The sequence below is a fragment of the Paenibacillus sp. J31R109 genome (genome assembly GCF_059692055.1).
Genome location: NZ_JCAUAR010000030.1, coordinates 1 through 56643, shown reverse-complemented (window position 1 = coordinate 56643; position 56643 = coordinate 1). Strand labels below are relative to the sequence as shown.

At 43.9% G+C, this 56643-nt stretch carries 72 protein-coding genes, 1 rRNA gene and 1 other annotated feature (1 of these 74 only partly in view); of the genes, 2 read left to right on the top strand and 71 right to left on the bottom strand.

Going from position 1 to position 56643, the window contains the following annotated elements:
• Positions 1-87, bottom strand: partial view of a KinB-signaling pathway activation protein gene (locus AC58QT_RS34205; protein ID WP_310502655.1) — the beginning only. 510 nt of this gene lie to the left of the window's left edge; only the first 87 of its 597 coding nucleotides appear in the window; the start codon lies at positions 85-87; its stop codon lies beyond the left edge, outside the window.
• A gap of 139 nt (positions 88-226) precedes the next feature.
• Here AC58QT_RS34205 and gerD point away from each other — a divergent pair, with 139 nt between their 5' ends.
• A complete protein-coding gene (gene gerD, locus AC58QT_RS34200) occupies positions 227-1009 on the top strand; it encodes a spore germination lipoprotein GerD (RefSeq protein ID WP_497412851.1) in 783 nt (260 codons plus the stop codon).
• A gap of 48 nt (positions 1010-1057) precedes the next feature.
• Here gerD and salA read toward each other — a convergent pair whose 3' ends face one another.
• The 62 genes from salA to AC58QT_RS33890 all read right to left on the bottom strand — a co-directional run bounded on the left by salA (position 1058) and on the right by AC58QT_RS33890 (position 47216).
• Entirely contained in the window at positions 1058-2149 is a 1092-nt protein-coding gene (gene salA, locus AC58QT_RS34195; protein ID WP_497412850.1) for an iron-sulfur carrier protein/transcriptional regulator SalA, read from the bottom strand.
• Positions 2150-2203: 54 nt separating this feature from the next.
• Positions 2204-2965, bottom strand: coding sequence for an N-acetylmuramoyl-L-alanine amidase CwlD (cwlD, locus tag AC58QT_RS34190; RefSeq protein WP_497412849.1), 762 nt, complete (start codon positions 2963-2965; stop codon positions 2204-2206).
• 172 nt (positions 2966-3137) lie between these two features.
• Positions 3138-3830 carry a phosphoadenylyl-sulfate reductase gene (locus AC58QT_RS34185; protein WP_497412848.1) on the bottom strand — a complete coding sequence of 231 codons (693 nt, stop codon included), beginning with the start codon at positions 3828-3830 and terminating at the stop codon, positions 3138-3140.
• A gap of 217 nt (positions 3831-4047) precedes the next feature.
• On the bottom strand, positions 4048-4440 hold the full coding sequence (rpsI, locus tag AC58QT_RS34180) for a 30S ribosomal protein S9 (RefSeq protein WP_057313444.1): 393 nt from the start codon (positions 4438-4440) through the stop codon (positions 4048-4050).
• Between the two features lie 18 nt (positions 4441-4458).
• The gene (rplM, locus tag AC58QT_RS34175) at positions 4459-4896 is read right to left on the bottom strand and encodes a 50S ribosomal protein L13 (protein WP_310502660.1); all 438 of its coding nucleotides are present in this window, start codon (positions 4894-4896) and stop codon (positions 4459-4461) included.
• Positions 4897-5073: 177 nt separating this feature from the next.
• Positions 5074-5835, bottom strand: coding sequence for a tRNA pseudouridine(38-40) synthase TruA (gene truA, locus AC58QT_RS34170; protein ID WP_497412847.1), 762 nt, complete (start codon positions 5833-5835; stop codon positions 5074-5076).
• A gap of 140 nt (positions 5836-5975) precedes the next feature.
• The gene (rplQ, locus tag AC58QT_RS34165; protein WP_057304263.1) at positions 5976-6341 is read right to left on the bottom strand and encodes a 50S ribosomal protein L17; all 366 of its coding nucleotides are present in this window, start codon (positions 6339-6341) and stop codon (positions 5976-5978) included.
• A 24-nt stretch (positions 6342-6365) separates the two neighbouring features.
• The gene (locus AC58QT_RS34160) at positions 6366-7310 is read right to left on the bottom strand and encodes a DNA-directed RNA polymerase subunit alpha (RefSeq protein WP_056618255.1); all 945 of its coding nucleotides are present in this window, start codon (positions 7308-7310) and stop codon (positions 6366-6368) included.
• Between the two features lie 125 nt (positions 7311-7435).
• The gene (gene rpsK, locus AC58QT_RS34155; protein WP_028557470.1) at positions 7436-7831 is read right to left on the bottom strand and encodes a 30S ribosomal protein S11; all 396 of its coding nucleotides are present in this window, start codon (positions 7829-7831) and stop codon (positions 7436-7438) included.
• 18 nt (positions 7832-7849) lie between these two features.
• The gene (gene rpsM / locus AC58QT_RS34150) at positions 7850-8218 is read right to left on the bottom strand and encodes a 30S ribosomal protein S13 (RefSeq protein ID WP_028557471.1); all 369 of its coding nucleotides are present in this window, start codon (positions 8216-8218) and stop codon (positions 7850-7852) included.
• Between the two features lie 19 nt (positions 8219-8237).
• A complete protein-coding gene (gene rpmJ / locus AC58QT_RS34145; protein WP_171632730.1) occupies positions 8238-8351 on the bottom strand; it encodes a 50S ribosomal protein L36 in 114 nt (37 codons plus the stop codon).
• A 103-nt stretch (positions 8352-8454) separates the two neighbouring features.
• Entirely contained in the window at positions 8455-8673 is a 219-nt protein-coding gene (gene infA, locus AC58QT_RS34140; RefSeq protein WP_009676800.1) for a translation initiation factor IF-1, read from the bottom strand.
• Positions 8674-8675: 2 nt separating this feature from the next.
• Positions 8676-8981 carry a hypothetical protein gene (locus tag AC58QT_RS34135; protein WP_497412846.1) on the bottom strand — a complete coding sequence of 102 codons (306 nt, stop codon included), beginning with the start codon at positions 8979-8981 and terminating at the stop codon, positions 8676-8678.
• A gap of 9 nt (positions 8982-8990) precedes the next feature.
• Complete coding sequence (map, locus tag AC58QT_RS34130; RefSeq protein ID WP_497289193.1) at positions 8991-9743, bottom strand: type I methionyl aminopeptidase; 753 nt, start codon at positions 9741-9743, stop codon at positions 8991-8993.
• Positions 9743-10393: an adenylate kinase gene (locus AC58QT_RS34125; RefSeq protein ID WP_497289192.1), complete on the bottom strand. Its 651-nt coding sequence runs from the start codon at positions 10391-10393 to the stop codon at positions 9743-9745. The genes map and AC58QT_RS34125 overlap by 1 nt, the downstream gene beginning before the upstream one ends.
• An 86-nt stretch (positions 10394-10479) precedes the next feature.
• Positions 10480-11784, bottom strand: coding sequence for a preprotein translocase subunit SecY (gene secY / locus AC58QT_RS34120; protein ID WP_310502665.1), 1305 nt, complete (start codon positions 11782-11784; stop codon positions 10480-10482).
• Positions 11784-12224, bottom strand: a complete 441-nt coding sequence (gene rplO / locus AC58QT_RS34115) for a 50S ribosomal protein L15 (RefSeq protein WP_310502666.1) — start codon at positions 12222-12224, stop codon at positions 11784-11786. Before rplO ends, secY begins: the two co-directional genes overlap by 1 nt.
• Before the next feature lie 36 nt (positions 12225-12260).
• Positions 12261-12449, bottom strand: coding sequence for a 50S ribosomal protein L30 (rpmD, locus tag AC58QT_RS34110; RefSeq protein WP_310502667.1), 189 nt, complete (start codon positions 12447-12449; stop codon positions 12261-12263).
• 11 nt (positions 12450-12460) lie between these two features.
• Positions 12461-12958, bottom strand: coding sequence for a 30S ribosomal protein S5 (gene rpsE / locus AC58QT_RS34105; protein WP_056618277.1), 498 nt, complete (start codon positions 12956-12958; stop codon positions 12461-12463).
• Positions 12959-12985: 27 nt separating this feature from the next.
• The gene (rplR, locus tag AC58QT_RS34100) at positions 12986-13354 is read right to left on the bottom strand and encodes a 50S ribosomal protein L18 (RefSeq protein WP_057313450.1); all 369 of its coding nucleotides are present in this window, start codon (positions 13352-13354) and stop codon (positions 12986-12988) included.
• 101 nt (positions 13355-13455) lie between these two features.
• On the bottom strand, positions 13456-13998 hold the full coding sequence (rplF, locus tag AC58QT_RS34095; RefSeq protein WP_497412845.1) for a 50S ribosomal protein L6: 543 nt from the start codon (positions 13996-13998) through the stop codon (positions 13456-13458).
• Between the two features lie 29 nt (positions 13999-14027).
• A complete protein-coding gene (gene rpsH, locus AC58QT_RS34090; protein WP_028557481.1) occupies positions 14028-14426 on the bottom strand; it encodes a 30S ribosomal protein S8 in 399 nt (132 codons plus the stop codon).
• Positions 14427-14459: 33 nt separating this feature from the next.
• Positions 14460-14645: a type Z 30S ribosomal protein S14 gene (locus AC58QT_RS34085; protein WP_126144086.1), complete on the bottom strand. Its 186-nt coding sequence runs from the start codon at positions 14643-14645 to the stop codon at positions 14460-14462.
• 36 nt (positions 14646-14681) lie between these two features.
• Positions 14682-15224 carry a 50S ribosomal protein L5 gene (gene rplE / locus AC58QT_RS34080; protein ID WP_056618284.1) on the bottom strand — a complete coding sequence of 181 codons (543 nt, stop codon included), beginning with the start codon at positions 15222-15224 and terminating at the stop codon, positions 14682-14684.
• A gap of 33 nt (positions 15225-15257) precedes the next feature.
• The gene (rplX, locus tag AC58QT_RS34075; RefSeq protein WP_081787661.1) at positions 15258-15611 is read right to left on the bottom strand and encodes a 50S ribosomal protein L24; all 354 of its coding nucleotides are present in this window, start codon (positions 15609-15611) and stop codon (positions 15258-15260) included.
• A 55-nt stretch (positions 15612-15666) separates the two neighbouring features.
• Complete coding sequence (rplN, locus tag AC58QT_RS34070; protein WP_028557485.1) at positions 15667-16035, bottom strand: 50S ribosomal protein L14; 369 nt, start codon at positions 16033-16035, stop codon at positions 15667-15669.
• A 35-nt stretch (positions 16036-16070) separates the two neighbouring features.
• Complete coding sequence (rpsQ, locus tag AC58QT_RS34065; protein ID WP_068661882.1) at positions 16071-16334, bottom strand: 30S ribosomal protein S17; 264 nt, start codon at positions 16332-16334, stop codon at positions 16071-16073.
• Between the two features lie 27 nt (positions 16335-16361).
• Complete coding sequence (gene rpmC / locus AC58QT_RS34060) at positions 16362-16559, bottom strand: 50S ribosomal protein L29 (RefSeq protein WP_028557487.1); 198 nt, start codon at positions 16557-16559, stop codon at positions 16362-16364.
• The gene (gene rplP, locus AC58QT_RS34055; protein WP_497412844.1) at positions 16549-16983 is read right to left on the bottom strand and encodes a 50S ribosomal protein L16; all 435 of its coding nucleotides are present in this window, start codon (positions 16981-16983) and stop codon (positions 16549-16551) included. Before rplP ends, rpmC begins: the two co-directional genes overlap by 11 nt.
• A gap of 3 nt (positions 16984-16986) precedes the next feature.
• Positions 16987-17649 (bottom strand): 30S ribosomal protein S3, encoded by a 663-nt coding sequence (rpsC, locus tag AC58QT_RS34050; protein WP_028557489.1) that lies wholly within the window; start codon positions 17647-17649, stop codon positions 16987-16989.
• Between the two features lie 13 nt (positions 17650-17662).
• The gene (gene rplV / locus AC58QT_RS34045; RefSeq protein WP_028557490.1) at positions 17663-17995 is read right to left on the bottom strand and encodes a 50S ribosomal protein L22; all 333 of its coding nucleotides are present in this window, start codon (positions 17993-17995) and stop codon (positions 17663-17665) included.
• A 29-nt stretch (positions 17996-18024) separates the two neighbouring features.
• Positions 18025-18303, bottom strand: a complete 279-nt coding sequence (rpsS, locus tag AC58QT_RS34040) for a 30S ribosomal protein S19 (RefSeq protein WP_068661880.1) — start codon at positions 18301-18303, stop codon at positions 18025-18027.
• A 48-nt stretch (positions 18304-18351) separates the two neighbouring features.
• On the bottom strand, positions 18352-19182 hold the full coding sequence (gene rplB / locus AC58QT_RS34035) for a 50S ribosomal protein L2 (RefSeq protein WP_068661879.1): 831 nt from the start codon (positions 19180-19182) through the stop codon (positions 18352-18354).
• Positions 19183-19211: 29 nt separating this feature from the next.
• Positions 19212-19502, bottom strand: coding sequence for a 50S ribosomal protein L23 (gene rplW, locus AC58QT_RS34030; RefSeq protein WP_056618288.1), 291 nt, complete (start codon positions 19500-19502; stop codon positions 19212-19214).
• Positions 19499-20125: a 50S ribosomal protein L4 gene (rplD, locus tag AC58QT_RS34025; protein WP_497412843.1), complete on the bottom strand. Its 627-nt coding sequence runs from the start codon at positions 20123-20125 to the stop codon at positions 19499-19501. The genes rplW and rplD overlap by 4 nt, the downstream gene beginning before the upstream one ends.
• Before the next feature lie 16 nt (positions 20126-20141).
• The gene (gene rplC / locus AC58QT_RS34020) at positions 20142-20765 is read right to left on the bottom strand and encodes a 50S ribosomal protein L3 (protein WP_056618299.1); all 624 of its coding nucleotides are present in this window, start codon (positions 20763-20765) and stop codon (positions 20142-20144) included.
• A 43-nt stretch (positions 20766-20808) separates the two neighbouring features.
• Positions 20809-21117, bottom strand: coding sequence for a 30S ribosomal protein S10 (gene rpsJ / locus AC58QT_RS34015; protein WP_028557496.1), 309 nt, complete (start codon positions 21115-21117; stop codon positions 20809-20811).
• 411 nt (positions 21118-21528) lie between these two features.
• A complete protein-coding gene (tuf, locus tag AC58QT_RS34010; protein ID WP_068661877.1) occupies positions 21529-22719 on the bottom strand; it encodes an elongation factor Tu in 1191 nt (396 codons plus the stop codon).
• A gap of 39 nt (positions 22720-22758) precedes the next feature.
• Entirely contained in the window at positions 22759-24834 is a 2076-nt protein-coding gene (fusA, locus tag AC58QT_RS34005; RefSeq protein WP_497412842.1) for an elongation factor G, read from the bottom strand.
• A gap of 39 nt (positions 24835-24873) precedes the next feature.
• Positions 24874-25344, bottom strand: a complete 471-nt coding sequence (gene rpsG, locus AC58QT_RS34000) for a 30S ribosomal protein S7 (protein WP_028557499.1) — start codon at positions 25342-25344, stop codon at positions 24874-24876.
• A gap of 44 nt (positions 25345-25388) precedes the next feature.
• Positions 25389-25808 carry a 30S ribosomal protein S12 gene (gene rpsL, locus AC58QT_RS33995; RefSeq protein WP_028557500.1) on the bottom strand — a complete coding sequence of 140 codons (420 nt, stop codon included), beginning with the start codon at positions 25806-25808 and terminating at the stop codon, positions 25389-25391.
• Between the two features lie 162 nt (positions 25809-25970).
• Positions 25971-26222, bottom strand: coding sequence for a ribosomal L7Ae/L30e/S12e/Gadd45 family protein (locus AC58QT_RS33990; RefSeq protein WP_310502671.1), 252 nt, complete (start codon positions 26220-26222; stop codon positions 25971-25973).
• 180 nt (positions 26223-26402) lie between these two features.
• On the bottom strand, positions 26403-30023 hold the full coding sequence (gene rpoC, locus AC58QT_RS33985) for a DNA-directed RNA polymerase subunit beta' (RefSeq protein ID WP_497412841.1): 3621 nt from the start codon (positions 30021-30023) through the stop codon (positions 26403-26405).
• A gap of 69 nt (positions 30024-30092) precedes the next feature.
• Entirely contained in the window at positions 30093-33632 is a 3540-nt protein-coding gene (rpoB, locus tag AC58QT_RS33980; RefSeq protein WP_497412840.1) for a DNA-directed RNA polymerase subunit beta, read from the bottom strand.
• A gap of 356 nt (positions 33633-33988) precedes the next feature.
• Positions 33989-34585 (bottom strand): class I SAM-dependent methyltransferase, encoded by a 597-nt coding sequence (locus AC58QT_RS33975; RefSeq protein WP_497412839.1) that lies wholly within the window; start codon positions 34583-34585, stop codon positions 33989-33991.
• A gap of 146 nt (positions 34586-34731) precedes the next feature.
• Complete coding sequence (gene rplL, locus AC58QT_RS33970) at positions 34732-35094, bottom strand: 50S ribosomal protein L7/L12 (protein ID WP_497412838.1); 363 nt, start codon at positions 35092-35094, stop codon at positions 34732-34734.
• Between the two features lie 63 nt (positions 35095-35157).
• Complete coding sequence (rplJ, locus tag AC58QT_RS33965; protein ID WP_068661872.1) at positions 35158-35667, bottom strand: 50S ribosomal protein L10; 510 nt, start codon at positions 35665-35667, stop codon at positions 35158-35160.
• 68 nt (positions 35668-35735) lie between these two features.
• Positions 35736-35889 (bottom strand) — a sequence feature (ribosomal protein L10 leader region).
• 54 nt (positions 35890-35943) lie between these two features.
• Entirely contained in the window at positions 35944-36636 is a 693-nt protein-coding gene (gene rplA / locus AC58QT_RS33960) for a 50S ribosomal protein L1 (protein WP_028557507.1), read from the bottom strand.
• 116 nt (positions 36637-36752) lie between these two features.
• The gene (gene rplK, locus AC58QT_RS33955) at positions 36753-37178 is read right to left on the bottom strand and encodes a 50S ribosomal protein L11 (protein WP_028557508.1); all 426 of its coding nucleotides are present in this window, start codon (positions 37176-37178) and stop codon (positions 36753-36755) included.
• Positions 37179-37312: 134 nt separating this feature from the next.
• The gene (gene nusG / locus AC58QT_RS33950) at positions 37313-37846 is read right to left on the bottom strand and encodes a transcription termination/antitermination protein NusG (RefSeq protein WP_028557509.1); all 534 of its coding nucleotides are present in this window, start codon (positions 37844-37846) and stop codon (positions 37313-37315) included.
• A gap of 24 nt (positions 37847-37870) precedes the next feature.
• Positions 37871-38083 (bottom strand): preprotein translocase subunit SecE, encoded by a 213-nt coding sequence (gene secE, locus AC58QT_RS33945; RefSeq protein ID WP_047683213.1) that lies wholly within the window; start codon positions 38081-38083, stop codon positions 37871-37873.
• 19 nt (positions 38084-38102) lie between these two features.
• Complete coding sequence (gene rpmG, locus AC58QT_RS33940; protein ID WP_079418041.1) at positions 38103-38252, bottom strand: 50S ribosomal protein L33; 150 nt, start codon at positions 38250-38252, stop codon at positions 38103-38105.
• A 223-nt stretch (positions 38253-38475) separates the two neighbouring features.
• The gene (gene sigH / locus AC58QT_RS33935) at positions 38476-39120 is read right to left on the bottom strand and encodes an RNA polymerase sporulation sigma factor SigH (RefSeq protein WP_028557511.1); all 645 of its coding nucleotides are present in this window, start codon (positions 39118-39120) and stop codon (positions 38476-38478) included.
• A 118-nt stretch (positions 39121-39238) separates the two neighbouring features.
• The gene (locus tag AC58QT_RS33930) at positions 39239-39751 is read right to left on the bottom strand and encodes an NYN domain-containing protein (RefSeq protein ID WP_497289185.1); all 513 of its coding nucleotides are present in this window, start codon (positions 39749-39751) and stop codon (positions 39239-39241) included.
• Positions 39752-39756: 5 nt separating this feature from the next.
• Complete coding sequence (gene rlmB, locus AC58QT_RS33925) at positions 39757-40497, bottom strand: 23S rRNA (guanosine(2251)-2'-O)-methyltransferase RlmB (RefSeq protein WP_497412837.1); 741 nt, start codon at positions 40495-40497, stop codon at positions 39757-39759.
• 35 nt (positions 40498-40532) lie between these two features.
• A complete protein-coding gene (locus AC58QT_RS33920; protein WP_497412836.1) occupies positions 40533-40967 on the bottom strand; it encodes a Mini-ribonuclease 3 in 435 nt (144 codons plus the stop codon).
• Positions 40964-42364, bottom strand: a complete 1401-nt coding sequence (cysS, locus tag AC58QT_RS33915; RefSeq protein ID WP_497412835.1) for a cysteine--tRNA ligase — start codon at positions 42362-42364, stop codon at positions 40964-40966. Before cysS ends, AC58QT_RS33920 begins: the two co-directional genes overlap by 4 nt.
• A complete protein-coding gene (gene cysE / locus AC58QT_RS33910) occupies positions 42361-43017 on the bottom strand; it encodes a serine O-acetyltransferase (protein ID WP_310502680.1) in 657 nt (218 codons plus the stop codon). The genes cysS and cysE overlap by 4 nt, the downstream gene beginning before the upstream one ends.
• 343 nt (positions 43018-43360) lie before the next feature.
• Positions 43361-44818: a glutamate--tRNA ligase gene (gene gltX / locus AC58QT_RS33905; RefSeq protein ID WP_497412834.1), complete on the bottom strand. Its 1458-nt coding sequence runs from the start codon at positions 44816-44818 to the stop codon at positions 43361-43363.
• Positions 44819-44857: 39 nt separating this feature from the next.
• The gene (gene ispF, locus AC58QT_RS33900; RefSeq protein WP_436240459.1) at positions 44858-45343 is read right to left on the bottom strand and encodes a 2-C-methyl-D-erythritol 2,4-cyclodiphosphate synthase; all 486 of its coding nucleotides are present in this window, start codon (positions 45341-45343) and stop codon (positions 44858-44860) included.
• Positions 45340-46047, bottom strand: coding sequence for a 2-C-methyl-D-erythritol 4-phosphate cytidylyltransferase (gene ispD / locus AC58QT_RS33895; protein ID WP_497412833.1), 708 nt, complete (start codon positions 46045-46047; stop codon positions 45340-45342). The genes ispF and ispD overlap by 4 nt, the downstream gene beginning before the upstream one ends.
• Positions 46048-46148: 101 nt before the next feature.
• Complete coding sequence (locus tag AC58QT_RS33890) at positions 46149-47216, bottom strand: PIN/TRAM domain-containing protein (protein ID WP_397342145.1); 1068 nt, start codon at positions 47214-47216, stop codon at positions 46149-46151.
• Between the two features lie 153 nt (positions 47217-47369).
• On the opposite strand from AC58QT_RS33890, the gene AC58QT_RS33885 reads away from it, so the two are divergent.
• On the top strand, positions 47370-47765 hold the full coding sequence (locus tag AC58QT_RS33885; protein WP_065858819.1) for a nucleoside triphosphate pyrophosphohydrolase family protein: 396 nt from the start codon (positions 47370-47372) through the stop codon (positions 47763-47765).
• Between the two features lie 79 nt (positions 47766-47844).
• Here the strand turns inward: AC58QT_RS33885 and pssA are convergent, their stop codons facing one another.
• The 8 genes from pssA to rrf all read right to left on the bottom strand — a co-directional run.
• Positions 47845-48603, bottom strand: coding sequence for a CDP-diacylglycerol--serine O-phosphatidyltransferase (gene pssA, locus AC58QT_RS33880; protein WP_310502685.1), 759 nt, complete (start codon positions 48601-48603; stop codon positions 47845-47847).
• Between the two features lie 85 nt (positions 48604-48688).
• Positions 48689-49768, bottom strand: a complete 1080-nt coding sequence (disA, locus tag AC58QT_RS33875) for a DNA integrity scanning diadenylate cyclase DisA (RefSeq protein WP_310502686.1) — start codon at positions 49766-49768, stop codon at positions 48689-48691.
• A gap of 39 nt (positions 49769-49807) precedes the next feature.
• Positions 49808-51175: a DNA repair protein RadA gene (radA, locus tag AC58QT_RS33870; RefSeq protein ID WP_497289177.1), complete on the bottom strand. Its 1368-nt coding sequence runs from the start codon at positions 51173-51175 to the stop codon at positions 49808-49810.
• A 214-nt stretch (positions 51176-51389) separates the two neighbouring features.
• A complete protein-coding gene (gene clpC / locus AC58QT_RS33865) occupies positions 51390-53834 on the bottom strand; it encodes an ATP-dependent protease ATP-binding subunit ClpC (RefSeq protein WP_310502688.1) in 2445 nt (814 codons plus the stop codon).
• A gap of 61 nt (positions 53835-53895) precedes the next feature.
• A complete protein-coding gene (gene mcsB, locus AC58QT_RS33860) occupies positions 53896-54957 on the bottom strand; it encodes a protein-arginine kinase McsB (protein ID WP_497289175.1) in 1062 nt (353 codons plus the stop codon).
• Positions 54958-54980: 23 nt separating this feature from the next.
• On the bottom strand, positions 54981-55487 hold the full coding sequence (gene mcsA, locus AC58QT_RS33855; RefSeq protein WP_056618372.1) for a protein-arginine kinase activator protein McsA: 507 nt from the start codon (positions 55485-55487) through the stop codon (positions 54981-54983).
• A 13-nt stretch (positions 55488-55500) separates the two neighbouring features.
• Entirely contained in the window at positions 55501-55962 is a 462-nt protein-coding gene (locus AC58QT_RS33850; protein ID WP_497289174.1) for a CtsR family transcriptional regulator, read from the bottom strand.
• A gap of 573 nt (positions 55963-56535) precedes the next feature.
• A 5S ribosomal RNA gene (rrf, locus tag AC58QT_RS33845) occupies positions 56536-56643 on the bottom strand; the annotation flags it as partial.

The window sequence follows — 56643 nt, the reverse complement described above, 5'->3', positions numbered from 1 at the left end:
TTGAAGAATAAGTCCAATCACAGTGGATACAACCACACCTAATACTAGTGTTGTCCAAAACAAGTGAAACCATTTACGTAACGTCACGTTTAATTACCTCCACAAATCAACTCTAATTGTTAATTGTACCAACCTTTACGATAAAAAGCCAATAATGTCCCCTTATATTCTGACCCTAACCACACATACTAACACCATTAAAGTTAAGGGAAGGGAGCATGTAGTTATGTTAAAGACAAGACTTAGAAAACTTCAGGTCCTACCGGTCATATCAATGGCTTTTCTCCTGGCTTCATGTGGCACCGATAATTCTTCACAAGGACAATCCCAAGCTAATACGTACAAAGAACAGAAGACAATGATCTTAGATATCCTTAAATCTGACGACGGTAAAAAAGCCATCAGTGCTGCTAATCGAAGTATAATGAATGGCGATGTTGGGACGAATAGCATTGGGGGTCAATCCCAAATCAAACTACTCTCTGCGAATGAATCCCTCCAGCTGCAAATGGCTGTTAAGGATGTACTGACAGCAAAGGAAAATAATATGTTTTTGACTGACATGATGAAGGATCCTAAGTTCGCAGGTGACTTCGCTATGGCCATTCAAAAGGAAACGAAACAAATGTTCAAGGAATTACTGAAGGATCCTACTTACCAGAAATCATTAATTGATGTCATGAAAAATCCGGACTATGAAAAGATGGTTCTTGATGTCATGAAGACAGCACCGTACCGTCAGCAAATGATGACCGTCATGGAAGAATCCATTCAGAGCCCACTCTTCCGGGCACAATTGGTGGAATTACTCAAGTCTGCAATTGCTCAACAAAGCAAACCCGATCAAATGCCTTCAGCGAAAAGCACAGAGAAGAGTGAAGATAAATCGAAAGAAGAAGGTGACAAGAAGGAAGACGGAGGAGATGAAAAGAAGAAGGATGACTCCTCTGGGGATTCCGAGAAGCAAGGTGAGGAGAAGAAAGATGGCGGGTCCGATTCAGGTTCGTAAATTAAAAGGAAGAGGTTGCAGATTTCCTCTGCTTCCTCTTCCTCTTTACTATTTTTCTAGCTTTGTAATGATTCTATCTGCGACTTCCAAATAGATTTGTCCAGCTTTGGATTCTGCTTTATACACAGATGGCGAGTAATCAATTTCGGATATGTGGTTATCTGGAGCTCCTAATGGAATTTGCGCTAACAGCTCACTGTGTAAATCTTCTGCAAGCTTAGCTCCTCCACCTTTACCAAAAATGTAATCAATACTGCCATCCTTACTTTCGTAATAGGACATGTTTTCAACAATACCTAGAATTTCATGGTTTGTTTGAATAGCCATAGCGCCTGCTCTAGCAGCTACAAATGCAGCTGTGGCATGCGGTGTCGTAATAATGACTTCTTTACTTTGTGGGATTAGCTGATGTACATCTAACGCAACATCCCCAGTACCTGGAGGAAGGTCTAGTAGGATGTACTCCACATCCCCCCAATTAACTTCATTGAAGAAATTGCGCAGCATTTTACCGAGCATGGGTCCACGCCATACAACAGGTGCATTATCTTGAACAAAGAACCCCATTGATATTACTTTTACCCCGAATTTCTCTACAGGAATAATCACATTCTCAACAAGTTGCGGCTGCTCTTCAATCCCCATCATATCCGGAATACTAAAGCCATAGATGTCAGCGTCGATAATTCCTACCTTTTTCCCTTTTCGAGCTAAGGCAACTGCTAGATTCACCGTGACGGTTGATTTGCCGACGCCACCTTTACCACTCGCAACTGCGATAAACTCAACCGTAGAGGATTGTCCAAGAATCGGTTGCTGGATTGGAGGTTGAACAGGCTTCGGCGGTGTTGCTTGACCCGACTGTTGTTCAGAACCTTCCAAACGACTCCGCTCATGGTCAGTCATTAGTCTAAACCTGATATGGACTTGTGGTACTCCTATATGAGCTAACGATTGTTGAATGAATGCTTTGGCATGCTCCTTAAACCCTTCGTCCTCTGTAACGACGATTAGACTTAAAGATACCGCATCTTCCTTCACCATTACATCACGAATCAAATTTAATTCTACTACACTCTTTTTGAACTGAGGTTCTATTAGCGTATTCAACGCTTCTAGGATTTGATCTTTATGTACCATAGCCACATCACACCTTTATTGGGACATTGTCTTCGCGGCTTTAATTATAACACATTATGAAGCAGAACCCACTTTTTCCCCCGCAAAATATCTCAAGATCCCTTGATACACGGATGCAGCCAGCATCTTTTGATAATTGTTATCTGCTAGTAGTTTGGCCTCTTCGGGGTTAGAAAGGAAACCGACCTCTACAAGTGCACTTGGGACTTTCAATGTTTTCAACAAATACACCGTCTTATCAGCTAACTTGGCAACACGATCGGTATTCTCTAGATTACGTCTAAGTTCCGCTTGAATTAATGCCGCTAAGTTCGGATTGTCTGGATTATTTAAATAATAGAACGTTTGTGCGCCTCTCCATTTTTCAGAAGGTATACTGTTTAAATGAATGCTCAAAAACATATCAACATTATTGTTTTGGATCAAGTCTGCACGATTATGCAGATCTTGCGTCTTACGTTTGCTATAGCCTTTCGTGCCTGACTCAGCGAGGTCAGTATCCGTTTCTCTCGTCAAAACAACGATAGCACCGGCTTGTTGCAAATAATCACGTAGGCGCAGCGTAATGGCCAAGTTGATATCCTTTTCAATGATACCATCCTTGCTCTCCGCCCCGCCATCTGGCCCCCCATGACCAGCGTCTAGCGCAATTGTCTTGCCCGATAAAGGGAGTGTCCAATCCGACCATGTTTTCGTTGCAGGGAGCTCGTACGCATAAATAAAGACAACCAATGCAACCAACATGGCAGAAAGCAATAGCTTCATACTACTTTGAATGGTCAGCCAGACAACTAACCTTTTCTTCCTTTTGCGCATATAAAATACCACCTCTGTTTCCCTATAGACTCTGTAACATCTATATGGGACAGGGTGGACAAATATACCAGATAGAATCTGGTTATTCAGAATCTGGTTGACCAATGGAAGGCATTAACGCGCATTAAAAAATGTAAATTTCATGAACACAACAGCCAAAAATGCTAATTACTTACTTATGAAGACCACATTCTGTTTTTTCACTACTTGCCCAACGTCCAGCACGTGGATCTTCACCATCAGCAACCTGGCGTGTGCAATGTGTGCACCCAATACTCGGATAGTTGCGATCATGAAGTGGGTTATAGATCACATCATTATCACGGATATATTGCCATACATCTTCCGATGTCCAGTTAGCTAGAGGATTAAATTTGATTAGACCAAATTTCACATCGTACTCCACTTTCTTAGCGTTAGCACGCGTAGGTGCTTGATCGCGGCGAATTCCCGTAATCCAAGCATCATAGTTTCTAAGAATATCTGTTAAGGGATCAACTTTACGGATATTGCAGCATTTGTTAGCATCACTCTTCCATAGTTCGTCACCATGTTCCGCCGCTTGCTCTTCAAGCGTAAGTTTCGGCAAAACTTGAACAAACTTCGTACCATAGTGCTTTTCAAGACGCTCTTTTGTCTCGTATGTTTCGTCGAAGTGAACGTTTGTATCTAAATAAAAAATATCAACGTTAGGGTTAATTTTTTGCAGCATATCGACAAGCACAACGTCTTCTGCGCCAAAACTACATGCTAATGTCAAACTTCCGAATGTATCTACTGCAAGTTTCAACAGCGCCTCAGGCGACTGATCTTCGAATTCTTCCGCTGCTTTCGTTACAAATGCTTCTTTTTCAAATAGATTCATTGTACGATTCCTCCAATAGTCGATAATCCCGACTGCTATTGTATGATTTATCTCTAATTATATCCGACTTCTGTAAGGAGTCAATGACTTATTACCATTTTGGTATTAACTTTATTATTCGAGGACGAAATCGGGATATATGGAGGTATAAAAAAAAGAAAAACCTTTCGCAGCATATGCCGAAAAGGTTTTTCTTGCGTGCCAAAGGCACATGATCTTAACGTTTGGAGAATTGAGGAGCACGACGTGCTGCTTTCAATCCGTATTTTTTACGCTCTTTCATACGGGAATCACGTGTTAAGAATCCTGCTTTTTTCAAGGATCCACGGTATTCTGGATCAGCTTTCAACAACGCACGGGAAATCCCGTGACGAATTGCGCCAGCTTGTCCGCTGATTCCGCCGCCATTTGCTAGAACTAGAACATCGTATTGACCGATTGTTTCAGTAAGAGCAAGTGGTTGTTTAACGATTAGTTTCAACGTTTCAAGACCAAAATACTCATCTAGATCACGTTTGTTGATAATGATGCGTCCTTCACCCGGTACTAAGCGCACGCGCGCTACCGAATGCTTACGACGACCCGTTCCATAATATTGAACTTGTGCCACGAAACGTTCCTCCTTATATTAACCGCGAAGATTCCAAACTTCTGGTTGTTGTGCTGTGTGCGGGTGCTCTGCTCCACCGTAGACTTTAAGCTTAGTTTTCAAGCTGTCGCCTAGACGGTTCTTAGGAAGCATACCATGAACTGCGAATTCGATCATACGATCAGGCTTAGTGTTAAGTAGATCCTGAGCGGAAGTCACTTTCAAACCACCTTGGTACATCGAGTGACGGTAGTACATTTTGTTTTGCATTTTCTTACCAGTAAGCTTAATTTGGGAAGCATTGATAACAACAACGAAATCACCAGTATCTACGTGTGGAGTGAACTCCGGTTTGTGCTTACCGCGGATAATGCTAGCAACTTCACTTGCAAGACGGCCAAGTGTTTGGCCTGCAGCGTCAACAATGTACCATTTACGCTCAACTTCATTTGGCTTAGCCATATATGTGGTGCGCATGCTTAATCCTCCTAAAAATATATCTGAAATACATAAGTTATAGTTGTGTTAAATTAACATAAGCGATGGATTGTTATGGTCATTTTGTGATCAGGGGCTGTGGGGTATCCGATCACGAAACGCCAAGTTATATTTTACACGATAACGTCCTAAGAATCAAGTGCTGTTGTCAACTTTTTAATAGTCAACTTTCCACAGGGTCAAACCCATAGCTTCGGCAGTAGGGCCCGCCTGAGAGCGATCTCTGGCCTCGAGAACACGTTGCATATCGCTAGATGGTCTCTTACCTTCACCGATCTGAATCAACGTCCCTACGATGATCCTCACCATGTTATAAAGAAAACCATTACCTGTTATAATCAACCGAATACGATCTACTTTACCAGTCGCCACCAACTCGTCGGATTCCGTCACCATACGAACCTCATACAAGGTTCTCACTTTGATTTCCTTATCCGTTCTCACTGTGCAAAACGAAGTAAAATCATGCTCACCAAGCAGGCAAGGGAGCGCCTCTCTCATGGCTTCCACATTTAGATGTGTGGGGTGATGATACTCGAAGTTGCGGTGAAAGACATCAGGGAAGCGCGCCGAACGAATCGTATAACAATACGTTTTACGTTTCGCGGCTTTGCGAGAGTGAAAAGTAGGGGGAACTTCTTCCGCTGTATGTGCGACGATGTCCCTGGGTAGTCTAGCATTTAGAGCTAAGCACCATCGTTGCACTGGAATCTTAGAACTCGTTGTAAAATTAATAACTTGCGCTTTCGCATGAACACCGGCGTCTGTACGCCCTGATGAAATGACTTTCACCGTCTCACCTGTCAACAAGAAGACAGCCTGCTCTAACCGATATTGAACCGTGTCTGATTTCGGCTGTATCTGGAAGCCAGAATAAGATGTGCCATCGTAACTTATGGTAAAGCGTAGATTTCTCAAGGCTTGTTCCTCCATGAGACATCCTTTCTACCTAGTTCAAGTTGCTTCCGCAACTCTTTTCACTAGAATGCAATCCAAGACTGCAAAAAAAGGGCTTCACCAGAATCTAGTGATTCCGTCCACCCTTTCCCATCCGTCTTCTATGCGCGATCTACTAGCTCTAGGTAAACCATTGGTGCTGCGTCACCGCGGCGTGGTCCCAGTTTAAGGATACGTGTGTATCCGCCTGGACGCTCGGAGTAGCGAGTAGCCAAATCAGAGAATAGTTTTTGAATCGCATCTTGATTTTCGTTAGCAGCTTCTCTACGAACAAAAGCAGCAACCTGACGGCGTGCGTGAAGATCTCCGCGTTTCGCAAGAGTAATTAACTTCTCAGCGATTGAACGAATTTCTTTAGCTTTTGCTTCTGTTGTTTGAATGCGCTCATGTATGAACAGATCCGTTACCAGATCACGAAATAATGCTTTACGATTACTGGAATCGCGGTTCAATTTTCTGTAGTTCATTGAGTTAACCTCCTTCTGACAAGACTATTCCTCAGTACGTAGACCCAAACCAAGCTCTTCGAGCTTCTCTTGAACTTCTTCAAGTGATTTGCGACCTAAGTTCCGAACTTTCATCATGTCTTCTTCTGTTTTGGTAATCAGCTCTTGTACGGTATTAATCCCTGCACGTTTGAGACAGTTGTAAGAGCGAACGGAAAGATCTAGTTCTTCGATCGTCATCTCAAGAACTTTTTCTTTCTTATCTTCTTCTTTTTCAACCATAATCTCAGCGTCTTTTGCTTCATCCGTCAAACCGACGAACAAGAGCAAATGTTCAGTTAAGATTTTCGCGCCCAAGCTTACTGCTTCTTCTGGTCGAATACTTCCATCGGTCCACACTTCGAGAGTCAATTTATCATAGTTAGTCACTTGACCGACGCGAGTATTCTCAATTGCGTAGTTTACCCGAGTAATAGGCGTGTAGATTGAATCAATTGGAATAACACCAATTGGTTGTTCTTCATGCTTATTTTTGTCTGACTGGACGTAACCGCGCCCTCTGCCCGCATGAATCCTCATGTGAAGACGTGCATCTGGAGACAAGGTAGCGATGTGTAGATCCGGGTTAAGGATTTCCACGTCACTATCACCACGGATATCAGCCGCAGTAATATTACCTTCTCCTTCTGCATCAATTTCTAGCACTTTCTCCTCATCGGAGTGAATCTTCAACGACAAGCCTTTGAGATTAAGGATAATTTCCGTAACATCCTCAAGCACGCCAGGAATCGTTGAAAATTCGTGCAAAACGCCATCGATTTGGACAGAGGTTACTGCTGCCCCCGGCAAGGAGGACAGTAAGATACGACGTAGTGAGTTTCCTAAGGTTGTACCGTAGCCACGCTCCAAAGGCTCAATGATAAATCTACCATAAGCGCCATCTTCACTTAATGCTACAGTTTCTATTTTTGGCTTTTCGATCTCGATCATGAAATGTACCCTCCATTCAATACGTCGGTTCCCTCTGGATACTTCGTTGATAATTTCATAGTACGCCTATCCTTCAATCCATTATTCACGGATTTGGAATAATTATACTACAAAGTGATCCTGAATTATACGCGACGACGTTTTGGAGGACGGCAGCCATTATGAGGAACCGGAGTCACGTCTTTAATCAGGTTTACTTCAAGACCTGCTGCTTGCAAAGAGCGGATTGCTGCTTCGCGGCCAGCCCCTGGACCTTTAACCATAACTTCAACAGTTTTCAAGCCGTGCTCCATTGCTGCTTTAGCTGCTTTTTCAGCTGCCATTTGTGCTGCGAAAGGAGTACTTTTACGGGAACCTTTGAATCCAAGGTTTCCTGAACTTGCCCAAGAAATTGCGTTACCATGCGGATCCGTGATCGTTACGATCGTGTTGTTAAATGTTGAACGGATGTGTGCTACACCGCTCTCAATATTTTTCCGGTCACGACGTTTCGTACGGACGACTTTTTTAGGTTTTGCCATTAGCTCTAACCCCCTTTATTATTTCTTCTTATTAGCTACTGTACGACGAGGACCTTTACGTGTACGAGCATTAGTTTTAGTACGTTGACCACGAACAGGAAGACCACGGCGGTGACGAAGACCACGGTAGGATCCGATTTCGATTAGACGTTTGATGTTAAGGGAAATTTCACGGCGAAGATCGCCTTCTACTTTAAGGGTTTTGTCAATTACATCACGGATTTTGCTCACTTCATCTTCAGTCAAGTCACGAACGCGAGTACTCGCATCGATACCTGTGGAAGCAATGATTTTCTGAGCAGTTGTAGTGCCGATACCGAAAATGTAAGTCAACGCGATTACAACTCGTTTGTCACGAGGTAAGTCAACTCCAGCTAAACGTGCCATCTACAGAATGCACCTCCTTTTAACCTTGTTTTTGTTTGTGCTTAGGTGTTTCACAAATTACCATTACTTTGCCTTTACGGCGAATAACTTTACATTTCTCACAAATCGGTTTTACTGACGGTCTTACTTTCATTTTAAGCCCTCCTTTTCATCGTAAGCAACCATGTTGCGTTTTCGTTAGAAAACTTGCTTCGTAAGCATACGTCTTGAGAGAGTATTACTTCTAAGCCGAACATTTATTTGAAACGGTAGGTTATACGGCCTCTCGTCAAATCATAAGGCGATAATTCTACGGTAACCTTATCTCCAGGCAAAATGCGGATAAAATGCATTCTGATCTTTCCTGAAACATGGGCTAGGATTTTATGACCATTTTCCAATTCAACTTTAAACATTGCATTCGGAAGAGGTTCAATCACTGTACCTTCTACTTCAATTACATCTTCTTTGGCCACAGTCATTCTCCTTTCTCTTGTGCTTCACCTTGCATAAGCTCAACGAATTTGGCGATTGCAAAGCGCAATTTTCCATTAGTCACACGGCCTGTATCCCTAATGCTGGACGCTACTTCACTGCTAATCGTTTCTTGTAAATGAAGATGGTTCAGGTTCTTCTTCTTCGGTTGATCAAATTTGCGATTAGCGCCGTCGGCAAGCCAGACAAAGCGATCATCGACAAGACCGATCACGACCGCATATTCTCCGGGATCTCTACCGCGAAGCACCTTTACGATTTGACCCACTTGCGGAATCTTACTATCCACTCAATTCACCTACGATCTAGGCAAAGTTAATATTTCATAACCAGCTGCCGTAATAGCAACCGTATGTTCGAAATGAGCACATAGGGTACGATCCGTAGTGACGACAGTCCAATCGTCTTCGAGTGTTTGGACAAATCTTTCGCCAACAACCACCATGGGTTCAATGGCTAGGACCATGCCTGGTTTGAGCCTGGGACCTTTGTCAGGAATACCATAGTTTGGAATTTGAGGTTCTTCGTGAAGATCCGTTCCAATACCATGACCGACATACTCTATAACCACGGAGAAGCCTGCGTCTTCAATACAAGTTTGGATTGCATGCGACAACGTGTAGAGTCTAGCATCCGGTTTAGCTTCTGCAATGCCTCGATAGAGTGATTCTTCTGTTACTTTCAGCAAACGCTGAGCAGTTTCAGAAATTTCACCGACAGGATATGTCCAAGCAGAATCTCCATGATAACCTTTATATTGAGCACCAATATCAATACTGATAATGTCGCCCTCAACGAGCTTTCTTGGACCAGGAATACCATGAACTAATTCTTCGTTGACTGAAGCACATATGCTTCCAGGAAAACCATTGTAACCTTTGAAAGATGGAATTGCTCCCTGACTGCGAATGAATTCCTCTGCGATCTGATCAAGTTCTTTCGTTGTAATGTTCGGACGAATCGCCCTTGCCAATAAGCGGTGCGTTTCGGCTACGATACGACCAGCTTCTCGCATTAGGTCTAGTTCAACCTCGGACTTACAAATGATCATTACGCTAGACCTCGTAGCAGTGAGCTAATTTGTTCAGTTACCGCATGAATGTCTTGTTCCCCGTTAACCTCACGCAATAATTCCCTCTTTTGGTAGTAATCCAGAAGCGGAGCCGTTTTGTTGATATATTCATCCAAACGTGTTCCGACTTTCTCTTCCGTATCATCAGATCGTTGGTACAACTCACCGGAACATTTATCGCATACGCCTTCTTGCTGAGGTGGGTTGAAGATGACATGATACGTAGAACCACAGGATTTACAAATTCTTCGGCCAGTTAGTCGTGCTAACAGATAACTGCGATCAACAGCTAGATTGATAACAATCTCAATCTTCTTACCGAGCGAATCTACGATTTCAGACAATGCATCTGCTTGAGCTACCGTACGCGGAAACCCATCAAGCAAAAATCCTTTATCGCAATCCGGCTGAGCAAGACGCTCTTTCACAATACCGTTCGTAATTTCATCAGGAACTAAAAGTCCCTTATCAACATATCCTTTTGCTTCGATACCCATTGGAGTACCTTGGCTCATAGCTGCGCGGAACGCGTCGCCTGTCGAAATATGTGGAATTTGAAACTCAGAAACGATTTTCTCTGCTTGCGTACCTTTGCCTGCACCAGGAGGCCCCATAAATATTACGTTCACAATTAAAACCTCCCCATCGCACTCGGCATTACGAACAGCACAATAGGTGCCGATGTCGCAGAACTTGCCCCATCAGAACCTATTAGCTATTTATTGATGAACCCTTTGTAATGACGCTTAATCAATTGGCTCTCGATTTGCTTCATTGTCTCAAGACCAACGCCTACTACGATAAGTAAAGATGTACCACCTATTTGAACCGAACTAGGCAATCCAGCAAGTCCTCCAAATAGCATTGGAAGAATAGAAATTGCTGAGAGAAACAGAGCTCCAGAAAGAGTAATTCTAGTCATTACGCGTGTCAGATAAGTTGAAGTTGTTTTACCTGGTCTGATACCTGGTATGTAACCGCCATTCTTCTTCATCTGATCAGCCATTTGAACTGGATTAATTTGTACGAAGGTGTAGAAGTAGGTGAAACCAATAATCAGCAGTACATAAAGTACAATCGCTAATGGTGCAGTTTGGTTAATACTTAAGTTGTTAATAATCCATTCTGCAACTACATTTCCTCTCCAGTAACTTGCAATGGTTGGAGGAAACATCAAAAGTGACAATGCGAAGATTACGGGGATAACACCAGCAGCATTCACTTTAAGTGGAATGTGTGTTGTTTGACCACCATACATTTTACGGCCAACTACTCGCTTCGCATATTGTACAGGTATCTTGCGAACACCTTGTTGTACGAATATAACGCCAGCAATAATCAGGATAACAACTAAAGCAATAATGATAAGTTTTACAATGTTCAGGAACAAAGCTCCATCGGTTGCAAAGAGTGATTTGTAGATTTGTTGAATGCTTGTTGGAATCGCAGAGACGATCCCAGCAAAGATGATTATGGAAATACCGTTACCGATTCCGTACTCCGTGATTTGCTCACCTAGCCACATCAAGAAAGCTGTACCAGCGGTCAATACGATAGCGATTAAAGCGAAAGTTGTAAAGCCGGAATCAATTACTAAACCACTGTATAGGCGGTTAAAGCCGATTGATAAACCGAAAGCTTGAATCAACCCTAGAACAATCGTACCGTAACGAGTCACCTGCGTCATTTTCTTTCTTCCGACATCTCCTTCTTTCGCCCATTGCGCAAAGCGCGGGATGACATCCATGGACAAAAGCTGAACAATGATCGAAGCCGTGATATAAGGCATAATTCCCATCGCGAAGATGGAGAATTGGAAGAGCGCGCCGCCGGAGAACGTGTTAAGCAAACCAAAGACATCGCTCTGATTCGCTTGATCTTGAAGTTTCAAAACATCTGTATTAATGTTTGGAACCGGGATGAACGCTCCCAAACGGTAGACGATTAGCAAGATAAGCGTGAAGAGAATCCTTCTGCGTAAATCTTCTACTTTGAAGATGTTGGCTATGGTATTGAACATTAAATCACCTCGGTTTGACCGCCGGCAGCTTGGATTTTCTCAATCGCTGATTGAGAGAACTTGTTCGCTTTAACGGTTAATTTTACTGTAATTTCACCGTTTCCTAAAATCTTAATACCGTCTTTAGGAGCTTTAACAATACCAGTCTCCATCAATACTTCTGGAGTTACTTCAGTACCAGCTGCGAAGTTGTTCAAATCTTCAAGATTAACGATCGCGTACTCCGTACGGAAACGGTTCGTGAATCCACGTTTAGGTAAACGACGGTACAATGGGTTTTGTCCACCCTCAAATCCAGGACGAACGCCTCCACCGGAACGTGCGTTTTGACCTTTATGTCCGCGAGATGATGTTTTACCCATACCACTACTTGTTCCACGTCCAACACGTTTAGGTGATTTACGAGCGCCAGTAGCAGAGCTTAGCTCATGTAACTTCATCGTTGCACACCTCCTCTAGATCTTAAATTCTTATTTCTATGCTTCGATTTCTTTAACTTCTACCAAATGGCTCACTTGATTAACCATACCTCTGATAGCTGCATTATCTTGGTGAAGAACAGTTTGGTTCAACTTACGTAGACCAAGTGTTTTCACAGTAATGCGTTGCGTTTCAGGGCGGCCGATCAAGCTGCGTTTTAGGGTAACTTGTAATTGTTTAGCCATGTTTACCCCTCCTAACCTAATAGCTCTTGAACAGTTTTACCGCGAAGCTTTGCAACTTCTTCCGCTTTTTTCAAGCGGCTCAAGCCTTCAAGCGTAGCGTTAACCATGTTCATGGAGTTCGATGAACCTAGGGATTTTGTCAAGATATCGCCTACACCAGCAAGTTCAAGTACTGCACGAACTGGTCCGCCTGCGATAACTCCTGTACCTTGGGATGCTGGTTTCAATAGAACGCGTCCCGCGCCAAATTTACCAGTAACAAGGTGAGGAATCGAAGTGCCTACGATAGGAACATGGATCAAGTTCTTTTTCGCATCTTCAATGCCTTTACGGATTGCATCTGGAACTTCGGAAGCTTTACCGATTCCTGCACCAACCCAGCCATTGCCATCGCCAACGACAACAAGTGCGCTGAAGCTGAAACGACGTCCGCCTTTTACTACTTTAGCTACGCGATTAATATTTACGACTTTTTCTGTTAGCTCTAAAGTATTAGGATCTACACGCAAGTCTTTTACCTCCTTATTAATGTATTTCTAGAATTCAAGTCCAGCTTCACGAGCTGCATCAGCCAATGCTTGAACACGTCCATGATAAAGGTATCCACCGCGGTCGAAAACCACTTGAACTACACCTTTTTCTTTCGCACGTGCTGCAATCAATGCGCCAACTTTACGAGCAGCTTCAACGTTTCCACCGTTACCTACTTCACTTTTAAGCTCTTTATCTTGAGTTGATGCAGCAACGATAGTTGCACCAGTTGTATCGTCGATAAGTTGAGCATACATATGTTTGGAAGAACGGAAAATGTTCAAGCGTGGGCGAAGAGTTGTACCTTCAATTTTCTTACGAACACGAAGGTGTCTTTTCAGACGAGCTTTATTTTTATCGCTTTTAGTAATCATCTATACTTACACTCCTTTCATCATCTTATGATGCGAGGCCTATGCTTACGTAGCAAGTTCTCATAAGAAAACTTTTAGCTATTACCCGCGATCTTTCGATCTTATTTCTTCTTACCAGCTTTACCTTCTTTACGAAGAATGCGTTCGCCTTCATACTTAATACCTTTACCTTTATACGGCTCTGGTTCACGTACGGAACGAACTTTCGCTGCCATTGCGCCAACTAGCTCTTTATCAATACCTCTAACGATGATTTTCGTGTTCGTAGGAACATCGAATTCAATACCGTTTTCAGGATTGATCTCAACTGGATGGGAGTACCCAACGTTAAGAACTAATTTGTCACCGCTTTTGTTTGCACGGTAACCAACGCCTACTAGATCCAACGATTTCGTGAACCCTTCCGTAACACCACTTACCATGTTAGCAACAACACTACGTGTTGTACCATGCAGGGAACGGTGGAGTTTGTTATCGGAAGGACGCTCAACGGAAATCTCGTTATCTAGAACGTTTACTTTCATATCAGTATGAAGTACACGGGATAGGGAACCTTTAGGTCCGCTAATCGTGATTTGAGTATTGTCTAGTGTTACATTTACACCACTTGGAATGGTGATTGGTTTACGACCAATACGAGACATGTTTGCACCTCCATTCAATTACAATTGTATTACCAAACGTAGCAGATAACCTCTCCGCCAGCTTTGGATTGACGAGCATCTTTATCCGTCATAACTCCTTGAGACGTGGAGATGATGGCAATCCCTAATCCGCCCAGAACACGAGGGACTTCTTGTGATTTAGTGTAAACGCGTAGACCTGGTTTCGAAATTCTTTTCAAACCAGAGATAACACGCTCATTGTTTGAACCATATTTCAGGAACAAACGAATGATACCTTGTTTGCTATCTTGAACGTACTCAGCATCACGGATAAATCCTTCTTTTTTAAGGATTTCAGCGATTTCCCTCTTCACTTTTGAAGCTGGGATTTCAACTGTCTCATGACGTACGATGTTCGCATTACGAATGCGTGTTAGCATATCTGCAATTGGATCTGACATGACCATTTTGTGTAAACCTCCTTCCCGAAAATAGGGTGATTACCAGCTTGCTTTTTTCACGCCTGGAATCTGACCTTTGTGTGCTAATTCGCGGAAACAAATCCGACAAATTTTGAACTTGCGAAGCACGGAATGCGGACGCCCGCAGCGCTCACAACGTGTGTATGCCTGCACTTTAAACTTCGGGGCACGCTGTTGCTTGATTTTCATCGAAGTTTTTGCCACTTAATATAACACCTCCTGATAGGTACGACTTGTGACCTATTTTACGAAAGGCGCTCCGAGTTGTGTTAAAAGCTCGCGAGCTTCTTCGTCGGACTTAGCCGTCGTTACGATAACAATATCCATACCACGAACTTTATCGATTTTATCATACTCAATTTCAGGGAAAATGAGTTGTTCTTTCAAACCAAGTGTGTAGTTACCGCGACCATCAAATGCTTTGTTGGAAATACCGCGGAAGTCACGTACACGTGGAAGTGATACGTTAAACAATTTATCCAAGAAGTGGTACATACGCTCGCCGCGAAGTGTTACTTTCGCACCGATTGGCATGTTTTCACGAAGTTTAAAACCCGCGATCGCTTTTTTGGATTTTGTTACAACTGGCTTTTGACCAGAGATTTTTTGAAGATCTTCAACTGCAGTATCAAGTACTTTGGAGTTCGAAACAGCTTCACCAACACCCATGTTGATAACAACTTTCTCGATTTTAGGCACTTGCATAACTGTTGTGTAGTTGAACTTTTGAATTAATGCTGGTGTAATTTCGTTCAAGTAACGATCTTTCAATCTTACTGCCATGATCTAGTTTCCTCCTTTCCATACATGTGTGTATTAGTCGATAACTTCGCCGGATTTTTTCGCGATACGAACTTTCGTTCCGTTATCCAATACTTTGTATCCTACGCGAGTAGGTTTGCCGCTCTTAGGATCAATCAGCATCACGTTAGAAACGTGGATCGCAGCTTCTTGATTCAAGATACCGCCTTGTGGGTTAAGTTGGGATGGTTTCGCATGTTTCTTAACCATGTTTACACCTTCAACAAGAACACGATTTTGACGTGGGTAAGCAGCGATAACGCGGCCTTTTTTACCTTTGTCTTTGCCAGTGATAACGAAAACAGTATCGTCTTTTTTCACGTGCAATTTATTGTTATGAGACTCAAGTCTCTTTTTAAGTCTTGGCATTAGCTTCTACACCTCCTGGGGTTCTCCGGTTCGGAAAACAACATCGTAACACGTCTTAGATAACTTCTGGAGCCAAGGATACGATCTTCATGAAGTCTCTATCGCGAAGTTCGCGAGCAACTGGTCCGAAGATACGAGTACCACGTGGGCTCTTGTCTTCCTTCACGATAACAGCTGCATTCTCATCAAATGAGATATATGAACCGTCTTTACGGCGAGCTCCGCTCTTCGTACGAACGATAACTGCTTTAACAACGTCACCTTTTTTGACAACGCCACCTGGTGTTGCTTCTTTTACTGAACATACGATCAAATCACCAATGTGACCAACGCGACGACCAGTACCACCCAAAACGCGGATACACATTAATTGTTTCGCACCTGAGTTGTCAGCGACAGCCAAACGAGTAAATGGTTGAATCATCGTATTCCCTCCTTTCGGGGTTCATATCTAGAATATTAGATAACAACTGCAACTTCAAGAATTTCAACCAGTCTCCAGCTTTTATCTTTGGACAAAGGTCTAGTTTCACTGATTTTCACAGTGTCACCAATCTTAGCTTGGTTGTTTTCATCATGAGCTTTAAATTTTTTCGTATGTTTGATTCTCTTGTGATAGAGTTCATGTTTTTTGTAAGTTTCAACAGCAACAACAATGGTTTTATCCATTTTATCGCTGACAACTTTACCGATCAGAACTTTACGATCGTTACGTTCAGCCATCTAAGGAACACTCCCTTCTAGATTTGGTTACCCAATACCCAGTTCTCTTTCACGCAAAATAGTCTTGGCACGAGCGATCTCTTTACGCAAATCACGAATTTGAGTCGGGTTGTCCAATTGACCAGTAGCTAGTTGAAAACGGAGGTTAAAGAGTTCTTCTTTAAAACCATTAACTTTTTGCTCGATTTCAGCAGTGGTTAAGTTCCGGAATTCACTACCCTTCATTTGCTTCACCGCCTACTTCTTCTCTTTTCACGAACTTCGTTTTGATTGGAAGCTTGTGAGCAGCAAGACGCATTGCTTCACGAGCAATCTCTTCGCTTACACCTGCTAGTTCAAACAAAATTTTGCCCGGTTTTACAACAGCAACCCATTTTTCCACGCTACCTTTACCACTACCCATACGAACTTCAAGCGGCTTTTGTGTAACTGGTTTTGCTGGGAAAATTTTAATCCATACTTTACCGCCACGTTTGATGTAACGTGTCATGGCAATACGAGCTGCTTCGATTTGACGGTTGGAAACCCAAGCCGGTTCAACTGCTTGCAGACCATATTCGCCAAAAGCAACTTCCGTTCCGCCTTTAGCGCGACCTTTCATGTTACCGCGGTGTTCTTTACGGTGTTTTACACGTTTAGGTACTAACATGATTTAATTTCCTCCTTCCGGCTGAGCCTTTTTCTTAGCTGTCGGAAGCACTTCTCCACGATAAATCCATACTTTTACACCAATACGTCCATAAGTAGTAGCTGCTTCAGCTGTACCATAGTCAATATCCGCACGAAGTGTATGAAGTGGAACAGTTCCTTCGCTATATCCTTCCGTACGAGCAATCTCAGCACCGCCAAGACGTCCGCTAGTTGCAACTTTGATACCTTTTGCTCCGGATCTCATCGTTCTTTGCATAGCTTGCTTCATAGCACGACGGAATGAAACACGACGTTCCAATTGAAGTGCAACAGCTTCAGCTACTAGGATAGCGTCAAGATCAGGGTGTTTGATTTCAGAAATGTTGATATGAACTTTTTTGTTCGACATAGCTGCGATGTAGTTACGAATAACTTCAACTTCAGCTCCGCCTTTACCAATAACCATTCCTGGTTTAGCAGTATGAATCGTTACGTTAACACGGTTAGCCGCGCGCTCGATATCGATATGGGAAACTGCAGAATCTTTAAGTTTATTCTTTAAGTATTCGCGGATTTTGACGTCTTCAAGCAGCAGAGTTCCGAAATCTTTTTCTGCAAACCATTTGGACTCCCAATCACGAATGACACCAATTCTAAAACCTATCGGGTGTACTTTCTGACCCACACGTTACCCCTCCTTATTTTTCAGATACCACGATTGTGATGTGGCTGGTACGTTTTTTGATCGCGCTAGCGCGGCCCATTGCACGTTGTTGGAATCTTTTCATTGTTGGCCCTTGATTTACGAAAGTCTCGGAAACAACAAGTTTGTTTGGATCTAGTGAATAGTTATGCTCTGCATTGGCAATTGCGGAATTCAATAGTTTCTCCAGAATTGGAGAAGCTGCCTTTGGTGTATGACGCAAAATTGCGATCGCTTCACCTACCGCTTTTCCCCGAATCAAGTCAACAACTAGCTTTGCTTTACGAGGAGCAATCCGAGCGTGGTTCAATATTGCTTTAGCTTGCATGGTAGTACCTCCTCTCGGTTAAAAATGAATTAACGTTTTCCGGTTTTCTTATCGTCATCGTGACCTTTGTACGTACGTGTTGGAGCAAATTCACCAAGCTTATGCCCAACCATATCTTCCGTTACGTATACTGGCACGTGTTTTCTTCCGTCATAAACTCCGAAAGTGTGACCAACGAATTGCGGGTAAATTGTAGAACGACGGGACCACGTTTTAACAACAACTTTCTTTTCCGCAGTATTCAAGTCTTCTACTTTTTTCAGTAAGTGTCCATCAATAAAAGGACCCTTCTTTAAGCTGCGACCCATGGGTGTTCCTCCCTTCCTTGAACCTCAAGAGAATTCATATATCCTAGATTACTTCGTACGACGACGTACAATGTATTTATCGGATGCTTTACCTTTTTTACGAGTTTTGAAACCAAGCGTCGGTTTACCCCATGGAGACATAGGTGATTTACGTCCGATTGGCGCGCGTCCTTCACCACCACCGTGTGGGTGATCATTCGGGTTCATAACAACCCCACGAACTTGTGGACGATTGCCTTTCCAACGATTACGTCCTGCTTTACCGATTTTCACTAGCTCGTGATCTTCGTTACCAACAGAACCAATTGTTGCGCGGCAAACTTTTAGAACTTTACGAACTTCACCAGAAGAAAGGCGAATTGTTACGTATGATTCTTCTTTACCAAGTAATTGAGCTTCTGTACCAGCAGCGCGCACTAATTGTGCACCTTTACCAGGTTTCAACTCAATGTTGTGGATAACTGTACCAACTGGAATGTTTTCCAATGGAAGTGCGTTACCTACTTTGATATCAGCTTGTGGTCCAGAAACGATACGATCATCCACTTTAAGACCTTTAGGAGCGATGATGTATGTTTTTTCGCCATCAGCATAATGAATCAATGCGATGTTCGCGGAACGGTTAGGATCGTACTCAACTGTAGCAACGCGTCCTGGTATTCCATCTTTAGTACGTTTGAAATCGATGATACGGTATTTACGTTTGTGTCCACCACCATGGTGACGAACCGTAATTTTACCTTGGTTATTACGACCAGCATGCTTGAACAAAGGAGCAAGCAATGATTTCTCGGGTGTTGATGTTGTGATTTCTTCAAAAGTAGAAACCGACATCGCACGACGAGCTGGTGAGGTTGGTTTGTATTTTTTAATTGGCACTCTGTTTCCTCCTTACTTTGAGAAGTGGATTATACTGTTTCAAAGAATTCCAATTCTTTGCTCTCTGCGCTTAGGGACACGATAGCTTTCTTCCAGATGGAAGTGTAACCAGAGTGTTTGCCATAACGTTTAGGCTTAGCTGGCATTCTGAGTGTGTTTACATTTGTAACTTTTACTTTGAAGATTGCTTCGATAGCTTGTTTAATTTCTGTTTTGTTAGCGCGAAGATCCACTTCGAAAACATACTTTTTGTTAGCCATTAGGTCGCTTGTACGCTCAGTGATGATCGGGCGCTTGATAATGTCGCGTGGATTTTTCATTGTGCAAGCACCTCCTCAACTTTCTGTACAGCCTCTTGTGTTAAGATCAATTTGTCATAAAGCATGACATCAAGAACGTTAACTCCATCAGCAGCAACGAATTTCACACCTGGAATGTTACGAGCGGACAAAGCAACATTGGAGTCGTTAGCAACGCCTACAACCAATACTTTGCGATCTACTTTCAGGTTGTTCAAGATAGCAACGAAATCTTTCGTTTTCGGAGCATTCAATTGAAGTTGATCAAGAACGATCAAGTTGTTATCGATTAGTTTCGAGGACAAAGCGGATTTGATCGCTAAGCGACGAACTTTTCTTGGCAATTTGAAACCATAGCTACGAGGAGTTGGTCCGAATACGGTACCGCCGCCTTTCCACTGTGGAGCACGAATACTACCTTGACGCGCACGTCCTGTACCTTTTTGTTTCCAAGGTTTACGACCACCGCCGCGAACTTCTGAACGACCTTTTGTTTTGTGAGTTCCTTGACGCACAGCCGCTTGTTGCAAAAGAACCGCTTCGTGAATCGCATGAACGTGAGGCTCAATTCCGAAAACAACGTCAGACAGTTCAACTTCTCCTACCTGAGCACCTGTTACATTATATAAAGCTACTTTTGGCATCTGTCTTCCTCCTTTCTTACTTTTTAACAGCAGACTTCACGCTAACGTAGCTGTTTTTAGGGCCTGGAATGGAACCTTTAACTAGCAATACATTACGTTCAGCATCTACTTTAATGATTTGAAGATTTTGTAGTGTTACTGTTTCGTTACCCATATGTCCTGGCAATTTCTTACCTTTAGGAACGCGGTTTGCTTGAATGGAACCCATCGAACCTGGTCCGCGGTGATAACGTGATCCGTGTGCCATTGGCCCAGTGGATTGGTTATGTCTTTTGATGTTACCTTGGAAACCTTTACCTTTGGAAGTACCCGTTACATCAACGAATTCGCCCTCTGCGAACAGATCTGCTTTCAGTTCTTGACCTACTTCATAGTCACCCAACTGAATGCCACGAATTTCTTTAACGTAGCGCTTAGGCGTTGCCCCTGCTTTTTTCGCATGGCCAAGCTCTGGTTTAATGATACGGCTAGCTTTTACATCATCAAAACCGATTTGGATCGACTCATAACCATCGTTATCCACATCTTTCTTTTGCAGTACCACACATGGTCCCGCTTGAATGACAGTTACCGGAACTACATTACCCTCCGGAGTAAACAATTGTGTCATCCCAAGTTTTTTTCCTAAGATACCTTTCATCGTTGACACCTCTTTTCCTTCCAGTATTAACTCTATAGTTGTTTTACAGTTTGATCTCGATGTCAACGCCAGACGGTAAGTCCAGACGCATCAAAGCATCAACTGTTTGTGGTGTTGGATTCACAATATCGATTAGACGCTTATGCGTACGCATCTCGAATTGCTCACGCGAATCCTTGTACTTGTGCACCGCACGAAGAATCGTGATGATTTGCTTCTCTGTCGGAAGCGGAATCGGACCGGATACACCTGCACCGGAACGCTTGGCAGTTTCCACGATTTTCTCAGCTGATTGATCAATAATTCTGTGATCATAAGCTTTCAAACGGATACGAATTTTTTGCTTTGCCATTTAAAAGTCCCTCCTTCTATCGCCCAATTTATTATCGGACATACTCCGTGAAAATTCTCCAACAACCATCCCCATGGCAAAGGGGCCTGGTGTGTCGGCAACCTTTCACATCATCGCAACGTCACAGACCAACGTTTAATATTATATAAAATTATAAAACGAAAAGCAAGTGAAATTTTAGGCATACACACATATTTATTTGCACGTGATTTTCTCTTCTATATAAGTAACCATCCGCTGTCGTTTTCTGAATCCGTTTCTACATTATAATAAAAGATTATTATTAAAACCACTGCATTCTGTTTCCAATCAATCTTAGCTGTAGAGCTGCATAAGCTTAGCCGCGGTTATGATATAAAACAAAAAACATCCACCGATAAATCGATGGATGTTCGATCTCTTAAAGAGAGATTATTTTTGAATTGTAGCAACCGCGCCCGCACCAACAGTACGTCCGCCTTCACGAATCGCGAAGCGAGTACCTTCTTCGATTGCGATCGGGTTGATAAGTTCTACAGTAACAGTGATGTTATCACCTGGCATTACCATCTCTGTTCCTTCTGGAAGGTTGATGATACCAGTAACGTCAGTTGTACGGAAGTAGAACTGTGGACGGTAACCAGTGAAGAAAGGCTTGTGACGGCCACCCTCTTCTTTAGTTAGAACGTAGATTTGAGCTGTAAAATTCGTGTGTGGTTTAACTGAACCTGGCTTAGCAAGTACTTGTCCACGCTCGATATCTTTACGATCAACACCACGAAGAAGGGCACCGATGTTGTCACCTGCTTGAGCGGAGTCAAGCAATTTACGGAACATCTCTACGCCTGTAACTACGCATTTGCGAGTTTCTTCAGCGATACCAACGATTTCAACTTCTTCTTGAACTTTAACAGTTCCACGCTCAACACGACCAGTAGCAACTGTTCCACGACCAGTGATTGAGAATACATCCTCAACTGGCATAAGGAAAGGCTTGTCAGTTTGACGCTCAGGAGTTGGGATATAAGTATCAACTTGTTCGAACAATTCGATAATTTTATCAGCCCATGCGCCATCTGGGTTTTGAAGAGCTTCACGAGCTGCTCCACGGATGATTGGAGTATCATCGCCTGGGAACTCATATTCGTTAAGAAGGTCGCGAACTTCCATCTCAACCAATTCAAGCAACTCTTCGTCTTCAACCATGTCACATTTGTTAAGGAATACCACGATGTAAGGTACGCCTACTTGACGGGAAAGAAGAATGTGCTCACGTGTTTGTGGCATAGGGCCATCAGCTGCGGATACAACTAGGATAGCGCCGTCCATTTGAGCAGCACCAGTGATCATGTTTTTAACATAGTCAGCATGTCCTGGGCAGTCTACGTGTGCGTAGTGACGGTTAGGAGTTTCGTACTCAACGTGTGCTGTGGAGATTGTGATACCACGCTCGCGCTCTTCTGGTGCTTTATCGATTTGGTCGAATGCTACTGCAGCTCCACCGTATCTTTTGGAAAGTACAGTTGTGATTGCAGCTGTCAAAGTTGTTTTACCATGGTCGACGTGACCGATAGTACCGATGTTAACATGCGGTTTATTACGTTCAAATTTAGCCTTTGCCATTTTAAACGATTCCTCCTTAGAGTGACTATTAGTTTTATATTAAGCGCCTTTGCCTTTTGCAATAATTTCTTCTGCAATTGACTTAGGTACTTCTTCATAATGTGAAAGTTCCATGGAGTAAACACCACGGCCTTGTGTTCTTGAACGAAGTGTTGTGGAATATCCAAACATTTCGGACAAAGGCACTTTAGCACGGATGATTTGCGCGCCATGACGGTTATCCATACCTTCGATACGTCCACGACGGGAGTTAAGGTCACCCATAACATCGCCCATGTACTCTTCTGGTACAGTAACTTCAACCTTCATGATTGGCTCAAGAAGAACCGGTTTACATTTTTCTTTAGCTGCTTTAAGTGCCATGGAACCCGCGATTTTGAACGCCATTTCATTGGAGTCAACATCATGGTACGATCCATCAACAACAGTAGCTTTGATATCCACTAACGGGAATCCTGCGATTACACCGTTTTTCATGGACTCTTCGATACCAGCTTGAATAGGTGCGATGTATTCTCTTGGAATAGATCCGCCGACTACTTTGCTTTCGAAAACAAAACCTGCTCCAGCTTCTTGAGGTTCGAACTCAACCCAACAATGTCCGTATTGACCACGACCACCTGATTGACGAACGAATTTACCTTCAACTTTAGCTGCTGCACGGAATGTTTCACGGTAAGCAACTTGCGGTTTACCTACATTGGTTTCCACTTTGAACTCACGAAGCATACGATCAACTAGGATTTCAAGGTGAAGCTCACCCATACCTGCGATAATCGTTTGTCCTGTTTCTTCGTCTGTGGAAGCACGGAAAGTAGGATCCTCTTCTGCAAGTTTTTGTAATGCGATACCCATTTTATCTTGGTCGGCTTTCGTCTTCGGCTCAACAGCAAGCTGGATAACCGGTTCAGGGAATACCATTTTCTCAAGAATAACTGGGTGTTTCTCATCACAAAGTGTATCACCAGTCGTTGTATCTTTCAATCCAACGGCCGCGGCGATGTCACCAGCGTATACAATGCTGATCTCTTGACGGCTGTTCGCATGCATTTGCAGGATACGACCAACGCGCTCACGTTTGCCTTTTGTCGCGTTAGAGACATAGGAACCGGAGTTCAAGGTACCAGAGTAAACACGGAAGAACGTAAGACGACCAACGAAAGGATCTGTCATGATTTTGAATGCAAGCGCTGAGAAAGGTTGATCATCAGCAGACTTACGAACCACTTCAGTACCATCGTCAAGTACACCTTTAATGTCAGGTACATCAAGTGGTGATGGCAGGTAGTTAATAACCGCATCCAACATCAATTGAACACCTTTGTTTCTGTAAGAAGACCCTACGATAACTGGGAAGATTTTCACTTCACAGACACCTTTACGTAGAGCTGCTTTGATCTCATCAACAGTAAGTTCTTCACCTTCGAGGTATTTCATTGTAAGCTCTTCATCAAGCTCAGCAACTTTCTCGATTAGTTCTAAACGTAGTTCTGCAACTTGATCTTTGAACTCAGCAGGGATTTCGATTTTCTCGATATCCTTACCAAGATCATCTTTGTACATATATGCAACTTCATCAACCAAGTCAATGATACCTTTGAAATCACTCTCAGCACCAATTGGAAGTTGAATAGCTACAGCATTTGCACCAAGTTTTTGACGCATGGAGTCAACAACTTGCAGGAAGTCTGCACCGATGATATCCATTTTGTTTACGTAAGCAATACGTGGAACGTTGTATTTATCAGCTTGTCTCCAAACTGTTTCGGATTGAGGCTCAACGCCCTCTTTCGCACTAAATACACCAACTGCTCCGTCTAACACACGAAGGGAACGCTCTACCTCTACAGTAAAGTCAACGTGCCCCGGGGTATCAATAATATTGATGCGGTGACCTTCCCATTGCGCAGTTGTAGCGGCGGAAGTAATCGTGATTCCGCGCTCTTGCTCCTGCTCCATCCAGTCCATCGTAGCGCCACCTTCGTGCACTTCTCCGATTTTATGAACTTTACCAGTATAGAACAAGATACGCTCAGTAGTAGTCGTTTTACCAGCATCGATATGAGCCATGATCCCGATATTACGCGTGTTCTTTAAGGAGAACTCTCTAGCCATAGGTCGTTATGTCTCCTTTCTCTTAATTGATTTAGAATTCTACCAACGGTAGTGAGCGAAAGCTTTGTTAGCTTCAGCCATTTTGTGTGTATCTTCACGTTTCTTAACGGAAGAACCTGTGCTATTGCTAGCATCGATAATTTCATAAGCCAATCTTTCTTCCATCGTCTTCTCACCGCGAAGACGGGAATAGTTAACCAACCAACGCAAACCTAATGTCGAACGACGGTCAGGTCTAACTTCGATAGGCACTTGATAGTTAGCTCCACCAACACGGCGAGCTTTAACTTCTAGTACTGGCATAATGTTTTTGATAGCAGCTTCAAACACTTCCATCGGCTCTTTACCTGTACGATCTTTCACGAGGTTAAAAGCGTTGTATAGAATCGTTTGTGCTACCCCTCTTTTTCCATCAACCATAATACGGTTGATAAGACGAGTAACTAGTTTGCTATTATAAATAGGATCTGGCAATACGTCTCTGCGAGTAACTGGACCTTTACGAGGCATAGTTATCCCCCTTTCTTATAAGAATCATTCCTGATTATTATCTCTTATTTTTTAACTTTCGGACGTTTCGTACCGTATTTGGAACGGGATTGCTTACGGTTGTTAACACCGGAAGTATCAAGTGCTCCACGTACGATGTGATAACGTACCCCTGGAAGATCTTTAATTCTACCACCACGGATCAATACAACGCTGTGTTCTTGCAGGTTGTGACCGATACCTGGGATGTAAGCTGTCACCTCTACGCGGTTTGTTAAACGAACACGTGCGTATTTACGAAGTGCGGAGTTAGGCTTCTTAGGAGTCATAGTACCTACACGCGTGCAGACACCACGTTTTTGAGGAGCGCTCAAATCCGTTGCTTCTCTTTTCAAAGCGTTAAAACCTTTTTGCAAAGCTGGTGATTTGGACTTATCCACCTTCGCTTGACGACCTTTACGTACTAGTTGGTTAATTGTTGGCATATCGCCACCTCCTCCCTACATTCATAACATGATGTGCTTCTTGCAAGCCCACAGATCCAGGCGAGTCATAAATGAGCAAAGAGAAAGTCTTTGTTATGGATAGCTGTCAAAGTCACTAGTACTTACGCTAGCTTGTTCCACCAACAAAAACGTCTTTATCACTTATTCATTTACAACAGCTGCTACCGCAGCTCCAACTTCAATTCCACATGCTTTACCTAGCATCTTCATAGAATCTACGTAGGTTACAGGCACACCCTTCTGCGTACAGAGAGCTACCAGATTTATCGTCAATCGCGGATCTGCATCTTTAGAAACAAAAACTTCTATCGCCTTACCCTGCTCGACTGTTTTTGTAACTTTCTTCGTGCCTACACATCTATTCTTGGCCTGTTTGACTATTTCATAAGACATTAGGCACCCCCTTCAAAGAAAGGAAAGAATATCGACTTAGGCACACTTCGATATATTAGCATTTTGATCAGCTAGTGTCAAGGGTTAGTTTGACATGTCCCTCAAAAACATTTGCCCTCATCCATTAAAAAGAGGCAGCCACCTCCATAAACTAGTGGCTACCTCTCTTTATATATGCAATTACTCTACAGCAACTGTTTCTTTTTCCAAATCTTCATCTAGAACAACAACCTCATTAGGGTTTGTGATTCGAATATTACGGTATCTCGGCATTCCTGTTCCCGCAGGGATCAGTTTACCGATGATAACATTCTCTTTCAAACCTAACAATTGGTCGACTTTCCCCTTGATCGCTGCATCTGTCAAGACACGTGTAGTCTCTTGGAAAGAAGCCGCAGACAAGAAGGAGTCTGTTTCTAGGGAAGCTTTCGTGATACCCAGCAAGATTGGACGAGCAACTGCTGGCTCATTACCTGCGAACAAAGCAACTTTATTCGCAGCTTCGTACTCGTGAATATCAACAAATGAACCCGGTAGAAGCGTCGTATCACCAGCATCTACGATGCGGATTTTACGTAACATTTGACGAACCATAACTTCAATATGTTTATCGTTAATTTCTACCCCTTGGTTACGATATACACGTTGTACTTCTTGAAGAATATAGTTCTGAACGCCGCGGATACCTTTGATGCGAAGCATTTCTTTCGGATCGATAGATCCGTCCGTCAACTCGTCACCAGCTTCAACTTGTTGATTCAACGAAACACGTACGCGGGAACCGTAAGGAACTGCATACACTTTGGATTCCGCTTCACCTTGAACTTCGATTTCGCGACGATCCTTAGCTTCACGAATTTCCTTCACGACACCGTCGATTTCGGAAATGATCGCTTGACCTTTCGGATTACGTGCTTCAAAGAGCTCTTGAATACGCGGCAAACCTTGAGTGATATCGTCTCCGGCAACACCACCGGTATGGAACGTACGCATCGTCAACTGTGTTCCTGGCTCACCAATGGATTGCGCGGCAATAATACCAACTGCCTCACCAACCTCAACGAATTGACCAGTAGCCAAGTTACGACCATAACATTTTTTACAAACACCATGATTGGTGCGGCAGCTAAGTACAGAACGAATTTGAAGTTTCTCGATACCTGCTTCAATAATACGATCTGCAATACCTGATTCGATAAGCTCATTACGTTGTACGATAACTTCACCAGTTTGTGGATGACGAAGCGTTTCGTAAGCGTAGCGCCCTTCAATACGATCGTAAAGATCCTCAATAACCTCTTTACCGTCTTGAATTTTGCTAACCATGAAGCCTTTATCTGTTCCACAATCGTCTTCACGAACGATAACATCTTGTGCTACGTCAACGAGACGACGAGTCAAGTAACCGGAATCCGCTGTACGAAGTGCTGTATCGGCAAGACCTTTACGCGCTCCGTGCGTGGAAATAAAGTATTCTAAGATTGTCAGACCTTCACGGAAGTTCGATTTAATCGGCAACTCCATAATTTTACCAGATGGATTCGCCATCAAACCACGCATACCGCCAAGCTGTGTAATCTGCGATTTGTTACCCCGTGCTTTGGATTCAACCATCATGGAGATGGAATTGTATTTATCTAGGGATTTCATCAAAATTTCTGTGATTTCATCCTTAGCTTTACTCCAGATCGCAATAACGCGGTCATAACGCTCTTCATCCGTAATCAAACCACGACGGTATTGGTTCGTAACTACGCGTACTTTCTCTTCACATTCCTTAAGGATTGCTACTTTTTCAGTTGGAACAACAACGTCAGAGACAGCTACGGTAATACCCGCTTTTGTAGAATACGTGAATCCAAGCTCTTTGATTTTATCAAGAATCATCGACGTTTGCGTCGTGTGGTACTTACGGAAGCACTCGGCAATAATCGATCCTAAGTACTCTTTACCAACCGCTTTGTTCTCATCACGTTCCATCATAATCGCCTTCAGATCAGCACCTTTTTCAAATACAAAGTGCGAATCTGGAATACCGTTTAACAAATTGGTTTTGGTCGGTTCATTGATGAACGGGAAATCAGCAGGATAAATTTCGTTCATGATGATTTTACCGATCGTCGTGATCAGCATTGCGTTTTGTTGTTTCTCTGTGAAACTTGTTTTGTTCAATGCTCTAGCAGGGATTGCAACACGTGCGTGTAGTGCCATTTTGCCCGATTGGTAGGAAGAAACTGCTTCATGAACTGTTCTAATGATAGAACCAGCACCTTTAGCAAATTTATTATCCGTTGTTAAGTAGAAACTTCCCAGAACCATATCCTGTGAAGGTGTAACAACCGGCTTACCGTCTTTCGGATTCAAAATGTTACCCGATGCTAGCATGAGCAAACGAGCTTCAGCTTGAGCTTCTGAGGATAATGGTACATGAACGGCCATTTGGTCACCGTCGAAGTCAGCGTTATACGCTGTACATACGAGCGGATGAAGTTTAATAGCGCGGCCTTCAACCAGAATCGGTTCAAAAGCTTGAATACCCAATCTATGCAGTGTAGGTGCACGGTTCAGAAGAACCGGGTGCTCCTTAATAACTTCTTCTAGTACATCCCATACATCAGGACTTACGCGCTCAACTTTACGTTTCGCACTCTTGATGTTGTGAGCCAAACCTTTATTTACAAGCTCTTTCATTACGAAAGGCTTAAACAATTCAAGTGCCATTTCCTTCGGAAGACCACATTGGTACATCTTCAGGTTAGGTCCTACTACGATAACGGAACGACCAGAGTAGTCAACACGTTTACCTAGTAAGTTTTGACGGAAACGACCTTGTTTACCTTTCAGCATATGGCTGAGGGATTTCAAAGGACGGTTACCCGGACCTGTTACTGGACGGCCGCGACGACCGTTATCGATCAATGCATCAACCGCTTCTTGAAGCATCCGTTTTTCATTTTGAACAATGATATCCGGTGCACCTAGGTCGAGCAATCTCTTTAGACGGTTGTTACGGTTAATTACACGACGATAGAGGTCATTCAAATCGGATGTCGCAAAACGTCCACCATCAAGCTGTACCATCGGGCGAAGCTCAGGCGGGATAACTGGAAGTACATCCAGTACCATCCAACCAGGCAAGTTCTTCGAGTTACGGAATGCTTCCATAACTTCCAGACGCTTAATCGCACGGTTACGGCGTTGACCTTGTGCTGTTTTGAGTTCTTCTTTGAGTGTATCCACTTCGCGTTCGATATCAATATCAATTAGAAGCTTTTTAACAGCTTCCGCACCCATGCCTGCTTGGAAAGCATAGCCGTACTTCTCGCGATAGCTACGGTATTCTTTTTCAGACAAGAGTTGTTTCTTCTCAAGAGGTGTATCACCTGGATCCGTTACTACGTAGGATGCGAAGTAGATAATCTCTTCCAAAGATCTTGGAGACATATCTAGTGCAAGACCCATACGGCTAGGAATCCCTTTAAAGTACCAGATGTGTGAAACAGGAGCAGCAAGTTCAATGTGCCCCATGCGTTCACGACGTACTTTTTGACGGGTTACTTCAACGCCACAGCGGTCACAAACAACGCCTTTATAACGAACGCGTTTGTACTTACCGCAATGACATTCCCAATCTTTCGTAGGTCCGAAGATCTTTTCACAGAAAAGACCTTCTTTCTCAGGTTTTAAGGTTCTGTAGTTAATCGTTTCCGGCTTCTTTACTTCCCCACGGGACCAAGAGCGAATTTTATCGGGTGATGCCAAGCCGATTTTCATAAACTCGAAGTTGTTAACGTCCATCAAGGAGCAACCCTCCTTTAAGAAATTTAAACCCACTTTACAGTGAATCGTTCTCGTTCTAAAGCTATGTTACTATTCGTTGACCCCAAGCTCGGTGCCCTCGATGTTTAGGTTTAATTTATCGCTTGTCACTTCGTCGTCGTCGTCAGCTTCACGCATTTCGATCTCTTCTTCGTCGCCAGATAGGATTTTAACATCCATACCTAAACTTTGAAGCTCCTTGATCAAAACTTTGAAGGATTCCGGAACGCCAGGTTCTGGAACGTTCTCGCCTTTGACAATGGATTCGTATGTTTTCACACGGCCCACAACGTCATCTGACTTAACGGTAAGAATTTCTTGCAATGTATAAGCAGCCCCATAAGCCTCGAGTGCCCATACCTCCATCTCCCCGAAACGTTGTCCACCGAACTGCGCTTTACCACCCAGCGGCTGCTGAGTAACAAGGGAGTAAGGTCCTGTGGAACGGGCATGGATTTTATCGTCAACCATGTGTGCTAGTTTAATCATGTACATAACGCCAACGGTTACTTCACGCTCGAAGGACTCTCCTGTACGACCATCGTACAGAATTGTTTTACCGCTACGCTGCATACCTGCTTCTTCCATCGCATCAAATACGTCATACTCACGCGCTCCGTCAAATACCGGTGTTGCAGCGTGGATACCGAGATACTTGGAAGCCATACCCAAGTGAACTTCAAGTACTTGACCGATGTTCATACGGGATGGAACCCCTAGTGGGTTAAGAACGACTTCAACCGGCGTACCATCTGGAAGGAAAGGCATATCTTCTTCAGGGAGAATACGTGCTACTACCCCTTTGTTACCGTGACGTCCCGCCATTTTGTCACCCTCGGAAATTTTCCGTTTTTGAGCGATATAGACACGAACGAGTTGGTTAACACCAGGAGGCAGCTCATCGCCGTTCTCACGCGTAAATACTTTCACATCAACAACGATACCATCTGTACCATGCGGTACGCGCAGGGACGTGTCACGAACCTCACGAGCCTTCTCACCGAAGATGGCGTGCAGCAATCTTTCTTCCGCTGTCAATTCCGTTACACCTTTCGGTGTTACTTTACCAACAAGGATGTCGCCAGCACCGATTTCAGCACCAACACGGATGATTCCGCGCTCATCAAGATTCTTAAGTGCGTCTTCCCCTACGTTCGGGATGTCGCGAGTAATTTCTTCTGGTCCTAGCTTCGTATCACGAGCCTCGGACTCGTATTCCTCGATATGGATTGAAGTGTACACATCTTCTTTAACTAGCTTTTGGGATAACAAGATCGCATCCTCATAGTTGTAACCTTCCCAAGTCATGAAAGCTACGACTACGTTACGTCCAAGTGCCAATTCGCCTTGTTCTGTCGATGGTCCATCTGCAAGAATATCGCCCGCTTTAATCAATTGGCCCTTTTTAACAATCGGACGTTGATTAATGCAAGTACCTTGGTTGGAACGCATAAACTTGTGAAGCTTGTATTTAACGATATTGCCGCTGACTAGTTTGCCATCCACCATTTCCTGGCGACGCAACCAAATTTCATTCGCAGCAGCTTTCTCAATAATTCCATCAAATTTGGAGACAATACATACTCCCGAGTCCTTAGCAACTTTGTGCTCCATACCTGTACCTACAAGCGGCGCTTTAGGAATTAGAAGTGGAACAGCTTGACGTTGCATGTTGGAACCCATCAACGCACGGTTGGAGTCATCATTTTCAAGGAACGGGATCAACGCTGTCGCAACAGATACAACTTGTTTCGGAGAAACGTCCATGTAATCGACACGTTCAACCGGAAGTGTTAAGTTGTCATCTTTGTAACGAACGATAATCGCATCTTCAACGAATTTGTTATCTTCCGTCAACTTCGCATTCGCTTGCGCGATAACGTAGTTATCTTCTTCATCAGCTGTCAGGTAAGCGATTTGGTCTGTAACCAAGCCTGTCTTTGGATCTACCCAACGGTAAGGTGCTTCAATGAAGCCATACTCGTTAATACGGGCAAACGTGGACAAGGAGTTGATCAAACCAATGTTCGGTCCCTCAGGCGTCTCAATAGGACACATACGGCCATAGTGAGAGTGATGCACGTCACGAACTTCCATCCCTGCGCGCTCTCTCGTCAAACCGCCGGGCCCGAGTGCAGATAGACGTCTTTTGTGCGTCAACTCAGCAAGCGGATTCGTTTGGTCCATAAATTGAGATAGCTGGGAGCTACCAAAGAACTCTTTGATCGACGCGATAACAGGACGAATGTTGATCAATGCTTGCGGCGTGATCACGTTAGCGTCTTGAATCGACATACGTTCACGAACAACACGTTCCATACGGGAAAGGCCGATACGGAATTGATTTTGAAGCAATTCACCTACAGAACGAAGTCTACGGTTACCAAGATGGTCGATATCATCCGTATTTCCAATACCATGCAGTAAGTTAATAAAGTAGTTAATGGAGGAAATGATATCGGCAGGCGTGATGTTCTTGACAGCTTTATCAATAACACCGTTAGAAATAACCTTAACTACCTTGCCTTCTTCTGTTGGTGAGTAAACGTTAATGCACTGAACAGGAATTGTATCCGCGCCAGTAACACCTTTTGGAATTGTAAACTCTTTATATCCCGCACCTTTTTCAATAAAAGGAAGGATTTCATCAAGCACACGACGATCCAACAATTGCCCAGCTTCAGCAATGATTTCTCCCGTTTCGGAATCTACCAAAGTTTCAGCTAAACGTTGATTGAACAAACGGTTTTTGATGTGTAATTTTTTATTAATTTTGTAGCGACCTACGTTCGCTAAATCGTAACGCTTCGGATCAAAGAAACGAGCAACGATCAAGCTTCTTGCATTATCAAGTGTAGGCGGCTCACCTGGACGAAGACGCTCATAGATTTCGATTAACGCTTTTTCCGTAGAATCCGTGTTATCTTTATCTAGCGTGTTACGAATATATTCGTTATCGCCAAGAAGATCTAGAATTTCAGCATCCGTACCAAATCCTAATGAACGAAGCAATACGGTAACTGGAATTTTACGCGTGCGATCGATACGAACATAGATGATATCCTTCGCATCTGTCTCCAACTCCAGCCATGCTCCACGGTTCGGAATCACTGTTGCTGTGTAAGTTTTTTTGCCGTTTTTATCCACTTTCGTGCTATAATAAACACTGGGAGAACGAACGAGCTGGGAGACGATTACACGCTCCGCACCGTTAATAATGAACGTTCCCGTATCAGTCATAATAGGGAAATCCCCCATGAACACTTCTTGTTCCTTGACCTCACCGGTTTCCTTATTAATCAAACGGACTTTGACTCTTAACGGCGCCGCATATGTTACGTCGCGTTCTTTGGATTCATCAACCGAATACTTAGGATCGCCTAAGCTATAGTCAATAAACTCCAGTACTAGGTTCCCTGTAAAATCCTGAATCGGGGAGATATCCTGAAACATCTCACGAAGTCCCTCTTCCAAAAACCACTCATACGATTTTTGCTGGATTTCAATCAGGTTTGGAATGCCCAGAACCTCATTAATTCGTGCATAAGTCCTGCGTTTACGTCGTCCAAATTGAACAAGATGTCCCGCCAACTTTCATTCACCCCTCAACTCTACTCAATAAATAAAAAGAAAGAAGAAAAACTTCGACCGACGTACACTCAGGACGCCTCCGTTAGTGGAGCCCGTCCGAATTAAGCGACTGTATGGATGAAGGTTTTTTTCTGTATTCAATAAGACTTTATCAAGAATTTCTTCCCATCCTGTTAGAATTTCCCAAAATTCAAACATTATACGTCACTCGTTCGAATTTTATTCATATTGGCCGAAAAAAAGACTTGACATTTTTACCAACTAAAGACATGTGTCCCATCTTAATACTGACATTTTTTAATAATATCACATTTGAAATGTCAAGTCAAACAAATTCCCACGTATATTCCCAGACTTTATTTCGTTGCCTTGAGAATTCGGTAACCTTTATCCTTCGAAACCTCGACCACTTCGTTATACATGGATTCCAGTTTCTTCACGGCTGATGGCGAGCCTTGTTTCTTCTGTATAACAACCCACAGGGAGCCTCCGTCTTTCAAACAATCGTGCGCCTGTTCGAAAATCCGATGAACCGTTTCTTTCCCAGCGCGAATTGGCGGATTGGTTAACACAGCGTCGAACTTTTGATCTTTTACACGTTCCAACAAATCGCTTTGTAGAATCGTGACATTCGTAATGCCGTTTCGCCGCGCATTTTCTAGCGAAAGTTCAACTGCTCTTTCATTAATGTCGACCATTGTCACATGACCTTTCGGGCACATCACCGCTGCACTTAACCCCATTGGTCCGTAGCCACAGCCAACATCTAGAACACTTGCATCATCCGATAACGCCATTGTTTCTATTAAATGCTTGCTCCCGTAATCAACGCCTTTTTTCGAAAACACACCCGCATCCGTTAGAAACGTAAATGTCTTACCTCGAAGTATTTCCTGCGTAGTATGAACATCACTCTTTACGGTTGGTCGTTGTGTGTAATAATGCTCTGACACGATTGAATTCCCTCCTTTTTTACCTATAGGAAAATCCAATAACCACGTGCGTTCCTAAGGCTTTCCTAAGGGTAAAAACTTAGGTACTATAATGTTGAAAAAAACCTCTTGAAGTCAAGCTTCAAGAGGTTTCCTAAGAAAAAGAATTACTTAACTTCTACGGAAGCGCCAGCTTCAGTAAGCTTAGCTTTAACAGCGTCTGCTTCTTCTTGGCTAACTTTTTCTTTAACTGCTTTTGGAGCTCCGTCAACAAGGTCTTTCGCTTCTTTCAGGCCAAGACCTGTGATTTCGCGAACTACTTTGATTACGTTGATTTTGGATGCGCCAGCGCTTGTCAAGATAACGTCAAACTCAGTTTGAGCTTCTTCTACTGCTGCTGCTGCGCCGCCTGCTGCTACTGGAGCTGCTGCAGTTACGCCAAACTCTTCTTCAATTGCTTTAACCAGGTCGTTCAATTCCAAGATTGTCATGCCTTTGATTGCTTCTAGGATCGTTGCATTTGTGCTCATGGTTAAACCTCCATTATCGTTAATAAATTATTTTTGGGTTGTAAAACATTCCGTACATGAAAATTAAGCTTGACCTTCAGCTTCTTTTTTCTCTGCAACTGCTTTAACAGCAAGAGCAAAGTTACGAACTGGAGCTTGAAGAACGCTAAGCAACATGGAGAGAAGACCATCTCTGGATGGAAGTTCTGCAAGTGCTTTAATTTGATCGTATCCAACTACGCGGCCTTCGACCACGCCACCTTTTACGCTCAATTTATCATTCTTTTTCGCAAATTCAGTCAAGATTTTCGCTGGAGCAACTAGATCGTCTTTGCTGAAAGCAATAGCAGTTGGACCAGTTAGGTACTCATCCAATGCGCTTAGTTCAGCATTTGCCGATGCGCGTCTAGCCAACGAGTTCTTGAGAACTACGAATTCAATACCAGCTTCGCGCAAGCTTTTGCGTAGCTGTGTTACTTGAGCTACGTTCAAACCACGGTAGTCCGCTATGATTGTAGAAGCACTAGCTTTAAACTTCTCAGTTACTTCAGCTACTGCTTGTTCTTTCTCTGCAAGAATTTTCGCGTTTGCCATAGTACACCTCACTTCTTATGCATTTATCTTTCAAGAACGCAAACAGTAGGAGCGTTAGCATTTCTTATCTATGAATAAGAAATGCCTTCGTAGACGCTACGAAGGCATGATGTGTTCACTTTTTCCCTGATGTACAAAGAAATCGTTATATATATCATAACACCTCGGTAGGAAATTAAGCTTTGCAGCACCTACTGTCTACGGTTTGCATATTCATTTTTAGGACCTTTGATAGAGTATCACGCCCAGCAACCGAAGTCAACTGGTAGCTTTTACTTATCTGAAGGATGACAGGTTCACACGTACGCTTGGACCCATTGTGGAAGATACAGCAATGTTCTTCAGGTAAACACCTTTAGCCGCTGCTGGTTTCGCACGAACAAGTGCATCAACCAATGCTTTGAAGTTTTCGTTCAACTTGTCTGCATCGAAAGATACTTTACCAAGTGGAGCATGGATTTGGCCTGCTTTATCAAGACGGTATTCGATTTTACCAGCTTTGATCTCTTGAACAGCTTTGGTAACGTCGAAAGTAACTGTTCCTGCTTTAGGGTTTGGCATTAAACCTTTACCCCCGAGGATACGACCCAGTTTACCAACTTCGCTCATCATGTCCGGAGTAGCTACGCAAACATCGAACTCGAACCAACCTTGTTGAATTTTGTTGATCATGTCTGCATCACCAACAAAATCTGCACCAGCTGCTTCAGCCTCTTTTGCTTTCTCGCCTTTTGCAAATACGAGAACGCGTTTTGTTTTACCAGTACCGTGTGGAAGTACAACGACACCACGAACAGCCTGATCTTGTTTTCTTGGGTCTACACCCAGACGAACTGCAACATCTACAGTTTCATCAAATTTAGCAGGAGCTGTTTTCTTAACAAGCTCGATTGCTTCTGACGGATCATACAAAGTTTCAGCATTTACAAGCTGAGCTACTTCGCGGTATTTTTTACCGTGTTTAGGCATAATATTTATCCTCCTTAGTGGTATTAGCGGATAATCCTCCCACCGAGCGACCTCCATGTTTTCGTAGAAAACACTTCTGTAGGCTTCGAGCTTACACAGTCGCATTCCTTGCGGAATTAATCTTCGATGACGATTCCCATGCTGCGAGCAGTACCCTCAACCATACGCATTGCAGCCTCAACGGATGCAGCATTTAGGTCAGGCATTTTTTGTTCAGCGATTTCGCGAACTTTAGCGCGTTTCACAGTTGCAACTTTCTTCTTGTTCGGTTCGCCTGATCCTTTTTCGATACCAGCAACGACGCGAAGTAGAACTGCAGCCGGAGGCGTTTTAGTGATAAATGTAAAGGAACGGTCCTCGAATACTGTGATTTCAACCGGAATGATTAGACCAACTTGATCCGCAGTACGAGCGTTAAACTCTTTACAGAAAGCCATGATGTTCACACCTGCTTGACCCAATGCTGGACCGATCGGTGGTGCTGGATTTGCTTTCGCAGCTTGAACTTGAAGCTTCACGATTTTAATAACCTTTTTTGCCATGATAGACACCTCCTTGCAGTAATATAGGAGTCTTCGACGAATCAAAGCCTCGCTATTCAAAGATCTAAGCGATCCCACTAACGTAGGTCTATCCCAAGGAATAGACCTGGTAGAGCCTTTTGGTTGTCACGTTCTTAGAGTTTCTCAACTTGGTCGAAATCGAGCTCAAGCGGTGTTTCTCTTCCGAACATGTTGACATGCACCTTCAGTTTCCCCTTATCGGCAATAATCTCTTCGACAGAGCCAACAAAGTTCGCAAATGGACCAACCTTAACGCGCACAGTCTCTTTGAGTTCGAAGTCAATAACTTCCTTCGGCTCTTCCATTCCCATATGCTTAAGAATTGATTCAACTTCTTCAGGTAACAATGCAGTTGGTTTAGAGCCGGATCCTGTAGAACCTACAAATCCAGTCACTCCTGGCGTATTACGTACTACGTACCAAGAGTCGTCCGTTTGAATCATTTCCACAAGAACATACCCTGGATAAACTTTACGCATGACAACTTTCTTCTTGCCATCCTTGTTCACCAGTTCTTCTTCCATAGGCACAAGCACACGGAAGATCTTGTCCGTCATTTCCATAGACTCAACGCGCTTCTCTAAGTTGGCTTTCACTTTGTTCTCATACCCTGAATAGGTATGTACGACGTACCATCTTTTTTCCATGAATAAATTCACCTATAGTCCTGTTTATTTAAAAACAAGGCGCAGCAACTCAGAAATTCCTAGATCCAGCACAAAAAAATAAATAGCAACAAAAGTTACTGTACCTATAACGACAAGCGTATAAGTAGTCATCTCTTTGCGACTTGGCCACTTGACCTTTTTGAGTTCTGACCAACTGTCGGTGAAGAAGGAAAAAGTGGATCCGAAGCTTTGTCTCATTCTAGCCAAGAACGCCACAAACTACACCTCCAAAGAACTACCTAGTCTCGCGATGAGCAGTATGTTCATTGCAAAATTTGCAATATTTCTTCAACTCAATACGGTCGGGATTGTTGCGCTTATTTTTAGTGGATGCATAGTTTCTTTGTTTGCAATTTGTGCACGCTAATGTGATGATGACCCGCATGATGTACACCTCCTACAGACACTTTCTAATTAAAGCCCTTCTAAGCGCATCAAAAAGAAAGCGACTTTTAGGGCTACCTGAAGTACTTTATCACAACTGTCCCCCGAGTGTCAAGGTAGAAGTCTCACAAATGCAATAGTATCACCAGTATAGGCTGTCCCGCGGGTTACTAAACATGTACAGAAAGAAAAACACCCGTACAGCACTCGCGGCACGGGCATTTCTATAAATCTCTAACTTCTAAATACCGCTCAAGCTTGCGCTTAACACGTTGGAGAGCATTGTCAATTGACTTCACATGGCGATCGAGATCTACAGCAATTTCTTGGTAGGATCTGCCATCGAGATAGAGCATAAGAACTCTACGCTCTAAGTCGCTTAAAATTTCTCCCATTTTATCTTCAAGTCCCGTAAACTCTTCTTGATTAATAACCAGTTCCTCGGGATCTGTTACCCGGGAGCCGCTAATCACATCGAGCAGCGTACGATCAGAATCTTCATCATAGATGGGCTTATCCAAGGACACGTAGGAATTAAGAGGAATGTGCTTTTGACGAGTTGCTGTCTTAATCGCCGTGATGATCTGTCGTGTAATGCACAGTTCAGCAAAGGCTTTAAATGAAGCAAGCTTGTCTCCTCGGAAGTCACGAATAGATTTATATAAACCTATCATTCCCTCCTGCACAATATCTTCTCGGTCTGCACCTATCAAAAAATAAGACCGCGCTTTCGCACGAACAAAATTCTTATATTTATTGATAAGATATTCCAAAGCTTCGCTACTGCCTTCACGGACTGCTTCGACAATGTCTTCATCTGGCTTGAGGTCATAATCATACATTCTCAGTTCTTTGAGGTCGACACTCACCAACAATCCCTCCGGCCTGCAAGACTACCCAGATTTCACTATAAAAGTTAGGTTAAGTATACATGATGAAATCTCACACCGTCAACGGGGAACCCCACCATTTCTAGCATTTGGAGGATTACTCTCCTCTTCGCATCCGCTCAAACTGCGCTTTCATTTCGTCGCTCAGCTTGCCATTGAATGGATTGCGTTTGGTTGTTGTCTCTGGCACAATGCGTTCTCGGACCTCTTTACGGTTCTGTTTGATTTTCACTAGCAATTCCTTCGCCGGCATCCGGAGAGCCCCTTTGCCAAATATGACATGTTGCTCTATCATATCTGATGTCGCTACGAATATTTCCTTGCGCCGCCCCATTAGACTTGTAACTAAGCGCTCGATTCGCTCATCAGCGGTTTCCTTCTCTTTGGTATAGAGCACGGCCAGTTTATTCTGCACATATTTCTTTCCCAGACCAGGTACCATGTAGGCATCAAAAACCAAGTAGACTTTCATTCCTGAAAAGGATTGAAACTCTGCAAGCATATGGATCAGACCGTCACGCGCACCCTCAAGATCGGTATCCTTTAATTTACTTAACTCAGGCCAGGCTCCGATAATATTGTAGCCATCTACAATTAGGATCTGTTCCATCCCAATTAGCTCTTATTGCGCTGTCTTACCACTTCATACATCAATACACCCGCGGCAACGGAGGCATTCAACGAATTAACATGTCCGGCCATTGGCAGCTTAACTAAGAAGTCGCATCTTTCTTTAATGAGTCGCCCAACACCTTTACCCTCATTCCCAATAACTAAGGCAATCGGAATTGTAAAATTAGCTTTATACACATCCTGAGCAGCCGAAACATCCGTTCCTGCAACCCACACGCCTTGTTCTTTCAGTAGTTCTATCGTTTGAGCGATGTTCGTTACACGGGCAACAGGTACATATTCAACGGCACCAGCCGAGGTTTTGGAAACCGTCGCTGTCAAGCCTACGGAGCGGCGCTTCGGAATAATCACACCATGAACCCCCGTACAATCTGCTGTTCGCAGAATGGACCCTAGGTTATGCGGATCTTCGATTTCATCTAGAATCAAAATGAATGGCTCTTGGCCAAGGGCCTTCGCTTTGGCTAAAATATCTTCAACCTCCACATACGCATACGCTGCAACTTGTGCAACGACACCTTGATGTTGGAGCCCTTCTGCCATTTGATCCAGCTTACGCTTGTCCGTAAACTGAACGATAATACCTAGATTTTTGGCTTCTGCCACAATCGGTCCTGCGAATTGCTTCTGAGCACCCTCGGCAATCCATATTTTATTAATCGTCCTTCCAGCTCGAAGCGCCTCCATTACGGAGTGCTTCCCGCCGATAATATCTTCATCCATTCTAATTCCTCCTAAAGGTACACACGAATGCTTGTTTATGGCTGTTTGGGGCCATACGAGATCGCAAAGTCTAATATCTCTTTCAATCGCTCATAAGATTGTTTGTAATATAAATATCCGATTAAGCACTCAAACGCGGTGCTGTGCCGGTATTCCAGCACATCCGCGTTTTTCGCTGTTGTTCCTGACTTGGCATTTCGTCCCCGCTTCACGATATCTACTTCTTCTTCTGTTAGTGTTGGCATCAACGCAGTCAATAATTTAGATTGCGCTTTGGCTGAGACAAATCCCGTAGAAGCCTTGTGCAAGTGGTTCGGACGATGGTTAGCCCCAGAGATGACATATTGCCGGATATAGACTTCATACACCGCATCCCCAATATAGGCCAACACAAGCGGATTTAATAAATTCGGACTTTTGGAAGGCGGAAAAGCAAATAGGTTAGCGCAATCTTGATTCGTTTCACTCATTTGCGGCGCCAGCGTATACCTTGTGGTGTATCTTCAAGGAATATCCCCTTCTCTGTTAGCAAATCACGAATTTCATCCGCGCGAGCCCAATTCTTCGTTTTGCGCGATTCCGTACGTTCGACGATCAACTGTTCAATCTCTTCATCTAGCAATTCATCTGCTTGCTGCGTAAGAATGCCCAGCGTTGCATCGAATGCCTCTAACTGCGCCATGTATAACTTTAATGCATCTGCATTGACCCGCTCCTGTTGCAGATACAAGTTCGCTTCCGCAACGAGATCAAATACCGCGGTAATGGCATCCGGCGTATTGAAGTCATCATTCATTTTCTCCACAAATTGATTCGAAATCGCCTGCAATTTATCTGCGATACCCGTTTCAACTTCGCCTGTCTCCGATGCAGTAGCAAGGCGGTGCTTCATATTGTCGTACGCATTTTGAATCCGTTCCAACGCATTAGCTGCTTGCTTCAAGCTCTCATCGCTGAAGTTTAGCGGATTCCGATAGTGCGCGGATAACATAAAGAAACGGAATACTTGCGGTTTAATTTGTTTAACCAGATCTCGGATCAAAATACCGTTTCCGAGTGATTTCGACATTTTCTCATTATCGATATTCAGAAAAGCATTGTGCAACCAATAATTGGCCATTGGATGACCGGTTACCGCTTCGGTTTGCGCAATCTCACATTCGTGGTGAGGGAACGTCAAATCTTGCCCGCCTCCATGAATATCAATCGTTTCACCCAAATATTTGCGCACCATTGCGGAGCACTCAATATGCCAGCCTGGGCGACCTTGCCCCCAAGGGCTATCCCAATAAATCTCGCCTGGCTTCGCCGCTTTCCATAGGACAAAGTCCTGAGGATTCTCTTTGCGCTCATCCACCTCAATACGAATCCCGTGCTGAAGTTCTTCCAAATTTTGCTTAGAGAGCTTGCCGTAATCCGTGAATTTCTGCGTTCTATAATACACATCGCCACGCGCTTCATACGCGAAATCTTTCTCCACAAGCGCAGCAATGAAATCGATAATCTCTTGAATATTTTCCGTTACACGCGGATTCAGCGTAGCATCATGAACACCCAGGGCTTGGATATCTTCTAAGAAAGCCGCGATGAACGTTTCGGCAAGCTCTGGCACGGAAACCGCCATCTCCTCGGCTTTCCGAATCATTTTATCATCCACATCTGTAAAATTCGTTATATACGTGACTTCATACTGCTGCGACTCCAAATAACGACGAACAACGTCGAAAAATATAACAGGCCGGCCGTTACCAATATGAATGTAGTTATAGACCGTTGGACCACATACGTACATCTTCACTTTACCAGGCTCAATGGGAACAAACTCTTCCTTCTTGCGAGTTAACGTATTATATACTTTGAGTGTCATGTTCTCCTCAATTCTCCATTCTTCTTCCGTTCTTCTTCAAGCTGGTATTTCAAATCATTGATTTGACTCTGTAATTCTTGGAAAATATCGACGATCGGATCGGGCAAATTACCATGATCCAATCTATTCACACGGACGCCGTCCCGCTTCACAATCTTGGCAGGAACGGTTACAACCGTACTATTGGAAGGAACCTCGCGAATAACAACTGCATTAGGGCCAATACGTGCATTTTCACCTACAAGGAAGGATCCGAGAACTTTGGCTCCAGACCCAATAACTACATTATTGCCAATTGTTGGGTGTCTCTTACCTATTTCTTTCCCTGTTCCCCCTAAAGTAACTCCTTGATAAAGGATGACATCATCCCCGATCTCACAGGTTTCCCCGATAACAACACCCATTCCATGATCAATAAACAACCTTTTGCCGATCGTTGCTCCTGGATGAATTTCGATCCCTGTCATGAACCGGCTAATTTGTGAAACGATACGTGCCAGGGTATACATCCTTCTTTTGTAAAACCAATGCCCAATCCGATGTGCCCAGATCGCATGAAGGCCCGAATACGTAAATACAACCTCAAACCAACTGCGTGCGGCAGGGTCGTTATCGAATACGGCGGATATATCAGATTTGATCGTTGACCACATATGCTCACCTACTTGCCTAGAATAATGGGATAAAATAAAAAAAGCCCCTGCAGCCCTAAGGCTGCAGAGGCGTGGTTATCGCGGTTCCACTCTGCTTGGTGACTCGGAAGTCTCCCAACTCAAAATCCCGTAACGTGGGTGTTCCGGCTGCACCTACCCTACTCATGGTGAGTATTCGGCGCGGCTGCTCCCAGGTGCATTTCTGATTACAAGGATTGGATAACTCACAGCCAAAGCCTTACGGCCTTGATTATCCTCTCTGCTAAATCCTCACTTAACCATACTCTCCTGCTCATCGCATTTCGTATTTCATTGAGTTAAGTATAGCGAAAAGAAACCCGCTTTACAATAAGCTCTGTAGACGTGAAACGACTTTTTCTTTTCCAAGAAGGAAAAGAGACACATTCAAATCCGGTCCATGGACTTGACCTGTCAACGCGGAACGCACAGACATGAACAGTTGCTTCCCTTTGAAGCCTGTTTCTTTCTGTACCGCCTTAAGCAGTGCTGGCATCGCTTCAACAGTGAAAACTTCTGCTTGCTCGACTTGAGCTAAGAAGCTCGTCAGCACAACAGGGACATGCTCTTCTTTCAACACAGCAGCAGCTTCCTCATCAATAATCAGCTCTTCCTTGAAGAAGATCGCGGACAAATCCACAATTTCCGCCGCGTAACGCATTCTTTCTTGATTGAGGCCAACCAACGCCTCTACCCATGCCCCAGTAGTCGCGTCCAAGTCGCCTTGTTGAAGGTAGCCAGCTTTACGCAAATGAGGCAGACAAAGGTCTACGATGCGGGACAGCGGTGCCTTTTTCAAATAAGCATTATTCATCCAGTTCAGTTTATCCATATCAAACACAGCCGGACTCTTAGATACACGATCCAGATCAAATTGTGCGATCAATTCTTCCTTCGTGAACATCTCTTCTTCCCCGCCAGGTGACCACCCCAGCAACGCAATAAAGTTCAGTACAGCTTCAGGCAAGTAGCCCAGCTCTTTGTACTGTTCGATAAACTGGATGATCGACTCATCCCGTTTGCTCATCTTTTTACGATCTGTATTCAAAATCAAAGACAAATGCGCGAAATCGGGAATAGGCATATCCAGTGCTTCGTACATTAAGATTTGTCGAGGTGTATTGGAGAGATGCTCTTCCCCGCGAATAACCAAATCGATTTTCATCAAATGATCGTCTACGATAACAGCAAAATTATAAGTTGGGATCCCATCTGGACGCGCAATGATAAAATCGCCAATGCCATTGGAATCGAATTCCACATGCTCGCGAACCTTATCTTCAATGGCAATAATACGATCCGCTGGCACACGGAAACGCGTTGAAGGCACACGGCCTTCCGCTTGATACGCTGCGATTTGCTCAGCCGTCAGATGACGACATTTGCCAGAGTATCCGCCCATTTCACCACTTGCTTCTTGCTCAGCACGCTCTTGCTCCAGATCCGATTCCGAGCAATAGCAGCCGTAGGCGTGACCGCTTGCCAACAACTTATCTTGATAAGTTTTGTAAATATCTAGTCTCTCCATTTGACGGTAAGGACCGTAAGGGCCGCCGATATCTAAGCTCTCATCCCACTCTAGACCAAGCCATCTCAAACCATTCAACTGGTCTTGGATGCCAGACTCCTTATGACGGGTTTGATCTGTATCCTCAAAGCGCACAACAAAGGCGCCACCTGTCTTACGAGCTAATAGATAATCAAACAGCGCCGTACGGGCACCGCCAATATGTAAATGTCCAGTCGGACTAGGTGCATAACGCACGCGTAAAGGCTGACTCATTGTAGTATCCCCTTTTCTTCTTCCATGCATGAATACCTGTTATTTTATCACATCACGAATTAAACAAACAACCGATTGTGCGGCAATTCCCTCACCACGGCCCGTAAATCCAAGCCATTCTGTCGTCGTCGCTTTGACGTTGACTTGGTCGATCTCAGCTTCTAGCGCCGCTGCGATAATTTCAGCCATTTGCGGGATGTAAGGCAGCATCTTCGGTTTCTGAGCGATAATCGTAGAATCTGCGTTCCCCAATTTATAGCCTTTCTCTTTCGCCAATTGCCATACGCGTTTCAACAAAACTAAGCTATCCGCATCTTTGTACTCGGCCGCTGTATCCGGGAAATGCTTCCCGATATCGCCGAGACCTAGTGCGCCCAAAATCGCGTCACTAATCGCGTGCAGCAGCACATCTGCATCGGAGTGCCCCAGTAACCCTTTTTCATAAGGAATCGTTACGCCTCCAATGATGCATTTACGCCCCTCTACCAACTGATGAACATCAAATCCATTCCCTACACGTATCATATCTGTTCCTCTCCCCTTACGTTATGTAAAATCCATTCTGCCCATGGTAAATCTTCAGGTGTCGTTATCTTAATATTATAGTAGTCCCCTTCTACCACATGCACGGCAGCGCCTAAACGCTCCACTAAACTCGCATCATCTGTACCCATGAACTTATCCAGCTGTGCTTGCTCATGTGCTTCCTGAAGGAGTGAAAGACGAAAAGCCTGCGGCGTTTGGATCGCCCACAAGCTTCGTCTATCCGGTGTCGATTGAATGCGCTTATCCGCTGCATCCACAACCTTAATTGTATCCTTCACAGGGACGGCTAAGACAGCTGCCCCTACGTCCTGTGCTTTTTTCAGGCACTCGAACATATGTTCTTTCTTTACGAAAGGGCGAACACCGTCATGAACAAGCACCCATTCTGTGTCCTCTTGCAAGGCATGGAGACCTCGTCTAACGGAATCTTGACGCTCCGCGCCTCCTGCTAGCACACACGTTACTTTCGTAAGTGCATAGCTCATGACATAGCCGTTGCAGCGACTCACATCATCTGCACCAACAACGAGAATAATTTCATCCACTTCATGTATGTTTTGAAATAATTGCAAGGTATGTACCAGAATTGGCTTCTGTCCCAGTTGCAGGTATTGTTTGCTTTCTGCTGTACCCATGCGCGAACCCTTGCCCGCTGCAACGATAATAACTCCTAGCTTCCCCATAAGTCCTCCAACTTGGCGCTTTCCGAGCGAAAGCTTTCTTCGTAATCATAGGCCCAAGTTAACTTGAAAGAGCTATGTTACATCTCCTTATCATACTGGTTTTACTGTGCTTTTTCCAATAGTTTTGGTTTCGCAAAAATCATTCGACCCGCTGAAGTCTGCAGCACGCTCGTTACCATGACTTCCAGCGTCATCCCGATGAAATCACGCCCACCTTCAACAACGATCATTGTTCCATCATCCAGATACGCTACACCTTGTCCATGTTCCTTGCCGTCTTTAATGACTTGAACAATAATTTCTTCTCCCGGTAAGACAACTGGCTTCACCGCATTCGCAAGATCGTTGATATTGAGCACCGATACACCTTGTAGTTCGCACACTTTATTCAGGTTAAAATCGTTCGTAATCACTTTCCCTTGAAGCACTTTCGCTAAGCGCACCAACTTGCTGTCCACTTCAGCAATTTCTTCGAAATCCCCTTCATAGATGAGGACTTTCACTTCAAGTTCTTTTTGAATTTTGTTCAAAATGTCCAACCCGCGACGACCACGGTTTCGCTTCAGTAAATCTGATGAGTCTGCAATATGCTGCAGCTCTTCCAAGACGAACTCAGGAATCACTAGGGTCCCCTCGATAAAGCCCGTCTTGCAAATGTCGGCGATCCGGCCATCGATGATGACACTCGTATCCAAAATCTTGTGCTCTTCGTAGGGGCGATGTGTCTGCTTCTCAGGCCCTCCAGAGCGACTCTTCGCAATAGCCTGCACGAGCTCTTCCCGCTTGCTGTAGCCGATACGGAAGCCCATAACACCCAATACAGCTGAAACGAGGAATGGCAAGAATGGCCCTGCCCATTTGGCTTGCTCTAGCACAGGGAAAAGCATAACTGAAACAAGCAATCCAATCACAAGACCAAGGGTACCGGAAAGCAAATCGGACACGGGAATATCCGTGACATTGCGTTCTCCTCTCATCAGTAAATTTATACCGATATTAGCTACCCACGCGGAAATCAGAAACATCCCTACTGCACATAAACTATTAATCCAAAATACTTGTCCTGCTGAACTTACGACATCCGTAGTAGAAAGGAACGCATCGCTCCACCTATAACCTAAACTGCCACCCATGATCGCCAAAATGATTTGTACCCACTTCTTCATCACAGATTCACCTCCTGCATCAACTTTTTTTGAGCCTTATTACAATTATGTTCCAATTTATGCAACGTTAATCACTTCTTTAGTCGGAAAATTGAAATATTAGAGGGCATCCATTATAATGAAATGGAAGTTACCAACCAACCAGAGGTGGATGGAATGAGCTCCTTGACTTTAAAGCAGTTCCAAGATCAAGTATCCGAATTGTTACTCCGTCACCGTAGTCTGCTTGATGTCTTATCCAAATTTCAACAGTCAGGCGCAGCTGCCAACCGTTCCGTGGTGAAATCCATTACCGAATGTGGATGTATTCAGGTTCATGCAGCTAAGCAAGAGTATCATCCAGAGATGACTTTGGATGAGGCTAAGGATGTTCTTCGCACCCACGTATCTGGTCACTTATGTGAGCAATGCATTGAGGTCGTAAGTAGCGAGCTAGGCAGGAATCTCTTCTACATGTCTGCGCTTAGCAACATTCTTGATATTAATTTGGAGCAAGTCGTTGAAAACGAATCAAAAAAATGCACAACACTGGGCCTATTCAACATGTCATGATGATCAAAACAAAAAAGCATTTATTTTCTTCCTGAAGGTTCAGGGGAAAATAAATGCTTTTTATTTTCGAACACCGAGCTTACACGTCAGATTTCACTGAATTGTTGTCGTCTACGCCGCGTCTTTTGTTTTTTCTGCGAAGATTACGGAGACGGATGAAGTATCCATCAACGTTTTTTTTTAGGCCGTAAAGAGCGTACATCAGAAGCGGTACGAAAATCATTTTGGAAATGGATTCTGGCCATTTGATCGCAATCAAGATTGCTGCTGCAACGATAATCGGAGTGATCCAAATCGCTGCTTTGGGAATACCCGCTTTTTTGAAGTTTGGATATTTCACTGTGCTGACCATTAAGTATGACAATAGAATTGTACTTACAAGAAGTACATAAACGTTAATATCGTTCACGAATAGAGCTAATGTACAAAGAACACCGCCTGCGGCTGGAATCGGTAAACCGATGAAATAGCCTGGCGTACCGGCAACAACATTGAATCTGGCTAACCGCAGCGCTCCACAGATCGGGAAGATCGCTGTAACAATCCATGCAAAAGCTGGACTAATGACGGTAGGGTCGTTAAACGCAACTACGTACATGATAAAAGCAGGAGCGACACCGAAAGAAATAACATCGGATAAGGAGTCTAATTCTTTACCGAACTCACTTTGAGCGTTCAACGCTCTCGCGACACGTCCATCGAGTCCATCCAATAGCATAGCGACAATGACAAGCACAGCAGCGATGCCGTGTTCTCCACTGAAGGCTAGGATAATCGATAGTACGCCTAGGAATAAGTTCCCTACTGTAAAGAGACTGGGAATTGATTTCGTTAACATATGTTTTTGTCCACCTCTGGATTTACTATACCCTAAACTTGACTTCATGAAACCTCAACAATGATACTTTATGATTGTATCCACTTTAAATATGTCTGTCAATGAACACTTGTTCCTGAATTCTTTTGAGACCTTCCTTTATGGCGCGGGCTCTCACTTCTCCGATTCCGTCAACTTCATCCAATTCCTCGATCGTCGCCATCATCATGTGTGGCAAGTAGCCAAACTTCTCCACTAGATTACCAATAATGATCGAAGGTAACCGCGGAATTTTGCCTAAAATGCGGAAACCACGTGGGGAAACCGGCTCTTCTGCAATCGAATTGGTATGAGAATACCCAAGCAATCGAATGATTTGCTGGGGCTCGAGCAGCTCGTCAGAAGACAGGCGCTTCAAACCAGCCTGCATCTCCTTGACTCTTTCCTCTGATAATTCTCTTACATAATCTTTTACGAGCAAACGCGCTTCAAGTTCCGCATTCCCAACAAGTTCTTCTAATTGCATACTAATTAGGCGTCCTTCGTTGCCAAGTTCGTTAATATAACGATTAATTTCCGCTTTAATACGTAATACCATCTCGAATCTGGCAATGACATTTGTAATATCATGAAGGGTAACTAACTCTTCAAATTCGGATGCACTCAGGTTCGTTAAGGATTGATCTAGAACAACCTTGTATCTCTCCAACGTCTGGATCGCTTGATTTGCTTTAGTCAGGATAACACCAATATCTTTCAGTGCATATCTTAAATTACCTTGATACAGCGTAATGACATTCCGTCTTTGGGAAATGGAAACGACCAATTTATTCGTCTGCTTCGCCACACGTTCCGCGGTTCGATGTCTAATCCCCGTTTCCGAAGAAGAAATCGATGAATCCGGGATTAGCTGTGTGTTCGCATATAGGATTCGCTTGATGTCCTCGCTAAGGATAATCGCACCGTCCATTTTGGCAAGCTCATATAAATAGTTAGGTGAAAAATCGCAATTGATGGAGAACCCGCCATCCACAATTTCAGTTACCTCTGAACTGAAGCCTACAACGATCAGTCCACCCGTTTTGGCGCGTAAGACATTCTCCAATCCATCACGAAATGGCGTACCAGGTGCTACCAATTGGAGCAATTGGCTCATCACATCTCGTTTCGTCTCTTCTTTACTCATCTTTTTCCTCCTGAAGGCTTATAGCTTGCAGAACTCACGTTAACCTAGTGCTGCTTTCAACGCCTCTGCCACCGTGTTTACCCCAATAATCTCCATCCCTTTCGGATGTGTCCACCCCTTCAAACTTTTCTCAGGCATAATCACTCTGCGGAAACCAAGCTTCTCTGCTTCCTTCACACGTTGATCAATCCGAGATACACCGCGGACCTCTCCAGTTAAGCCGATTTCTCCGAACACAACATCAAAAGGCTGCGTCGATTGATCTCGGAAACTAGATGCGATACTAATGGCAATTGCCAAGTCCACGGCTGGTTCATCTAGTTTGATTCCGCCTGCCACGTTGAGATAAGCATCTTGATTTTGCAAAAACATGCCCATTCGCTTCTCTAAAACGGCGATAATTAGCGAGAGGCGGTTATGGTCAACACCTGTCGCCATCCTCCTAGGAGAAGGGAAATTTGTCGAAGAGACGAGTGCTTGAATTTCCACCAAGACGGGACGTGTCCCTTCCATACTAGCTACAACAGCAGAACCTGCTACACCAAGCGGTCTTTCCGAAAGAAACAGCTCAGATGGATTGTTGACCTCTACGAGACCAACCTCTTGCATTTCAAAGATACCGATTTCATTTGTTGAGCCAAAACGGTTCTTCACCGCTCTTAACACACGATAAGAATGATGCCGCTCCCCTTCAAAGTAGAGCACACAATCGACCATATGCTCCAGCATTCTAGGCCCTGCTATTGCCCCTTCCTTCGTCACATGCCCGACTAGGACCGTTGCAATTCCCTTACCCTTAGCTATTCTCATAAAATGGCCTGTGCATTCTCGAACCTGTGATACGGTTCCAGGTGCCGAAGTGATTGCTGGGTGGAACACGGTTTGAATCGAATCGATCACCAGAAAATCGGGGTTCGTTTCTTGTATAGCTTCCTCGATAAGCTCGAGATTCGTCTCACATAATACATATAGCAGCGGAGAGGTGGCATTTAAACGATCTGCGCGGAGCTTCGTCTGCTTAATCGATTCTTCTCCTGATATATAAAGGACTTTTTGCTGGGCTTGTGTGAGTTCGAAGGACGTTTGTAGAAGCAAGGTTGATTTTCCGATACCCGGATCTCCACCAACGAGGATAAGTGACCCAGGGACAATGCCTCCGCCTAGGACACGATTTAGTTCTTTGTTGCTTGTAACAACTCTTGGTTCAGAGCTGCTTTCTATATGTATGATGGGGATCGCTTTTTCTTTCGTTTTGGGGATCGAAGATGTCATACCCTGCGTACGAACGACAGTTTCAATTTCTTCCACCATCGTATTCCAAGACTGACACCCTGGGCATTTGCCCATCCATTTCGGTGAATCATAGCCACATTCTTGACAGCTAAATTTGGTTTTTTGTTTACTCATTGAAGAAATTGCTCCTTACTATGGGGATATCCTTTTTGGCTATCCTTACCAATAAAGTTTACCATTTTTACGTTTCTCATGAAAGTGCCGAAAGAAACAAAATAAACAGCTACTCCATCTTTCGTGGACAGGATTCGTCATATATTTCCCTTAATTTAAAAAAGCATCTCACTCCACCCTCATCGGATGAAGTGAAATGCTTCTTCACTTACTTTTATTTCGTTAATGAGACGCCTTCGCCCTTCAGGACAACCAGTTCGCCTTCATTCTCATCAATGGTCAGTGAATCGCCTTTGGCGATATTGCCTCTGAGCAATTCTTCCGATAAGCGATCTTCAATATGTTTCTGAATCGCTCTGCGCAATGGACGTGCACCATAGGTTGGATCAAATCCTTCCTTAGCCAGGAACATTTTCGCCTTGTCCGTTAACAAGAAATCAACTTCTTGCTCTTTTAGACGCTTGCGCAGATCATCAGCCATTAGGCTAACGATTTGTGCAATATGTGCTTCGTCCAAAGAGTGGAATACGATGATTTCATCGATCCGGTTAAGGAACTCAGGACGGAAGCTTTTCTTCAACTCGCCCATCACTTTGTCTTTCATGTTGCTATAGTCTTTACCAGCATCCAGCGCAGCAGTGAAGCCCAGTGAAGAATTTTTCTTGATCATGTCCGCGCCGACGTTGGAAGTCATAATAATGAGTGTGTTGCGGAAATCAACGGTACGACCCTTGGAATCCGTTAGACGACCATCTTCTAGCACTTGCAGCAAGATATTAAATACTTCAGGATGTGCTTTCTCGATTTCATCGAGCAAGACGACTGAATAAGGTTTGCGGCGAACTTTCTCCGTCAGTTGGCCACCTTCTTCATACCCTACATATCCTGGAGGCGCCCCTACTAAACGGGAAGTTGAATGCTTCTCCATATACTCGGACATATCAATCCGAACAACGGCGTTGTCATCTCCGAAGAGGGATTCTGCTAGCGCACGTGCAAGCTCGGTTTTACCTACCCCAGTTGGTCCTAAGAAAATAAAGGAGCCCATCGGACGCTTCGGATCTTTCAAACCAGCTCTTGCGCGGCGAATCGCTCGGCTTACAGCTTTAACGGCTTCTTCTTGTCCAATGACACGCTCATGAAGGATATCTTCCATCTTGAGCAAGCGATCCGTTTCTTCTTCCGCAAGTTTGCTAACCGGGATTCCCGTCCAGCTCGCTACGATTTGCGCGATATCATCTGGCGTCACTTCCGTGTCCAGACGGCCTTGCTTCTCTTTCCACTCGTTCTTCGTGGAGTCTAGTTCTTCGCGAAGCTTTTGTTCCGTATCACGAAGTCCTGCTGCTTTCTCGAACTCTTGGCTCTGTACCGCAGCGTCCTTCTCTTTACGGATATTCTCCAGCTTGCTTTCAAGCTGCTTCAATGATGGTGGCGTTGTGTACGAACGCAATCTCACCTTAGAACTCGCTTCATCGATCAAGTCGATCGCTTTATCCGGCAAGAAACGATCTGTGATATAACGATCAGATAGCTTTACAGCTTCTTGAATCGCAGCATCCGTAATTTTCACACGGTGATGTGCTTCATAACGGTCACGCAAACCATACAAAATTTGAACAGCCTCTTCAGGTGATGGTTGGTCTACTGTAATCGGTTGGAAACGACGCTCTAGGGCAGCATCTTTCTCAATATATTTGCGGTACTCATCGAGTGTTGTAGCACCGATACATTGCAGCTCGCCTCTGGCAAGAGCCGGCTTAAGGATGTTGGAGGCATCAATCGCACCTTCCGCTCCCCCAGCACCAATCAACGTATGAAGCTCATCAATGAACAATACGATATTTCCGGCTTGTCGAATTTCGTCCATGATTTTTTTGAGGCGATCCTCGAATTCACCGCGATACTTCGTTCCAGCTACAACAGAGCCCATATCCAACGTCATAACACGTTTATCTTTCAACGTTTCCGGAATTTCATTGTTAATGATTTTTTGAGCTAAGCCTTCGGCAATCGCCGTTTTACCAACCCCTGGTTCACCAATTAGAACTGGATTGTTCTTCGTTCTGCGGCTCAGAACCTGAATGACACGCTCAATTTCTTTGCTACGCCCAATAACAGGATCCAAATGACCCTCTTTGGCGTAGGCGGTCAAATCTCTTGCTAACCCGTCTAATGTAGGCGTGTTCACATTCGGATTCGTACCATGGCTAGGCGACACCGTTTCGCTGCTGCCCAGCAATTGAAGAACTTGCTGACGCGCTTTATTTAAGGAAACTCCAAGATTGTTAAGCACTCTTGCAGCTACGCCCTCACCCTCACGGATAAGTCCAAGCAAAATATGTTCAGTCCCCACATACGTGTGACCTAATTTTCTCGCTTCATCCATCGAAAGTTCGATCACTTTCTTAGCTCTAGGCGTATACGCGATGTTAGTCGGTTGCTCTTGCCCTCTGCCAATTAGAGATTCGACTTCATCTTGAATTTTCTCAAGACCAAGGCCGAGCGCAACGAGTGCTTTAGCAGCAATGCCTTCACCTTCACGAATAAGTCCAAGTAAAATGTGCTCTGTTCCAATATTGTTATGTCCTAATCGAACAGCTTCCTCTTGAGCAAGAGAAAGCACCTTCTGCGCACGTTCCGTAAATCTGCCAAACATCATAGCGAACACCTCCAAAAGTAGTATATCTATAGATTTCCTAAAGGATGATTCTTATCTTACTTTATACCCTGCCGAATTTCTCGCGAATCAGTTCCGCCCGTCGCATATCCCTTTCATCCGCATTCAGCTTCTCACCTGCATATTGCTGAAGGAACCCAGGCTGCGTCATAACTAACAATTCATTGAGCACATTGGAGGATACATTGTTGATGATGCCGAGGTCAATCCCCAGCCTTACATCTGACAACCGTTGAGCCGCTTCCTTAGAGTCAATAATCCCTGCATAGGATAGAATACCAAGGGACCGATTAACACGATCAATAATCCGCATTCTAGACTCTTGCAATAGCTTATGTCTCGCGGCGCGTTCATGCTCTATAATTTGCCTCGCTACACTATATAAATTATCAATGATCTCTTCTTCCGATTGACCTAACGTAATTTGATTAGAGATTTGGAATAGATTACCTAATGCTTCGCTGCCTTCCCCATATAATCCTCTAACCGTCAACCCAACTTGTGTAACTGCGGATAAAATACGATTAATTTGCTGACTTAGTACTAGAGCAGGCAGATGCATCATGACCGAAGCTCGAATCCCCGTGCCGACATTTGTTGGGCAGCTTGTTAGATAGCCTCTTTTTTCATCGTATCCATAATCCATGTGTGTTTCAAAAATATCGTCAATCTGATTCGCCAGATCCCAAACCTCTTTAATCTGGAAGCCAGGACATAAACATTGTATGCGAAGATGGTCTTCTTCATTGATCATAATACTAATCGACTCATTATCGCTTAAAATAACGGCACCATTTCTGGATTCATTAGCTAAATTAGGACTAATTAAATGTTTCTCCACTAGCACCATTCGCTCGAGCTCATTCAACTCTGCTAATGGAATGAGCGAGAAGTTGCTTATCGTCTCCAACTCTTCATTCTCAAGAACACCAGATAACTGTTCCAGCACTTCTTGGGATTGTTGATTGGTTGCGAGCATGGGATATGGATAATCTCTTAGGTTACGAGCAATACGGATCCGACTGCTTATGACAATATCCGACTCTGGCCCTTCACCCTTCATCCATTCGCTCAAAGCATCTCCTGTAAACCGCTGTAATGTCACTGGATTCACACTCCCTTACAAACTTACATACCCGCAATTTTCTTCTCAATCTCACGAATTTGGTCACGTATCTGGGCAGCCTGCTCGAATTCTTCGCTTTCGATACAGGTCATCATATCTTTCTTCAAAAGATCGATTTCACGCTTGCTTTGAATAATACCGCCACTTCGCTTGGGAACTTTCCCAACATGCACGATATTTCCATGCACTCGCTTGAAAAGAGGATCTAGTTTAACCGAAAAACTCTGATAACAGGACCCACAACCAAACCGACCTAATTTACTGAATTGCGAGTACGTAAGACCGCAGTTATCACAGCGGATAGCCTGAGACTTTGCCGCGGACAGTGGTTCAAAATCAAGTAAGCCTGATAGTAAATTGTGAATCGAAAAGCCGTTCGATGTTCCTGGAATCATCTCGCCCTTCTCGCGGGCGCAATTCTCACAAATGTGGAACTCGTTCTTGTCTCCATTCACAATCTTCGTGAAGTGAAGAGTCGCCGGTCGTTTCCCGCATTCCTGACAAACCATTCCATCTGCCTCCTTATCTGCTAAGCAAGGATATCAGCATTGCTTTGAGAATCTTAGCCCGAATTTCATCGCGCAGCGGGAGTTTAAAGGTCAATACATCTCTGGATATCGCTGCCCGAATCAGGTTAGCTTCTCTGGTGGAAATATAATGCCCCTCTTGCAATTGATAAATGAGCCCCTCTGAGGTGACTTGATCAATGTGGGTATGAATCGTACGGAAGATGTGATCTAGAATAGATCCATGACTCTTGAGCTCGATTTTCTGAATCCGAATATAGCCGCCGCCTCCACGTTTACTCTCTACGACATAGCCCTTTTCCAAGGTAAACCTTGTACTGATGACATAATTGATTTGAGAAGGTACGCATTGAAACTGGTCTGCCAAATCGTTCCGTTGAATTTCGATTGCTCCTTCCGAACTTTGTTGCAGGACATGCTTTAAATACTGTTCAATAATTTCTGATACATTGCGCATCAATTCGGCCTCCCAGATTTCTAGAAGTAAATTGACTTTGACTTTCTTTGACCTTAACTAAATTATAATCATTTCCTTTCTTTTTGACAAGTACTGCTCCTAAATTGTCTCCCACTACGTATCCGATAGCCTTATGTGAACCTTACTATTGTTGACCTTACCTAGGTATTTATTCGAAAGTTATTTAAATAAAAGCTTTTACTGCCGCTCGATTTACCAACATTCTACTTTGTATCACATATCCCGCTACTTCATTTGTGGAACCTCGGGGTCTAAATGTACTCATTGATTCCATTGATTGAAATAGATGGATTATGTACAGTAAATTCAGCTGTATTTGCCTCATTGGGCGATATAAATGGATTTTGTACAGCTAATTTCGATGTTGGAGTCAAAAATCAAGAGTTCAGCTATTTTTAGCTGTAGGTTTTCCATCTAATTCATTTTTTTCGGGCAAATCGATGATATTTACTGTAGTTTCTACAGCTATTTCGGTTTCATCGGGATCTACCGTCACCGATGGAACGCAAAAAAGAGTCTTACCTAGATTTCTCTAAGTAAGACTCTTTCATTGCTTGGCAACGTTCTACTCTCCCAGAACCCTGCGGTTCAAGTACCATCGACGCTGGAAGGCTTAACGGTCGTGTTCGAGATGGGAACGCGTGGATCCCTTCCGCCATC

What these genes read in the sequence shown, in the direction of transcription:
- radA (WP_497289177.1), bottom strand. Translation starts at nt 51,175, where the DNA reads ATGAGTAAACAAAAAACCAAATTTAGCTGTCAAGAATGTGGCTATGAT.
- rpsL (WP_028557500.1), bottom strand. Translation starts at nt 25,808, where the DNA reads ATGCCAACAATTAACCAACTAGTACGTAAAGGTCGTCAAGCGAAGGTG.
- rplO (WP_310502666.1), bottom strand. Translation starts at nt 12,224, where the DNA reads ATGAAGTTACATGAGCTAAGCTCTGCTACTGGCGCTCGTAAATCACCT.
- tuf (WP_068661877.1), bottom strand. Translation starts at nt 22,719, where the DNA reads ATGGCAAAGGCTAAATTTGAACGTAATAAACCGCATGTTAACATCGGT.
- ispD (WP_497412833.1), bottom strand. Translation starts at nt 46,047, where the DNA reads ATGGGGAAGCTAGGAGTTATTATCGTTGCAGCGGGCAAGGGTTCGCGC.
- nusG (WP_028557509.1), bottom strand. Translation starts at nt 37,846, where the DNA reads ATGGAAAAAAGATGGTACGTCGTACATACCTATTCAGGGTATGAGAAC.
- rplR (WP_057313450.1), bottom strand. Translation starts at nt 13,354, where the DNA reads ATGATTACTAAAAGCGATAAAAATAAAGCTCGTCTGAAAAGACACCTT.
- fusA (WP_497412842.1), bottom strand. Translation starts at nt 24,834, where the DNA reads ATGGCTAGAGAGTTCTCCTTAAAGAACACGCGTAATATCGGGATCATG.
- rpsM (WP_028557471.1), bottom strand. Translation starts at nt 8,218, where the DNA reads ATGGCACGTTTAGCTGGAGTTGACTTACCTCGTGACAAACGAGTTGTA.
- rplE (WP_056618284.1), bottom strand. Translation starts at nt 15,224, where the DNA reads ATGGCAGTAAGATTGAAAGATCGTTACTTGAACGAAATTACACCAGCA.
- AC58QT_RS34185 (WP_497412848.1), bottom strand. Translation starts at nt 3,830, where the DNA reads ATGAATCTATTTGAAAAAGAAGCATTTGTAACGAAAGCAGCGGAAGAA.
- rpsG (WP_028557499.1), bottom strand. Translation starts at nt 25,344, where the DNA reads ATGCCTCGTAAAGGTCCAGTTACTCGCAGAGACGTATTGCCAGATCCT.
- rplC (WP_056618299.1), bottom strand. Translation starts at nt 20,765, where the DNA reads ATGAAAGGTATCTTAGGAAAAAAACTTGGGATGACACAATTGTTTACT.
- rplK (WP_028557508.1), bottom strand. Translation starts at nt 37,178, where the DNA reads ATGGCAAAAAAGGTTATTAAAATCGTGAAGCTTCAAGTTCAAGCTGCG.
- pssA (WP_310502685.1), bottom strand. Translation starts at nt 48,603, where the DNA reads ATGTTAACGAAATCAATTCCCAGTCTCTTTACAGTAGGGAACTTATTC.
- rplW (WP_056618288.1), bottom strand. Translation starts at nt 19,502, where the DNA reads ATGAAAAATCCACGCGACATTATCAAGCGCCCGATCATCACTGAGCGT.
- clpC (WP_310502688.1), bottom strand. Translation starts at nt 53,834, where the DNA reads ATGATGTTTGGCAGATTTACGGAACGTGCGCAGAAGGTGCTTTCTCTT.
- rplJ (WP_068661872.1), bottom strand. Translation starts at nt 35,667, where the DNA reads ATGGCAAACGCGAAAATTCTTGCAGAGAAAGAACAAGCAGTAGCTGAA.
- secY (WP_310502665.1), bottom strand. Translation starts at nt 11,784, where the DNA reads ATGTTCAATACCATAGCCAACATCTTCAAAGTAGAAGATTTACGCAGA.
- gerD (WP_497412851.1), top strand. Translation starts at nt 227, where the DNA reads ATGTTAAAGACAAGACTTAGAAAACTTCAGGTCCTACCGGTCATATCA.
- rpsK (WP_028557470.1), bottom strand. Translation starts at nt 7,831, where the DNA reads ATGGCAAAACCTAAAAAAGTCGTCCGTACGAAACGTCGTGACCGGAAA.
- gltX (WP_497412834.1), bottom strand. Translation starts at nt 44,818, where the DNA reads ATGAGTCAGCCTTTACGCGTGCGTTATGCACCTAGTCCGACTGGACAT.
- rplN (WP_028557485.1), bottom strand. Translation starts at nt 16,035, where the DNA reads ATGATTCAACCATTTACTCGTTTGGCTGTCGCTGACAACTCAGGTGCG.
- AC58QT_RS34160 (WP_056618255.1), bottom strand. Translation starts at nt 7,310, where the DNA reads ATGATCGAGATCGAAAAGCCAAAAATAGAAACTGTAGCATTAAGTGAA.
- rplF (WP_497412845.1), bottom strand. Translation starts at nt 13,998, where the DNA reads ATGTCTCGTATTGGTCGTAAACCAATCACCATTCCAAGTGGTGTAAAT.
- rpmG (WP_079418041.1), bottom strand. Translation starts at nt 38,252, where the DNA reads ATGCGGGTCATCATCACATTAGCGTGCACAAATTGCAAACAAAGAAAC.
- rplQ (WP_057304263.1), bottom strand. Translation starts at nt 6,341, where the DNA reads ATGAACTACAGAAAATTGAACCGCGATTCCAGTAATCGTAAAGCATTA.
- rplM (WP_310502660.1), bottom strand. Translation starts at nt 4,896, where the DNA reads ATGCGCACCACATATATGGCTAAGCCAAATGAAGTTGAGCGTAAATGG.
- rpmD (WP_310502667.1), bottom strand. Translation starts at nt 12,449, where the DNA reads ATGGCTAAACAATTACAAGTTACCCTAAAACGCAGCTTGATCGGCCGC.
- rpsH (WP_028557481.1), bottom strand. Translation starts at nt 14,426, where the DNA reads ATGGTCATGTCAGATCCAATTGCAGATATGCTAACACGCATTCGTAAT.
- rplV (WP_028557490.1), bottom strand. Translation starts at nt 17,995, where the DNA reads ATGCAAGCTAAAGCAATATTGAACCACGCTCGGATTGCTCCTCGTAAA.
- rpsQ (WP_068661882.1), bottom strand. Translation starts at nt 16,334, where the DNA reads ATGGCTGAACGTAACGATCGTAAAGTTCTGATCGGTAAAGTTGTCAGC.
- rplA (WP_028557507.1), bottom strand. Translation starts at nt 36,636, where the DNA reads ATGCCTAAACACGGTAAAAAATACCGCGAAGTAGCTCAGCTTGTAAAT.
- map (WP_497289193.1), bottom strand. Translation starts at nt 9,743, where the DNA reads ATGATCATTTGTAAGTCCGAGGTTGAACTAGACCTAATGCGAGAAGCT.
- cwlD (WP_497412849.1), bottom strand. Translation starts at nt 2,965, where the DNA reads ATGCGCAAAAGGAAGAAAAGGTTAGTTGTCTGGCTGACCATTCAAAGT.
- disA (WP_310502686.1), bottom strand. Translation starts at nt 49,768, where the DNA reads ATGAGTAAAGAAGAGACGAAACGAGATGTGATGAGCCAATTGCTCCAA.
- mcsA (WP_056618372.1), bottom strand. Translation starts at nt 55,487, where the DNA reads ATGGTTTGTCAGGAATGCGGGAAACGACCGGCGACTCTTCACTTCACG.
- AC58QT_RS33850 (WP_497289174.1), bottom strand. Translation starts at nt 55,962, where the DNA reads ATGCGCAATGTATCAGAAATTATTGAACAGTATTTAAAGCATGTCCTG.
- cysS (WP_497412835.1), bottom strand. Translation starts at nt 42,364, where the DNA reads ATGACACTCAAAGTATATAATACGTTAACTCGCAAGAAGGAAGAGTTT.
- rpsJ (WP_028557496.1), bottom strand. Translation starts at nt 21,117, where the DNA reads ATGGCAAAGCAAAAAATTCGTATCCGTTTGAAAGCTTATGATCACAGA.
- AC58QT_RS33885 (WP_065858819.1), top strand. Translation starts at nt 47,370, where the DNA reads ATGAGCTCCTTGACTTTAAAGCAGTTCCAAGATCAAGTATCCGAATTG.
- rplX (WP_081787661.1), bottom strand. Translation starts at nt 15,611, where the DNA reads ATGCCAAGACTTAAAAAGAGACTTGAGTCTCATAACAATAAATTGCAC.
- rpmC (WP_028557487.1), bottom strand. Translation starts at nt 16,559, where the DNA reads ATGAAGGGTAGTGAATTCCGGAACTTAACCACTGCTGAAATCGAGCAA.
- rplL (WP_497412838.1), bottom strand. Translation starts at nt 35,094, where the DNA reads ATGAGCACAAATGCAACGATCCTAGAAGCAATCAAAGGCATGACAATC.
- rplD (WP_497412843.1), bottom strand. Translation starts at nt 20,125, where the DNA reads ATGCCAAAAGTAGCTTTATATAATGTAACAGGTGCTCAGGTAGGAGAA.
- rlmB (WP_497412837.1), bottom strand. Translation starts at nt 40,497, where the DNA reads ATGGATGAAGATATTATCGGCGGGAAGCACTCCGTAATGGAGGCGCTT.
- cysE (WP_310502680.1), bottom strand. Translation starts at nt 43,017, where the DNA reads ATGTGGTCAACGATCAAATCTGATATATCCGCCGTATTCGATAACGAC.
- AC58QT_RS33930 (WP_497289185.1), bottom strand. Translation starts at nt 39,751, where the DNA reads ATGGAACAGATCCTAATTGTAGATGGCTACAATATTATCGGAGCCTGG.
- AC58QT_RS33920 (WP_497412836.1), bottom strand. Translation starts at nt 40,967, where the DNA reads ATGAGTGAAACGAATCAAGATTGCGCTAACCTATTTGCTTTTCCGCCT.
- AC58QT_RS33990 (WP_310502671.1), bottom strand. Translation starts at nt 26,222, where the DNA reads ATGTCTTATGAAATAGTCAAACAGGCCAAGAATAGATGTGTAGGCACG.
- rpsS (WP_068661880.1), bottom strand. Translation starts at nt 18,303, where the DNA reads ATGGGTCGCAGCTTAAAGAAGGGTCCTTTTATTGATGGACACTTACTG.
- rpmJ (WP_171632730.1), bottom strand. Translation starts at nt 8,351, where the DNA reads ATGAAAGTAAGACCGTCAGTAAAACCGATTTGTGAGAAATGTAAAGTT.
- salA (WP_497412850.1), bottom strand. Translation starts at nt 2,149, where the DNA reads ATGGTACATAAAGATCAAATCCTAGAAGCGTTGAATACGCTAATAGAA.
- rplP (WP_497412844.1), bottom strand. Translation starts at nt 16,983, where the DNA reads ATGTTAGTACCTAAACGTGTAAAACACCGTAAAGAACACCGCGGTAAC.
- ispF (WP_436240459.1), bottom strand. Translation starts at nt 45,343, where the DNA reads ATGATACGTGTAGGGAATGGATTTGATGTTCATCAGTTGGTAGAGGGG.